57 protein-coding genes, 1 rRNA gene and 1 pseudogene (1 of these 59 only partly in view) are annotated in these 55872 nt (G+C 69.7%); 25 read left to right on the top strand and 34 right to left on the bottom strand.

Translation table 11 applies throughout. The features are described from left to right. On the bottom strand, positions 1-843 hold the 5' portion of the coding sequence (locus KK097_RS13700; RefSeq protein WP_214529922.1) for a CitMHS family transporter. Its footprint begins 651 nt before the window's first position; only the first 843 of its 1494 coding nucleotides appear in the window; its start codon is at positions 841-843; its stop codon lies off the left edge, out of view. Between the two features lie 153 nt (positions 844-996). Here KK097_RS13700 and KK097_RS13695 point away from each other — a divergent pair, with 153 nt between their 5' ends. The 3 genes from KK097_RS13695 to KK097_RS18460 all read left to right on the top strand — a co-directional run bounded on the left by KK097_RS13695 (position 997) and on the right by KK097_RS18460 (position 3789). Then, complete coding sequence (locus KK097_RS13695) at positions 997-2706, top strand: sensor histidine kinase (RefSeq protein WP_214545192.1); 1710 nt, start codon at positions 997-999, stop codon at positions 2704-2706. Further along, positions 2703-3359 carry a response regulator gene (locus tag KK097_RS13690; protein WP_214545191.1) on the top strand — a complete coding sequence of 219 codons (657 nt, stop codon included), beginning with the start codon at positions 2703-2705 and terminating at the stop codon, positions 3357-3359. The genes KK097_RS13695 and KK097_RS13690 overlap by 4 nt, the downstream gene beginning before the upstream one ends. Positions 3360-3474: 115 nt before the next feature. Next, entirely contained in the window at positions 3475-3789 is a 315-nt protein-coding gene (locus KK097_RS18460) for an SdpI family protein (protein WP_214545190.1), read from the top strand. A gap of 52 nt (positions 3790-3841) precedes the next feature. Here KK097_RS18460 and KK097_RS13680 read toward each other — a convergent pair whose 3' ends face one another. From KK097_RS13680 to KK097_RS13670, 3 genes are all read right to left on the bottom strand, one after another. Further along, the gene (locus KK097_RS13680; RefSeq protein WP_214545189.1) at positions 3842-5113 is read right to left on the bottom strand and encodes an endo-1,4-beta-xylanase; all 1272 of its coding nucleotides are present in this window, start codon (positions 5111-5113) and stop codon (positions 3842-3844) included. A 295-nt stretch (positions 5114-5408) separates the two neighbouring features. Continuing rightward, positions 5409-5762, bottom strand: coding sequence for a hypothetical protein (locus KK097_RS13675; RefSeq protein ID WP_214545188.1), 354 nt, complete (start codon positions 5760-5762; stop codon positions 5409-5411). Between the two features lie 352 nt (positions 5763-6114). Continuing rightward, positions 6115-6621 (bottom strand): hypothetical protein, encoded by a 507-nt coding sequence (locus KK097_RS13670; protein ID WP_214545187.1) that lies wholly within the window; start codon positions 6619-6621, stop codon positions 6115-6117. Between the two features lie 195 nt (positions 6622-6816). On the opposite strand from KK097_RS13670, the gene KK097_RS13665 reads away from it, so the two are divergent. The 6 genes from KK097_RS13665 to KK097_RS13640 all read left to right on the top strand — a co-directional run bounded on the left by KK097_RS13665 (position 6817) and on the right by KK097_RS13640 (position 12084). Then, positions 6817-7257: a hypothetical protein gene (locus KK097_RS13665; RefSeq protein WP_214545186.1), complete on the top strand. Its 441-nt coding sequence runs from the start codon at positions 6817-6819 to the stop codon at positions 7255-7257. A 189-nt stretch (positions 7258-7446) separates the two neighbouring features. Further along, complete coding sequence (locus KK097_RS13660; protein ID WP_214545185.1) at positions 7447-8280, top strand: ornithine carbamoyltransferase; 834 nt, start codon at positions 7447-7449, stop codon at positions 8278-8280. A gap of 114 nt (positions 8281-8394) precedes the next feature. Continuing rightward, complete coding sequence (locus KK097_RS13655; RefSeq protein WP_214545184.1) at positions 8395-9144, top strand: hypothetical protein; 750 nt, start codon at positions 8395-8397, stop codon at positions 9142-9144. After that, positions 9135-9926: a hypothetical protein gene (locus KK097_RS13650; protein WP_214545183.1), complete on the top strand. Its 792-nt coding sequence runs from the start codon at positions 9135-9137 to the stop codon at positions 9924-9926. Before KK097_RS13655 ends, KK097_RS13650 begins: the two co-directional genes overlap by 10 nt. Before the next feature lie 50 nt (positions 9927-9976). Continuing rightward, the gene (locus KK097_RS13645) at positions 9977-10501 is read left to right on the top strand and encodes a hypothetical protein (RefSeq protein WP_214545182.1); all 525 of its coding nucleotides are present in this window, start codon (positions 9977-9979) and stop codon (positions 10499-10501) included. A gap of 89 nt (positions 10502-10590) precedes the next feature. Then, positions 10591-12084 (top strand): family 20 glycosylhydrolase, encoded by a 1494-nt coding sequence (locus tag KK097_RS13640; protein ID WP_214545181.1) that lies wholly within the window; start codon positions 10591-10593, stop codon positions 12082-12084. 56 nt (positions 12085-12140) lie between these two features. Here KK097_RS13640 and KK097_RS13635 read toward each other — a convergent pair whose 3' ends face one another. Further along, positions 12141-13082, bottom strand: a complete 942-nt coding sequence (locus KK097_RS13635; RefSeq protein WP_214545180.1) for a LysR family transcriptional regulator — start codon at positions 13080-13082, stop codon at positions 12141-12143. A 120-nt stretch (positions 13083-13202) separates the two neighbouring features. Here KK097_RS13635 and KK097_RS13630 point away from each other — a divergent pair, with 120 nt between their 5' ends. Both KK097_RS13630 and KK097_RS13625 read left to right on the top strand, forming a co-directional pair. Further along, complete coding sequence (locus tag KK097_RS13630) at positions 13203-14159, top strand: putative oxygenase MesX (protein ID WP_214545179.1); 957 nt, start codon at positions 13203-13205, stop codon at positions 14157-14159. A gap of 37 nt (positions 14160-14196) precedes the next feature. Beyond that, complete coding sequence (locus KK097_RS13625) at positions 14197-15246, top strand: methionine synthase (RefSeq protein WP_214545178.1); 1050 nt, start codon at positions 14197-14199, stop codon at positions 15244-15246. Positions 15247-15385: 139 nt separating this feature from the next. Here KK097_RS13625 and KK097_RS13620 read toward each other — a convergent pair whose 3' ends face one another. The 4 genes from KK097_RS13620 to KK097_RS13605 are packed head-to-tail and all read right to left on the bottom strand — an operon-like array spanning position 15386 to position 17719. Continuing rightward, entirely contained in the window at positions 15386-15838 is a 453-nt protein-coding gene (locus KK097_RS13620) for a DUF1648 domain-containing protein (RefSeq protein ID WP_214545177.1), read from the bottom strand. After that, positions 15838-16806 carry a serine hydrolase domain-containing protein gene (locus tag KK097_RS13615; RefSeq protein WP_250896754.1) on the bottom strand — a complete coding sequence of 323 codons (969 nt, stop codon included), beginning with the start codon at positions 16804-16806 and terminating at the stop codon, positions 15838-15840. Before KK097_RS13615 ends, KK097_RS13620 begins: the two co-directional genes overlap by 1 nt. Then, on the bottom strand, positions 16698-16937 hold the full coding sequence (locus KK097_RS13610) for a PLD nuclease N-terminal domain-containing protein (RefSeq protein ID WP_214545175.1): 240 nt from the start codon (positions 16935-16937) through the stop codon (positions 16698-16700). The genes KK097_RS13615 and KK097_RS13610 overlap by 109 nt, the downstream gene beginning before the upstream one ends. Before the next feature lie 32 nt (positions 16938-16969). Then, positions 16970-17719: a hypothetical protein gene (locus tag KK097_RS13605; protein ID WP_214545174.1), complete on the bottom strand. Its 750-nt coding sequence runs from the start codon at positions 17717-17719 to the stop codon at positions 16970-16972. A gap of 159 nt (positions 17720-17878) precedes the next feature. Here KK097_RS13605 and KK097_RS18165 point away from each other — a divergent pair. Continuing rightward, a pseudogene (locus KK097_RS18165) lies at positions 17879-18103 on the top strand (methionine synthase); the annotation flags it as partial. Positions 18104-18279: 176 nt separating this feature from the next. On the opposite strand, the gene KK097_RS13600 reads toward KK097_RS18165, so the two are convergent. Next, complete coding sequence (locus tag KK097_RS13600; RefSeq protein ID WP_214545173.1) at positions 18280-18528, bottom strand: hypothetical protein; 249 nt, start codon at positions 18526-18528, stop codon at positions 18280-18282. A gap of 370 nt (positions 18529-18898) precedes the next feature. Here KK097_RS13600 and KK097_RS13595 point away from each other — a divergent pair, with 370 nt between their 5' ends. Next, on the top strand, positions 18899-19324 hold the full coding sequence (locus KK097_RS13595) for a PRC-barrel domain-containing protein (RefSeq protein ID WP_214545172.1): 426 nt from the start codon (positions 18899-18901) through the stop codon (positions 19322-19324). 84 nt (positions 19325-19408) lie between these two features. On the opposite strand, the gene nrdF is transcribed toward KK097_RS13595, so the two are convergent. The 4 genes from nrdF to nrdH form a co-directional block, all read right to left on the bottom strand. Beyond that, positions 19409-20410, bottom strand: coding sequence for a class 1b ribonucleoside-diphosphate reductase subunit beta (gene nrdF / locus KK097_RS13590; protein ID WP_250893074.1), 1002 nt, complete (start codon positions 20408-20410; stop codon positions 19409-19411). 106 nt (positions 20411-20516) lie between these two features. Further along, positions 20517-22622: a class 1b ribonucleoside-diphosphate reductase subunit alpha gene (gene nrdE / locus KK097_RS13585; RefSeq protein WP_214545171.1), complete on the bottom strand. Its 2106-nt coding sequence runs from the start codon at positions 22620-22622 to the stop codon at positions 20517-20519. 17 nt (positions 22623-22639) lie between these two features. Continuing rightward, positions 22640-23056 carry a class Ib ribonucleoside-diphosphate reductase assembly flavoprotein NrdI gene (gene nrdI, locus KK097_RS13580; RefSeq protein WP_071263051.1) on the bottom strand — a complete coding sequence of 139 codons (417 nt, stop codon included), beginning with the start codon at positions 23054-23056 and terminating at the stop codon, positions 22640-22642. A 110-nt stretch (positions 23057-23166) separates the two neighbouring features. Then, a complete protein-coding gene (nrdH, locus tag KK097_RS13575; RefSeq protein WP_017886897.1) occupies positions 23167-23400 on the bottom strand; it encodes a glutaredoxin-like protein NrdH in 234 nt (77 codons plus the stop codon). A 321-nt stretch (positions 23401-23721) separates the two neighbouring features. On the opposite strand from nrdH, the gene KK097_RS13570 reads away from it, so the two are divergent. Next, positions 23722-24927: an MFS transporter gene (locus tag KK097_RS13570; protein WP_214529901.1), complete on the top strand. Its 1206-nt coding sequence runs from the start codon at positions 23722-23724 to the stop codon at positions 24925-24927. 194 nt (positions 24928-25121) lie between these two features. Beyond that, complete coding sequence (locus tag KK097_RS13565; RefSeq protein ID WP_214529900.1) at positions 25122-25940, top strand: aldo/keto reductase; 819 nt, start codon at positions 25122-25124, stop codon at positions 25938-25940. Positions 25941-25947: 7 nt separating this feature from the next. Here KK097_RS13565 and KK097_RS13560 read toward each other — a convergent pair whose 3' ends face one another. Then, entirely contained in the window at positions 25948-26286 is a 339-nt protein-coding gene (locus KK097_RS13560) for a hypothetical protein (protein ID WP_214529899.1), read from the bottom strand. 107 nt (positions 26287-26393) lie between these two features. On the opposite strand from KK097_RS13560, the gene KK097_RS13555 reads away from it, so the two are divergent. Next, positions 26394-27224, top strand: coding sequence for a LysM peptidoglycan-binding domain-containing protein (locus KK097_RS13555; RefSeq protein WP_214545170.1), 831 nt, complete (start codon positions 26394-26396; stop codon positions 27222-27224). A 63-nt stretch (positions 27225-27287) separates the two neighbouring features. Next, positions 27288-27809, top strand: a complete 522-nt coding sequence (locus tag KK097_RS13550) for a ribonuclease H family protein (protein WP_214529897.1) — start codon at positions 27288-27290, stop codon at positions 27807-27809. Between the two features lie 13 nt (positions 27810-27822). On the opposite strand, the gene KK097_RS13545 is transcribed toward KK097_RS13550, so the two are convergent. Next, positions 27823-28074, bottom strand: a complete 252-nt coding sequence (locus tag KK097_RS13545; protein ID WP_111232838.1) for a DUF6458 family protein — start codon at positions 28072-28074, stop codon at positions 27823-27825. A 99-nt stretch (positions 28075-28173) separates the two neighbouring features. Then, positions 28174-30744 (bottom strand): DEAD/DEAH box helicase, encoded by a 2571-nt coding sequence (locus KK097_RS13540; RefSeq protein WP_214545169.1) that lies wholly within the window; start codon positions 30742-30744, stop codon positions 28174-28176. A 122-nt stretch (positions 30745-30866) separates the two neighbouring features. Here KK097_RS13540 and KK097_RS13535 point away from each other — a divergent pair, with 122 nt between their 5' ends. After that, positions 30867-31880 (top strand): LLM class flavin-dependent oxidoreductase, encoded by a 1014-nt coding sequence (locus KK097_RS13535; protein ID WP_214545168.1) that lies wholly within the window; start codon positions 30867-30869, stop codon positions 31878-31880. A 473-nt stretch (positions 31881-32353) separates the two neighbouring features. Here KK097_RS13535 and KK097_RS13530 read toward each other — a convergent pair whose 3' ends face one another. Continuing rightward, positions 32354-34843, bottom strand: a complete 2490-nt coding sequence (locus KK097_RS13530) for a glycoside hydrolase family 3 protein (protein ID WP_214545167.1) — start codon at positions 34841-34843, stop codon at positions 32354-32356. A gap of 176 nt (positions 34844-35019) precedes the next feature. Between KK097_RS13530 and KK097_RS13525 the strand changes: the two genes are divergently transcribed. Together KK097_RS13525 and KK097_RS13520 are read left to right on the top strand one after the other, a co-directional pair. Then, positions 35020-35610: a TetR/AcrR family transcriptional regulator gene (locus KK097_RS13525; RefSeq protein ID WP_214545166.1), complete on the top strand. Its 591-nt coding sequence runs from the start codon at positions 35020-35022 to the stop codon at positions 35608-35610. Positions 35611-35749: 139 nt separating this feature from the next. Next, positions 35750-36613 carry an NAD-dependent epimerase/dehydratase family protein gene (locus KK097_RS13520; protein ID WP_214529892.1) on the top strand — a complete coding sequence of 288 codons (864 nt, stop codon included), beginning with the start codon at positions 35750-35752 and terminating at the stop codon, positions 36611-36613. Positions 36614-36616: 3 nt separating this feature from the next. Here the strand turns inward: KK097_RS13520 and KK097_RS13515 are convergent, their stop codons facing one another. Together KK097_RS13515 and KK097_RS13510 are read right to left on the bottom strand one after the other, a co-directional pair. Next, positions 36617-38215, bottom strand: coding sequence for a DUF7059 domain-containing protein (locus tag KK097_RS13515; protein ID WP_307858401.1), 1599 nt, complete (start codon positions 38213-38215; stop codon positions 36617-36619). After that, the gene (locus tag KK097_RS13510; protein ID WP_071245119.1) at positions 38212-38577 is read right to left on the bottom strand and encodes an ArsR/SmtB family transcription factor; all 366 of its coding nucleotides are present in this window, start codon (positions 38575-38577) and stop codon (positions 38212-38214) included. The genes KK097_RS13515 and KK097_RS13510 overlap by 4 nt, the downstream gene beginning before the upstream one ends. A gap of 103 nt (positions 38578-38680) precedes the next feature. Here KK097_RS13510 and KK097_RS13505 point away from each other — a divergent pair, with 103 nt between their 5' ends. After that, positions 38681-39934, top strand: coding sequence for an MFS transporter (locus KK097_RS13505; RefSeq protein WP_214545165.1), 1254 nt, complete (start codon positions 38681-38683; stop codon positions 39932-39934). 150 nt (positions 39935-40084) lie between these two features. Here the strand turns inward: KK097_RS13505 and KK097_RS13500 are convergent, their stop codons facing one another. Together KK097_RS13500 and KK097_RS13495 are read right to left on the bottom strand one after the other, a co-directional pair. Beyond that, the gene (locus KK097_RS13500; protein WP_214529889.1) at positions 40085-40534 is read right to left on the bottom strand and encodes a TIGR02611 family protein; all 450 of its coding nucleotides are present in this window, start codon (positions 40532-40534) and stop codon (positions 40085-40087) included. A gap of 130 nt (positions 40535-40664) precedes the next feature. Continuing rightward, positions 40665-40997: a TraR/DksA family transcriptional regulator gene (locus KK097_RS13495; protein ID WP_214545164.1), complete on the bottom strand. Its 333-nt coding sequence runs from the start codon at positions 40995-40997 to the stop codon at positions 40665-40667. 50 nt (positions 40998-41047) lie between these two features. Here KK097_RS13495 and KK097_RS13490 point away from each other — a divergent pair, with 50 nt between their 5' ends. Next, complete coding sequence (locus KK097_RS13490) at positions 41048-42085, top strand: LLM class flavin-dependent oxidoreductase (protein WP_214545163.1); 1038 nt, start codon at positions 41048-41050, stop codon at positions 42083-42085. 24 nt (positions 42086-42109) lie between these two features. Here the strand turns inward: KK097_RS13490 and KK097_RS13485 are convergent, their stop codons facing one another. Then, positions 42110-42568, bottom strand: coding sequence for an ASCH domain-containing protein (locus KK097_RS13485; RefSeq protein WP_214545162.1), 459 nt, complete (start codon positions 42566-42568; stop codon positions 42110-42112). A gap of 124 nt (positions 42569-42692) precedes the next feature. Between KK097_RS13485 and KK097_RS13480 the strand changes: the two genes are divergently transcribed. From KK097_RS13480 to KK097_RS13470, 3 genes are all read left to right on the top strand, one after another. Then, on the top strand, positions 42693-43139 hold the full coding sequence (locus KK097_RS13480; RefSeq protein ID WP_214529885.1) for a DUF2510 domain-containing protein: 447 nt from the start codon (positions 42693-42695) through the stop codon (positions 43137-43139). A 114-nt stretch (positions 43140-43253) separates the two neighbouring features. Beyond that, positions 43254-44090 (top strand): hypothetical protein, encoded by an 837-nt coding sequence (locus KK097_RS13475; RefSeq protein ID WP_214545161.1) that lies wholly within the window; start codon positions 43254-43256, stop codon positions 44088-44090. Between the two features lie 4 nt (positions 44091-44094). Continuing rightward, positions 44095-44343, top strand: a complete 249-nt coding sequence (locus KK097_RS13470) for a hypothetical protein (RefSeq protein ID WP_214545160.1) — start codon at positions 44095-44097, stop codon at positions 44341-44343. A 73-nt stretch (positions 44344-44416) separates the two neighbouring features. Here KK097_RS13470 and KK097_RS13465 read toward each other — a convergent pair whose 3' ends face one another. The 11 genes from KK097_RS13465 to rrf form a co-directional block, all read right to left on the bottom strand. Next, positions 44417-45427, bottom strand: a complete 1011-nt coding sequence (locus KK097_RS13465) for a site-specific tyrosine recombinase XerD (RefSeq protein ID WP_214545159.1) — start codon at positions 45425-45427, stop codon at positions 44417-44419. A gap of 54 nt (positions 45428-45481) precedes the next feature. Then, the gene (locus KK097_RS13460; RefSeq protein ID WP_214545158.1) at positions 45482-46081 is read right to left on the bottom strand and encodes a DUF1349 domain-containing protein; all 600 of its coding nucleotides are present in this window, start codon (positions 46079-46081) and stop codon (positions 45482-45484) included. After that, positions 46078-46653, bottom strand: coding sequence for an NUDIX domain-containing protein (locus KK097_RS13455; protein ID WP_071245128.1), 576 nt, complete (start codon positions 46651-46653; stop codon positions 46078-46080). The genes KK097_RS13460 and KK097_RS13455 overlap by 4 nt, the downstream gene beginning before the upstream one ends. A gap of 132 nt (positions 46654-46785) precedes the next feature. Further along, the gene (gene pyrG / locus KK097_RS13450) at positions 46786-48501 is read right to left on the bottom strand and encodes a CTP synthase (RefSeq protein WP_214529879.1); all 1716 of its coding nucleotides are present in this window, start codon (positions 48499-48501) and stop codon (positions 46786-46788) included. A 199-nt stretch (positions 48502-48700) separates the two neighbouring features. After that, positions 48701-50395 (bottom strand): DNA repair protein RecN, encoded by a 1695-nt coding sequence (gene recN / locus KK097_RS13445; RefSeq protein ID WP_214545157.1) that lies wholly within the window; start codon positions 50393-50395, stop codon positions 48701-48703. A 184-nt stretch (positions 50396-50579) separates the two neighbouring features. Continuing rightward, positions 50580-51503 carry an NAD kinase gene (locus KK097_RS13440; RefSeq protein WP_214529877.1) on the bottom strand — a complete coding sequence of 308 codons (924 nt, stop codon included), beginning with the start codon at positions 51501-51503 and terminating at the stop codon, positions 50580-50582. Continuing rightward, positions 51500-52312, bottom strand: a complete 813-nt coding sequence (locus KK097_RS13435) for a TlyA family RNA methyltransferase (RefSeq protein WP_307858452.1) — start codon at positions 52310-52312, stop codon at positions 51500-51502. Before KK097_RS13435 ends, KK097_RS13440 begins: the two co-directional genes overlap by 4 nt. Positions 52313-52325: 13 nt before the next feature. Next, entirely contained in the window at positions 52326-52493 is a 168-nt protein-coding gene (locus KK097_RS13430) for a hypothetical protein (protein WP_214529962.1), read from the bottom strand. 10 nt (positions 52494-52503) lie between these two features. Continuing rightward, a complete protein-coding gene (locus KK097_RS13425; RefSeq protein ID WP_307858453.1) occupies positions 52504-53475 on the bottom strand; it encodes an HAD-IIA family hydrolase in 972 nt (323 codons plus the stop codon). 31 nt (positions 53476-53506) lie between these two features. Then, complete coding sequence (locus tag KK097_RS13420; RefSeq protein WP_214545156.1) at positions 53507-54349, bottom strand: tetratricopeptide repeat protein; 843 nt, start codon at positions 54347-54349, stop codon at positions 53507-53509. A gap of 1266 nt (positions 54350-55615) precedes the next feature. Further along, positions 55616-55732, bottom strand: a 5S ribosomal RNA gene (gene rrf / locus KK097_RS13415). Between the last annotated feature and the right edge of the window lie 140 nt (positions 55733-55872).

Raw genomic sequence — 55872 nt, 5'->3', positions numbered from 1 at the left:
GGCCATGGTGCCGGCACCCGCACCCTCGTCCGCCGAGCCGGCGCCGTCCACGCCCTCGCCGTCCGCACGTCGGCCGTCGGCCTTCCCACCGCGCAGTCCGAGTGCGACCGTGGGGCTCGTGAACATCCCGCCGCCGGTCCCACCCACCGCCGCGAGCACCCGTGAACCGGCCCGAGCGTTCGCCCGTTCCGGCACCCGCGCACCCCGCGAGGCCTCGGTGAACTCGATCAGCCCGAGGCGCTTGCGCTCCCGCAGGCCCATGGTCCACGCGAACGTGAAGCACAGCAGCAGCCCGACCACGAGCGACGGCACGAGCGGCACGAAGATGTCCGTCGGGTCGATCTTCAGCGCGGCGGCGGCGCGGGCGGTGGGACCGCCCCACGGCACGATGTTGAGCGTGCCGTTCGTCAGCCCGGCGACGCACGTCATGACGACCGGGCTCATGCCGAGCTTCAGGTAGATGGGCAGCATCGCCGCCGTGACCACGATGAACGTCGTCGAACCGTCGCCGTCGAGCGAGACCGCCCCCGCCAGCAGGGCTGTCCCGAGCACGATCTTCGCCGGGTCGTTGCCGGTCACCCGCAGGATGAACCGGACGAGCGGGTCGAACAGGCCGACGTCGATCATCAGGCCGAAGTACATGATCGCGAACATCAGGAGCGCGGCCGTCGGCGCCAGCGTCCCGATCGCCTCGGTCACCATGTCGCCGAGCCCCAGGCCCGCCCCCGCGAACAGCCCGAACACGGTCGGCACGATGATCAGCGCGAGCATGGGCGACATGCGCTTGGTCATGATCAGGACCATGAAGGTCAGGACCATCGCGTACCCGAGGATGACGAGCATCAGGACTCCTTCGTCCGTGTCTGGCAGTCCGGGCACGCTACGACCCGGCCTGGAGGCGCGGCGCGCTTCTGCACATTGGCGCACCATCGCGCGTTGACCGCTTTCTGCGCATTGTGCGCAAGCAGGTCGGCGCACCCTCCGTACGCTGGGGTCGTGACCGACGACCGTTCACGGCGCCCCAGGCTCCGCTTCGCCACCCAGGTGCTCGTCCTGCAGCTCGCCGTGGTCGTCGCCGTCGTCGCCCTGACCAGTGCCGTGTTCGTCCGGATCGAGGTCACCCGGCTCGAACGCGCCGCCGAGGGGACCGCACTCGCGATCGCGCAGAGCGTCGCCGCGCAGTCCGACGTCCGCGCCGAGGTCGCCCGGCTCAGCGTCGACGGCACCGACCTCGACCCCGCGGTCCTCGCCGACGGACCCGTCCAGCGTGCGGCACTCGCGGCCCAGCGCCGGACCGGGGCGCTCTTCGTCGTGGTCACCGACGACCGGGGCATCCGACTGGCCCATCCCGACGTCGACCGGATCGGCGAGATGGTGAGCACCTCCCCCGACGCCGCACTCGCCGGTCGCGAGACCGTGTCCTGGGCGCGCGGAACACTCGGTGAGTCGGCGCGGGCGAAGGTGCCCGTCTCCGCGCCCGCAGCTGGCGGGGCGGAGACGAGCCGGGCCTCCCGGCAGTCCGCCGTCGTCGGCGAGGTGAGCGTCGGGTTCACTCGGGCACGCGTCTACGACACCCTGGTCGAGGACAGCATGCCGGTGATCGGCGCCGGACTGGCGGCGGTCCTGCTCGCGGTGATCGCCTCGGTGCTGATCCGCCGGCGGCTGGTGCGGCTGACGCTCGGGCTGCAACCGGAGGAGCTCGTGACGCTCGTGCAGAACCAGCAGGCCGTGCTCGGCGGGGTCGGTGAAGGCGTCATCGCGATCGGGCCGTCGGGGGTCGTCACCGTCTGCAACCCCGAAGCCGCGCGACTGCTCGGACTGGCCGATCCGGTCGGCCGTCCGGTGGCATCGCTCGACCTGCCCGCGCCACTCGGGTCGATGCTGGACGTGACCACCGCGGCCCCGGCGAGCGCCACGATCGTCGCCGGGCACCGGGTGCTGCTCGTCGACGTCCGCACGGTGTTCCGCGACGGACGCGACCTGGGCCGAGTCGCCGTCCTGCGCGACCGGACCGACGTCGAGGCCCTGACCCGGCGGCTCGACGCCGTCGGGGCGATGAGCACCGCGCTCCGCGCGCAGCGGCACGAGTTCGCGAACCGGCTGCACGCGATCTCGGGGCTGCTCGACATCGGCGAGACCTCCCGGGCGCAGGCGTACCTGGCGGACGTGCAGGAGCGTGGACCGCTGCGCTACCCCGTGCAGCACGCGGACCGGTTGACCGAGCCCTACCTGCAGGCGTTCCTCGGGGCGAAGGGCGTCGAGGCCGCCGAGCGCGGGGTGCTGCTGCGGATCGGGGCGGAGACGCTCGTGCAGGGCACCATCACCGAGCCCGGGGACGTGACGACCGTGCTCGGCAACCTCGTCGACAACGCGGTGTCGGCGGCGCTCAGCGGGGACGGAAGCGCCCCGGACGGCGGCTCACCGTGGGTCGAGGTCGAGGTGTTCGACGACGGCACGACGCTGCACCTGTCGGTGATGGACTCGGGGCCCGGGGTTCCGGTCGGTGCCGCGGACTCGCTGTTCGTGCGCGGGTCGGCGGCCGGTGGCGCGTCGGCGGACGTCTCGCAGGTGCACGGGCTCGGGATCGGGCTGCCGTTGTCGCGGGAGATCGCCCGGCGGCACGGTGGCGACGTGTGGCTCGCCTCCCCCGGCGGTGACGACCACGGCGCGGTCTTCTGCGCCCGACTGGAAGGAGTGGTGTCGTGAGTTCCGTCTTCACCGTGCTGGTGGTCGACGACGACTTCCACGTCGCCGACCTGCACCGGCGGCAGGTCGACGAGGTACCGGGGTTCCGGGCGCTCGATCCCGTCGGCACCATCGCCGCTGCCCGCTCGGCCCTGTCGAGCGGGACCGTGGACCTGGTGCTCGTCGATGTCTACCTGCCCGACGGCAGCGGGCTCGACCTGCTGCGGTCGATCGACGCCGATGCCTTCGTGCTGAGCGCGGCGTCGGACTCGGGCACCGTGCGGCGGGCGATGCGGAGCGGGGCACTCGCCTACCTGATCAAGCCCTTCGCGGCCGGGGTGCTGGCCGAGCGACTGCAGGCCTACGCACGGTCGCGGAACGTCCTCGACGAGCGGTCGACGCTCGACCAGGAGGCCGTCGAGCGAGCCTTCCGGATCCTGCACGCCGGCGACAGCGGTGGGGCGTCGCCGTCCCGGGCGGCCACAGCGGCACTGGTGCTCGAGCAACTCGTCGCGGGCGAGGAACGATCGGCCGCCGAGGTCGCTGCGGCGATCGGGGTGTCGCGGGCGACGGCGCAGCGGTACCTGGCGCAGCTCACTGCCGACGGGACCGTGGCGATGCAGTTGCGGTACGGGGCTGCGGGGCGGCCGGAGCACCGGTACGTGCGGCGGTAGCGTGCCCTGCCGCCCCTTGCGTATTTCACCGGATACCGGCAGGTTTGGTCTGATGCGCTCCACGCTCAGGCTCACTGCACACCCGAGCGCGATGTCCGACCCAGAAGGAGATCACGTGATCGCGATCGAGACCGCGGCCGCCGTCCTGACCATCGTCTTCGTCGCGCTGCCGGCGCGGGGCCTCATCGGCAGGAACAGCCTCGTGGGCATCCGCACCCGGGCGACCATGCGCAGCGACGAGGACTGGATGCTCGGCCACCGAGCAGCGATCGTCCCGACGAGCATCGCCGGCGGTGCGACGGTGGTCGTGAGCCTGGTCTACATCGCGCTCGGCCGCGCCGACGACGTTCCCGCGTTCGTCGCGTGCGCCGCGATCCTCGTCGGTGGAGCCCTCTGGGGTGTGGTGGCCGCACGACGCGCGACCAGGTGACGGACCGGAGGCGCGGGGCGGGGCCGCACCGGGCCTCCAGGCCGTCAAGTGGTCACGCGACGATCTGCACCTGCGTGGGCACGTCGGTGACGGCGAACGCCGTGGACGTGCCGCGCACGTCGACGCGGTAGTCGCCACGGAAGCCGCGGATCTGCACCCGGCCACGGTCGTCGGTGCGCAGCGCCGTCGGGCCGAGCCACCACTCCTCCTTGACCAGGCGGCGGAGCGCGTCGTACGACGGCTTCGGGGTGCCGTCGGCGCGGACGAGTCCGATCGGGGCGCCGAGCCAGGCGCCGGCGTCGGTGATGCCCCAGTAGGTGATCGCCTCGACGGAAGGGTGCCCCACCAGGCTCCGGTAGTGCCGTTCGATGTCGTCGGCCTGGCGCGCCTCACCCTCGGGCGTCGACGGCCACGAAGCGACCTGGTGGTCGTTGAGGTCGACGATGTGCGCGGGCATGAGGTCACCGGAGACGAGCGAGGTCTCGGTCAGGTGCAGCGGCAGGCCGTAGCGGGCGAACCGGTCGACCATCGCGAGCATCGTGTCCTCGCCCCAGTAGCCCTGGTGCATGTGGGTCTGCAGTCCGATGGCGTCGATCTGCACGCCAGCCTCGAGCACACCCTCGATCAGGCACTCGTAGGCGCTCGACAGGTCGAAGTCGTTGAGCAGCAGGGTGGCATGCGGATTGGCAGCGCGGGCCTCCTCGAAGGCCATCCGGATCGTCGGGATGCGGCCCTTGGCACGGGCGAGCGGGGTGATCGCGTTGTCGCCGTTGTCGAACACCGGCATGATGACGACCTCGTTGATGGCGTCCCAGGTGTCGATGGTGCCGGCGAAGGCGGAGACCTCGCGGCGGATGCGCTCGCGCTGGAGCTGGTCGACCTCGTCCAGCGGGAGCCCCAGCAGCCAGTCGGGTTGCACGGTGTGCCAGACCAGGGGGTGACCCTTGAGGGCGATGCCGCGGTCGCGGAACCACTGCGCCGTCGTCAGGAGTCTTGCGGTGTCCGGGGCTCCGCGCTCGGGCTCGAAACGGCCCCAGTAGAACGGGAGCGTCGCGGTGTTGAAGACGTCGGCGTAGAGGTCAGCGAGATGTTCGGTGCCTGCTTCGTCGTGCGCTTCGGCGTTGGCTCCGCCGGTCGCCTCGCCGGTCGCCTCGCCGGTCGCTTCGCCGTTGGCCAGTCCGATGAAGTCGAAGCCGATGTTGCCGAAGGCAAAGGCATGGCGGGTCTGCTCGACGGTGATGTCGGCATCGGGGATGGGATTGCCTTCGGCATCGACGATCGTCAGCGTCGTCTCGCCGAAGCGGTGATCTGGTGCGTGGGTCATCGCGCGTCCTCCGACGTCGTCGTCCGAGATTTGTTGTGCGCGCAAACATAGCAGCGGAGGGCGTGGGCGTCACGCCGTAGATTGATGGTGTGAACTCGCAGAAGCATTGCGCTCGACGCGCCTCACGGTGGACGCCGGTGCTCGTCTGCGTGTTCGGAGCCACGCTTGCGCGGGTCGCTGGCCAGATGCTCCTTGGCCAAGGGTCAGACTCGCCAGGGCCCGGACGTCTAATGCTGACCACAGGGGCGATGAGCAGGGGTGACGGAATCCCGTGATCGATCCGGAGCGTGCAGACTCACCCTTCTTCCGGGCCCCCGACGGCCGCGTGTACGTCGATCGCGACGGCCCCGCTGCCGACACCGCGTCTCGGTGGCGCCGACTCCACGATCCCGCTGGCGTGCGCCGTCAGGACCGGCTCGCAACAGCGTCCGCCTTGGCGGCCTTCGCGATCGGGTACATCACAGGCGGTGCGTTCGGCTTCGTCGTCGCGCCGCTGCTGCTGCCCGGAGACGAACCAGCCGTGGCCCGAGTCATCGGCGTGGTCCTCGGTGGAGGCGTCGTCGCCGTCCCCGCGATGTTCTTCGCCGCCTTCCGCAGCGCCGCCCCCGACCGGCGAGTGATCCCAGTGCCAGACGAGGTGCTGCAGCATGCGCCGCGGGCCGCCTCGAGTTTCGACATCTGGCGGTGGTCAGTAGCGATCGGTGACGAGGTCGCGGAGCGCCGCACGATCGGGTACGAGACGAACGTCGAGCGCCCGGCGGACGTCGCTCGAGCGGATCGCGCGACCGCTCGGTACGGCGAGGTGTACTGCGCGTACCTCACGGCTGCTGCCGAGCTCGGGTTGCGGCCGAGGGAGCCTGCCATCGACCTACCGCCCGCTTCTTCCGACAGACCACACGGATAGCGTGCCCCTCGGCACGACACGGTCATCTCGGACATGCAGCAGCCGGAGGATTGCGCACGAGCTGTGGTCGAGCGGAGGTCCGTTGATGAGCCCCTGATCAGCTGGTCGAGCCGCTCGCGGTCATCTCTCCGTAATCGCCGTCGGCGCAGTGCGATACAGCATCGATGCTGTAGCCACCCACTGTGGATGCGAGGAAGTCGATCGTCTCGGTCGGACCACCGCGGCCCCGGACCCCGAGATCAGGATCGTCACCGCCGCTCCGATACCGCTCGGTCGTGATGCCGAGGCTGTTCCACAACTCCTCGACTCTCCGAAGATCGCCCCTCGGGTCGACCGCGCCCTCGCGCTGCTTCACGTACACCCAGGTGACTCCACCACTGTCGTCCGCATCCCCCGAGCCGTCAGACCCGGGACACAGGCCGACTCGCGGGCCACTGATGACCTTCCAGGGGCCGCCGTCCACGGCACGAGCCGTTTGATCGACGAGATCCACCACGGTGCGCTTGGCTGCATCGGGCTTCACGGTGTGGTCAGTCGAGGGACTTTCCATCGGTTTTCCTCCTGCGCATGCTGTCAGCAGAGACATCGTCACGACCGCGGCCACCACCGCACCCGACCATCGCGCCGCGGGTCGTCTCCGCACCGCGCTCCTTGCAATCGTGGAACCGTTCATTCGTTGGTCACCAGGCTTCCTCGTGATCGTCCGGTCGGGTCACCTTGTCACCCTGACCGGTGCACACCGCTCCTGCACGCCCGCCGCGGCCGACGACGCGGCTCCCTCGCCATCGGCGTCGCGGTCGTGGCCCTCGTGTCGCTCACGGCGTGTTCCGACCACCCGACACCGGAAGAGAACGACAAGGCGTACTCCCTTTGGATGCAGGGTGTCCAGGAGCGATGGGCCGGACAGCCCGGCGAACTCGGCAGCGGTGGAGGCAACGACCACCCGACCGACCGGCTCTCCTTCGGCGATGACGGGGCCGGGGACCGTGCGCGAATCCGCGTCTCGGTCACATGCCAGGGCGGCGGAACCGTGCAGATGGCCGTGTGGGCAGGACGCATCGGTGCGAACGGGTCGGAGACGGGCAAGCGACTCACGTCACGCTCCGTCCACTGCGGACACGACGAGGACCTGTACGTGGTCACGTCGAGCGCGGCGATCACGATCGGCCCGACCGCCGGAGACGGCACCATCGGCTGGTACGCGGCGGCCTACGGCGATCTCGCTGCGCGCACGCGCTGAGCAAGCTCCGCAACAGCGGAGCAGCGAGCGCAGCGCTTCCCGCCAAGGGCGCAGGCCGATCCTGCGACCGGGCCGGTTGCCGGCCACACCACAAGACGGCCTGGAGGCGCGGAGCGGCGCCGCCACGCGCCTCCAGGCCGTCTTCCGGTCACGTCGAGGGCGCACGCAGCCGGTCCCTAGGGTGGTGGGATGCGATCGCTCACCAAGCTCGATGACTGGAGCAGGTCCGACGTCGACTCGGTCTTCGCCCTGTCCGACGACTACCGCCAGGGCCGAGGACCAGCGACGGCAGGCTCCGCGGTGATGTTCTTCCCGTCCACGAGCCTGCGGACCCGGGTCACGTTCGAACGGGGCGCGTCCCTGATGGGCCTGCAGCCGATCGTGTTCCCGGACACCACGCTCGACAAGCCGGAAGCGTTGACGGACGTCGCGCAGTACCTGGAGGCATGGGCTGACATCCTCGTCGTGCGCCATCGCGACCTCGCGGTCGTCGAAGGCCTGGCCGCAGCAGCGGCGCTGCCCGTGGTGAACGCGATGACCGACGAGAACCACCCCTGCGAGGTGCTGTCTGACCTGTACGCGGTGCGGCAGCGAGGCGACATCTCGTCGCTCCGATACCTGTTCGTGGGCGCTGACGGCAACATCGCCCGAGCGTGGCAGGAAGCGGTTCGGGTCCTGCAGCTCGATCTGGTCCAGTGCTGCCCCGCCGATCTCGCTTCCCCGGGTGCGGTGTGGACGGACGACCTGGAGACCGCCGTCCGGTCAGCGGACGTGATCCTCACCGACGGCCCCGGCCAGCACGCCCGAGCGCTCGAACCGTTCCGGATCACCGCGGCTCTCCTCGACCTCGCACCGACAGGGGTGGTGCTCGATCCCTGCCCGCCCTTCGTGCGCGGTCGGGAGGTCAGCGCCGATGCGCTCGAACACCCTGCCTTCGTCGGGCACACCTTCAAGGCCGCGCTGCTGCCGGTTCAGCAAGCCGTCATGGCGCACTGCCTCGAACTGCTGTCCGCGACGACGTAGGTTGGCGGCGGGAAGCCACAGCAGCAGTTCTCATCACCTCATTCGCGGACCGGGAGTTGCGATCCAGCTCCTCCGGCTTCTCCGTTCCACGGGCCCGTGCGGAGCGCTCGGTCGATGGTCGGTCACCTCGTCCTGGCGTGCCACGAGGAGATTTCCCTGCTCTGCGTCGCGCCGGAGAACGGCGTCCGGCACTGGATCTTGCCACTGGTCGCTCCCTCGCGAGCGGAGCCCCTGCGTGCTGAAGCGCCGCTCCCCCGTGGTCTGATGGCGATCGTTTCGCGCGGTGAGGATCGCACCTGCAAGGTTGTCCTTCGTATTGATATGCCGCATTCTGGTCGAGTGCGCCGTGATCACGGTGACGAATTGGGGAGGAAACACATGAAGAAGACCCTTTCGGTCACGTCCGCAGTCGCGACCGCCGCTGTGACAGCAGGACTCTTGCTCGCCGTGCCCGTCCAGGCACAGGCCGCGACGCAAGTCCAGGTTCCGTCGAACGTCGTGGTCGACGAGAGCTTCGATCCCGCCGGAGAGGTCGTCACCGCCGGCGACGGCCGCTCCACTCGATCGGGAGACTGCAAGGACCGAGCATTCGCCGTCGTGGCGAAGATGACACAGTCGCTGAATGGCTGCAGCGTCATCGGCGTCAAGGCGTCGGCGCGAGTGCAGTACAAGTGGTACAAGCACCGAGGCAACTCGAATCCCTGCATCTGGGGGAAGTCGTTCAACTCGCGGCACGCTCCGACCTGGACGACGCTGAACTGCGGGACCGGACGTTCCAAGTTCGTCCCGTGGGGCACAGTCGCCGCCACCAAGAAGATGAAGGGCCTCACCGGCACCGGATGGGCCGGCGTGCAGTGGCAATGATGCCCGGCCAATCGCGGCGACGCAGCATCGAGGCCGTTGCCTCGATCTGCGTCGCCGCAGCCGCTCTTTCCGCGTGCTCGTCGGGCTCCGACCATCGAACGCCACGGGCTCAGTCACCGATGCAGACACCCGCACCCGCTCTCGGCGTGGCTTCGATGCAGACGATCGCCGATGAGCTCCGCGCAACAGTGCCGTGCAAACTTGCAGATGCACTGCACGACGACCTCGCGTTCTGGGACAGCATGCGTGGCTTCGACTGTCTCGACGGGGACTCACCAACCTTCATCCGTGTCTACGCGCATGCGGTGTCGGTGCCGCAGACCCTCGCGGACTGGGACGGCACGTTCGGTGCCGGGCGAGCCGTGACCAGGGGTGAGCACTGGTACGTCATCGGAGCTCCCGCCACCGTCTCTGCCGTGAAGCCCCCGAAGGCAACACCCCGCATTGCGAACGACGTCGGAGTGCCCGTGCCCCTCACTCCCGAGCAGGACTACATGACGACCTGCGTGCTGTTCGTCTCGAGCGAGGGCCAGCGGTACGTGCAGCATCCGAAGCAGCGCAGCACATCGGCGGATCAGTACAGCGCGCTCTTCCCAGGGGTCACTGCCGAGGTGCACGCGGCGATCGAAGACCTCGACCGGAGCCGCATCCTCGGGATCGCAGATGAGGAACGATGGATTGCGGCACTGTCACCGATGGGCCCACGGCTCAAGCGGCAGTGCGCGACCGCGTACCGAGCGGTCGGCGACACCGTGCGCCCGCTCAGTGGAGACGAGCGGTGAGGGCGTCAGGCACCTGGCCCTCCGTGCGCAGAGCTGCCACCGCCGCCTTGATGGTCGCCACCACCGGCGCCTCGCTGCTGGCGGTCGACAACCTGCTCGGCTTCATCGGAACGCATCTGATCGCAGCAGGGCCAGTGTTGATGGTCGCTGCGATCTCGGTGTCAACAGGAGTCGTGGCCGCTGCCGGTGCTGCGCTCGCTCGCGACGCCGTGCACCTCGTCTTCGCGTCCGCCACCGTCGTCTTCGTGGCCGCCCTGTCGCCGGCGACCAGCAGCCAGCTGTGGCTCCCCATCGCGGTCGTACTGCAGGCGCTCGTCCCGTTGGCCTTCGCAGCCGCCGGGCTGCTGGTCCTTCGCGGTTCGCGGAACTCCACCGCAGTGCGGGCCCTCGCGGTGGTGCTCGTGGGGTTCGCCGCCGCCTGGATCGTCACCGCGTTCATCCCGGTGGCGCTCGTGGCGCTCCTCCTCGCGCAGGCCGGCACGCTGGTCGTCGGGGCTGCCCTCAGCCTGCAGCCGGTTCTTCGCCGCGCCCGGAGTCTTGTGCGTGAGCTGTGGGCGAGTGCGGAGGTCCGCTGAGGAGCCCCTCTGCACGTCGCTGGGCGATGTGCGTTCGACGCGGTGAGGATACGATCGTGCGCGCATCCTGATCCAACGAGGGCAACGGGGTGTTCGAGGGGGAGAACGTCGTGGTGCGTCAGCAGGGGAACCTGGTCCCCGGATCGTCCGCCAGACGCACACTCGCGGTCGGTCTGGCGATCGCGGTGTCGGCAGCAGCTCTGGTCGGCATCCGTGCAACGGCAGGATCAGCGGACACCGCAGCCTCGACGATGACGATCACGAAGGTCATCGCGACCACCACCGTCACCTCGACCGGCACCTCCGTTCGCACCACGCTCAAGGTCAAGAACACCGCCTCGGTGCGGAAGCCGGCGTCCTCCGCGTGGCTGTACCTGTCCGCCGGCACGAAGAAGTACACGCTCGGCCGGGTCGCGGTGAAGGCACTCTCCGCTGGTTCGAGCGCCTCGGTCACCGCAGTCCGCGGGACGCCTTCCCGCGCCGCAGCCGGCAAGTACTCCGTTCTCGCCTGCACCGGTGCCTACTCCGCGAAGCAGTGCCGCACGTCGACCGCGACCGTCACCAACAAGCCCACGAAGCGCGCGCGTCCGGAGACGGGCGTGATGCTCGACGTCGCTCGCGCCTACTACCCCGTGGCGTTGATCAAGCAGTACATCGACCTGCTCGCCGACGACGGGGGCCGCTTCCTGCACCTGCACCTCACCGATGACCAGAACGTCGGGATCGAGAGCACGGTCCTCGGCCAGATCCCTGCGAACGCGGATCTCGACGACGGCGTGTACACGAGTCGCGTGACCCATCGCCCGTTCCTGAGCGCCGAGCAGGCACGCACGATCTCCGACTACGGGGCGAAGCGGGGCATCGCGATCGTGCCGGAGATCGACACTCCCGGACACATGGCCGCCGCATTCGCCCTGCTCGAGGCGCAGCACGGGAAGGAGTGGGTCGACCGCATCCGTTCGGGTGAGAGCGAGCTCGACACGTCGGCGCCCGAGAGTCTCGCGCTGGCGAAGAAGCTGTACGCGGAGGTGCAGCAGACCTTCCCCTCCAGCCGCAGCGTGCACATCGGCGGGGATGAATGGGGCGGCGGAGTCAGCGCCGCTGAACGCGTGGCGTGGATGAACGCGATGGCAGCGACTCTCGGCAACCGCGAGGTCTGGGCCTGGAACGACGGGATCGACCGGGTTGCGGTCGGGCGACTCGATCCGCGCATCCACGTCACGTACTGGAGCTTCGACGGCGACACCGAGGACGCAGCGGAGCGCCGCGAACGCCGAGCGCGGCGGGCGAGTGCGGTCGACCTGCAGCAGGCCGGGATCGACTTGCTCAACTACAACTCGTACTACCTCTACGAGGTGCCGACCGACCTCGACCCGGCCGACAGCGAGTACACCGTCGCCGACCTCCGCGAGAACTGGTCACTCCGGACGTGGGACGGCGACTCCGGTGCGCTTCTCGCTGCTCCGATGTCGGGTGCGGCGGTGGCGATCTGGGGAGAGGACCTCGAAAGTCCGCCGTCTGATGCGCTCTTCCGTTGGAGCGCGCCGCACGTGACGGCGATGCTCGAGACCGCAGCCTCCTGACGGACGCGTGTCGGGCCTCCAGGCCGATCGCTGAAACCGCCGGGCCCGCCGCCTGCCTACCCGAGCGGCTCGACGCCGTAGCTGGTGACCACCGCCCGCAGCTCGTCCAGGTACGTCCGCGCCTGCACGGTGAGGGGAACCGAGGCGTGCGCGATCCAGCCGATCTCGATGCGTTCGTCGACGTCGAGGGGGATGGCGACGATCTCGGGGTCGAGGTCGTCGCTGATCAGCCCGGTCGAGATCGTGTAGCCACCGAGGCCGATCATGAGGTTGAAGATCGTCGCCCGGTCCGAGACACGGATCTCCCGTTTGCTCGACATCGTCGACAGGATCTCCTCCGCCAGGTAGAAGGAGTTGTTCGCACCCTGGTCGAAGGTGAGCCGAGGCAGGTCGGCGAGGTCCTCGAGGGTCGCACGCTCCCGTGACGCGAGCGGGTTCCGCTTGGCCACGAAGATGTGCGGCTGTGCGACGAACAGCGGTGTGAACACGACGCCGGCGTCCCGCAGCAGCTTGCCGAGCACCTGCTTATTGAAGTCGTTGCGGTAGAGGATGCCCACCTCGCTGCGCAGGGTGCGGACGTCCTCGATGATGTCCCAGGTGCGTGTCTCACGGAGTGAGAACTCGTACTCGTCCGCAGCCGCTGCTTCGACCATGCGGACGAAGGCCTCCACCGCGAACGAGTAGTGCTGGGCGGACACCCCGAGCAGCCGACGCGACCGCTGGCCGCCGACGTACCGCTGCTCGAGCAGGGAGACCTGCTCGACGACCTGCCGGGCGTACCCGAGGAACTCGACACCGTCGACGGTGAGCACGACGCCCCTGGCCGATCGGGTGAAGAGCGGGCGCCCGATCCGCGTCTCGAGGTCCTTCATCGCCGCGGACATCGTCGGCTGCGACACGTAGAGCAGGTCGGCCGCTGCACTGATCGAGCCCTCCGTCGCGACCTCGATGAAGTACCGGAGCTGCTGCAGGGTGATGTCGTTCGAGACCCGGGCCATAGGCCGAGGCTATACCGGTGCATAGCGTCTCGGTATTACCTGATGGCTCGCCATTCCCGTCATGATCGATTCATCCTTCCCACCGTGCCCACGGGCCGCTCGACGAACAGATTGCCGACCATGGCGAACGACCTCACCTTCAGCATCACCCGGACCCGGTTCGACGAGGACTACTCCCCCGCCGACAGCTCCCGGCTGACCACGAACTTCGCCAACCTGGCGCGTGGCGAGCACCGCCAGCAGAACCTCCGTGCTGCGCTGACGATGATCGATGGGCGCGCGAACGAGCTGGCCGCCGCGCACGACCGCTACCGTCTGCAGCTCGACATCGTCTCGGTGGCGCTGGAGTTCTCCGACGGTGGTTCCGACGCGTCGTTCCCGTTGCTCGAGATGCTCGACGTCACGATCGTCGACGAGCACACCGGCGAGCGCCACCAGGGGATCCTCGGCAACAACTTCTCGTCGTACCTGCGCGACTACGACTTCTCGGTGCTGCTGCCGTCGTCGCCGTCGCTGCCGTCCGACTTCGGGGCGCTGCACGGGGCGCTCTTCCAGCGTTTCCTGGAGTCCTCCGCGTTCCGCTCGGAGTTCGGTGCCGAGCCCGTCGTCTGCATCAGCGTCTCGACGAGTCAGACCTACCGCCGGACCGGGTACGTCCACCCCGTCCTCGGCGCCGAGTACGAGCACGAGCACTCCTCGCTCACCGACGACTACTTCGGCCGGATGGGCATGCGGGTCCGGTACTTCCAGCCCGCCGGAGCGGCTGCCCCGCTCGCGTTCTACACGCGCGGCGACCTGACCGGGGACTACACGGACCTGCAGCTCATCGGCACGATCGCCACCATGGAGACCTTCCAGAAGATCTACCGCCCGGAGGTCTACGCCGCGAACACCCCGGCCGGCAGCACCTACCGCCCCACCCTCGACCACACCGACTTCACGCCCACCCCGGTCACCTACGACCGCGAGGAGCGCAGCCGCCTTGGGATCACGCAGGGCCGGTGGACCGAGGAGCACCTGGTGCGGCCGCATCACGCACTCCTCGCCCGGTGGGCTGACCCCGCCCTCGCGCGCTGACTTCTTCTGCCCTTCGACTGACTGGACCGACACCTCCATGAGCTCTCTCCTCCCCACCTCGATCGTCGGCAGCCTGCCGAAGCCGTCCTGGCTCGCCGAGCCCGAGCGACTGTGGTCCCCCTGGCTGCTCGAGAATGCCGCCCTGACCGAGGGCAAGCAGGACGCCCTGCGCTCCGCCGTGCACGAGCAGGAGCGCCGTGGCATCGACATCGTCAGCGACGGCGAGCAGACCCGCCAGCACTTCGTCACGACGTTCATCGAGCACCTGGACGGCGTCGACCTCGACCGCAAGGAGACCGTCCGCATCCGCGACCGGTACGACGCGGCCGTCCCGACCGTCGTCGGCGCCGTGAGCCGTCGGAAGCCGGTCTTCGTCGAGGACGCTGCGTTCCTACGAGCCCAGACCGACCGGCCGATCAAGTGGGCGCTCCCCGGCCCGATGACCATGATCGACACGCTGTCCGACCAGCACTACAAGAGCCGCGAGAAGCTGGCGTGGGAGTTCGCCACGATCCTCAACCAAGAGGCACGCGAACTGCAGGACGCCGGCGTCGACATCATCCAGTTCGACGAGCCCGCCTTCACCGTCTTCCACGACGAGGTGCAGGACTGGGGCGTGGCCGCACTCGAACGCGCAGCCGAGGGCTTGCGCGCCGAGACCGCCGTGCACATCTGTTACGGCTACGGCATCGAGGCGAACAACAAGTGGAAGGAGACGCTCGGCGCCGAGTGGCGGCAGTACGAGCAGTCCTTCCCGCTGCTGCAGCAGTCGTCGATCGACATCGTGTCGCTGGAGTGCATCCACTCCCACGTTCCCCTCGAGCTCGTCGAGCTGATCCGCGGCAAGAAGGTCATGCTCGGCGCGATCGACGTCGCGACCGAGACCGTGGAGACCCCGGAGGAGGTCGCGGAGGTCCTTCGTCGGGCGCTCGAGTTCGTCGATGCGGACAAGCTCATCCCCAGCTCCAACTGCGGGATGGCGCCCCTGGCGCGGGGTGCGGCGCTGGACAAGCTCGGTGCGCTGTCCGCAGGGGCGGACATCGTGCGGGCCGAGCTCGTCGGCACGGCGGTCCCGTCGGCCCGCTGATCGCCGCGAAACACCACGGCGGCTCTCTTCCGGAAGGAGGAGGGCCGCCGTTCGTGTTACGTCCGCCGGGTGCGCGGCTCTCGATCTGGGCCTGGAGGCGCGGCTGCGGTCCGGCCGGCAGGTCCCGCTGGCAGTGGCGTCACCTTCCACCACCCCTCGCGGGGGAAAGCAGCCAGTACGGAACAAACGCCCACGCGGGCGCCGCCGCGAGAAGCCACCAAGCAGTCGGACTCAACGTCGAAGACGCCAATCCCACGATGATCAGCCAGCTCATCGCGAGAGCCGCGACGAACCCTGCGGTGACCGCACACGAGATGCGACCTCTGCGCCGATCTCGAGCAAAAGCGGAGCCGACCGCCGCCACGAGGAACAGCGTCTGTACCGCCGCGATCAGGATCGCGGTCCCCAACGGTGTTCCGTACCCGCTCGGGCTGCCGTCCGGGCCGAACGTCGTCGCGATCCGTTCGGGTAACCGATCCCACCAGACGCTGGTGACCGCGACCACGATGACGACGGGGAACGCAGCAGCGGTGGCAGCGAAGACCCCCTCTCGCTTGCGTCGGCCCCGGCCGCTGGACATCGGTGCGTTCATCAGCGGTTGCATGTCTCCCGCACTTCCCGCTCGATGAGCGCCGTGGCGATCGCGTCGGCCGCGCGTGGGGCCTTCGCGAGCGTGTGCACCACCGCGGTGAGCCCTGCCGCGTTGGCGATGACCGCTCCTGCTGCTCGCACCTCTCCGTTGATCCACATCGATGCCCCTTCCCGCTGCCAGCTCACGGTGCGGGAGTGCCCAGCTCCGGGTTCGAGCGCCCAGTCGGCGTAGCGACAGAGATCGTCGAACGTGGACCAGACGCCCCCTGCCGCCGCGAACGACGACTCCCCGAGCGCCCACGGCTTGATGGCATGACCGAAGAGCTTCGGCACCACCCGGTCTGCTCGAGCAGGCACGAGCGTGGCAGAGCTGATCCCCGCCGGCTCGAGGACGTGCTGGCGCACAGCGGCGAACCAGTCGCCGTGCACCTCGTCGAGTACCGCGCCGAGGAGGGCATACCCCAGGTTCGAATACTCGAACTGCCCTCGGGGTGCGACCGGCACTGCGACTGCTCGTTCCAGCGGAACCCCGACGGCCTCTCGGTACGGGTCGCCGAACAGGCGGTCGCGCATCGTGGCCGGAAGCCGTGGAAGACCCGAGGTGTGGTGAATGAGGTCTGCAACGGTCATCTCGGCATCGGGCACCTCGGCAAGGTAGTGCGCGACCGGTCGCTCAACCTCGAGTGTGAGCCAAGCCGTCGTGCCCACGAGCCCCTTCGTGATGCTCCCCCACTCGAGCATCGAGGCGGTGGCGTACGGCCCGCGGGGCCCCCGGACGGCTCGCCAGCCGTCCGCCGCGCGAAGACTCGCGCGCCAGTGCCCAGATGGCGTCCGTGAATCTCGCACGACGACTCCGACCACTACGAGCCGAGCCCATCTCCGTTGGCTTCGGTCGACCGCTCGCGGCGCCGTGCGATGAACCACATTGCCGGCCCGACGATCGGGACGAAGAGGACGACGAGGGTCCATGCGATCAAGTGACGGCCTGAGGTCGACCCGGATCGCATCAACGAGATGAACGCTGCGAGTGCGAGGAACAGCGCGACGAGTGACACGGCCATCAGCACTCCGTCGAGCGCAGTCGGAACCAGCGGGTTCATGGTCGACTTCTCGGCCCAAGACATCAATTCGTTCACTCCCAGCGGTTGTAGGTGATCGCGCCGTTGCCCTTGGCGCTGAGCCGCTGGACCGCGGAGTACGTGCTCCACGCAATCGTTCCCCATGGGGTCGGCACGCCACGCTTCACGACCACCTTGCACTTCGCGGTCGCCTGTCCCCCACTGATGTAGCCGCTGCTCTTGGAGGTCGTCACCTGAGTGAACGGCTGGGCGTTCCTGACGACGGTGCACGAGTACCCGAGCATCTTCCTCGCCGTAGTACCGCTGTACTCGTACGACATCGAGACCTTCGTCTCGGTGAGCCTGATCCCAGCGAAGGCGAACCACTGCGTACCCCAGGACGACCGCGATGCCGCCCTGGTCCCCACGCCGACGCCATCTTCATTTCGCACGACCGCCGACGGTGCCACTTCTCCCCACTCGAAGTCCCCGCTCGTGCGAACGGTCTCAGGGCCAAACACCCTCTCGTCGGAGGCGGCAGTTGCGGCGGACGCAACAGCCGGGTCCAAGAAGTACGAGGCGAGCTCGTGCCGCTGTTCGGCGCTGAGGTGGTCGAAGGCCGCGACGTCGGATGAGGCGCCGGAAGCAACGAGGTCAGCGCGGATAGCCGACAGCACCGCGGACGGCGTTCGCGGCGTAGCAACGTCGCTGGCGGCAGACGGCGCGGCCGCGGCGTTGGCTGGCGCGGCACCAATCATGGAGGTGGCGACGACGGCGCAAACTGCACCGATCGAGACGATCCGTCCGGTGGTCGACTGCTTCACGAAAACTTCCCCTCACTCTCCGGCCCCAACGCCGGGTCTCGTCGTCGGCAGCGTCGCCGACAACGAGCAGTCAACCCACCGATACATCAGATACGCAACCTCAGACGCGAGCCGGGCGTGTTGCCACCGCCTTCCACGACGAGGTGTAGGACTGGGGCGAAGAAGGTCATGCTCGGGCAATCGACGTCGCGACCGAGACCGTGGGGACCCCCGGAGGAGGTCGCGGAGGTGCTCCGTCGAGCGCTCGGGTTCGTCGATGCCGACAAGCTCATCCCAGGTTCCAACTGCGGGATGGCACCCCTGGCGCGGGGCGCGGCGCTGGACAAGCTCGGCGCGCTGTCCGCTGGTGCGGACATCGTGCGAGCCGAGCTGGTATCGCGCTAGCGGCCCGGCTGCACAGGACGGCTCGCCTCGGCAACGGGGCGGGCCGTCCTTCGTGTCGCGTCCGGCAGGCGATCGGGTCTCGGTCCGACCTGGAGGCACGGCTCGGCTCCGCCGGGCAGATCGCGTCAGCAGGGACTCGCCCGCCGCCGGCCTGACCGTCGGCCAGCCCGAGTTCGTCATTCTTGGCTGTCGAGGCTCATCTTCTCGAAGTCCCCCGCGATGCACTGCGAGCTGCCGTCGATCGTGTACCCCCGAGGATCAGCGCGGAAGTCGGAGGAGCTCACCGGGCCGCCCCTGCCCCGAACTCCGAGGATGGGGTCCTCGCCGCCCGTCTGGTAGCGCTCAGTCGTGACCCCGAGCTCTTTCCAGTGCTGTTCCACCGCCTTGACGTCGGCCTTCGGGTCAGCGCTCGCGGAGCGCACCATGGCGTAGATGTACTGGACGCCCCCCTTGCCCCAGACCCCGGCCGCACTTCCCGAGCCTCGGACCGTCGCTGACTTCCCAGCCGTCACCGACCACCCCGGTCGAACCCTCGACGAACGTGACGATGGACTGCTTTGCCCGCTCCGGGGTCTTCCCGAGCCCGGAGCTGCAGCCGGTGAGGACGGCGACGGTGAGCAGTACGGCTCCTGCCGTCCGGAGGACGGAGACGGCTTTCCGCTGAGTGGGCTTCACGCGGAAACTCCTTCTAGACCGCTGCGCTAGCGACCTATCCACGATCATGTCGTAGAACGCTCGGGCTCGCCGCGCGACCACGGACACAAGCGGGTCAGGCCTGGGGCGTTGACTACACGCATGATCACCAAGAACACGATCCACGAGGTCGAGAACGCGCCCGTGAGGGACCGCGACGGCGCATCGGTCGGCAAGGTCGCGCAGGTGTTCCCCTCTGACGAGGACGGCAGCGCTGCGTTCGTCAGCGTCGCGACCGGACTCCTCGGGGGTCACACCGCGCTCGTCCCGGTCGAGGACGCCACGTTCGACGGCAGGGACCTGCACGTCGGGTACACGAAGAGCGCGATCAAGGGCGCGCCGTACCCCGGAGCCGGGAACACCTTGTCCGTCACCGACGCGAACGCCGTCCGGAAGCACTTCGGGCTGTCCCCCGCCGGCAAGGCGACCGGCGACATGGGCGACCCGCACGAGAACCTCGATCAGGCCGGGACCGGTCCGGCGGGCGCGGACGACACCGAAGGCGCAGGGACGACTCCGCCGACGTGAACGTCACCGGGGTGAAGGTGCCGATGGACGAAGGACGCCCCACCAGCCGAAGCCAGCGGGGCGTCCTCATGAGTCACACCAGGATCAGAAGTCCCAGTCCTCATCCTCGGTCTTCTCCGCCTTGCCGATGACGTACGACGACCCCGACCCCGAGAAGAAGTCGTGGTTCTCGTCCGCATTCGGCGACAGCGCCGACAGGATCGCCGGGTTCACGTCCGTCGTCTCCTTGGGGAACATCGGCTCGTAGCCCAGGTTCATCAGCGCCTTGTTGGCGTTGTAGTGCAGGAACTTCTTGACGTCCTCGGTCAGGCCGACACCGTCGTAGAGGTCCTGCGTGTACTGCACCTCGTTCTCGTAGAGCTCGAACAGCAGGTTGAACGTGTAGTCCTTGATCTCCTGCTTGCGCTCTTCCGAAGCGCCCTCGAGGCCCTTCTGGAACTTGTACCCGATGTAGTACCCGTGGACGGCTTCGTCACGGATGATCAGGCGGATCAGGTCAGCGGTGTTGGTGAGCTTGGCACGCGAGGACCAGTACATCGGCAGGTAGAAGCCGGAGTAGAACAGGAAGGACTCGAGCAGCGTCGAGGCGACCTTGCGCTTCAGGGGGTCGTCACCGGTGTAGTAGTCGAGGACGATCTGGGCCTTCTTCTGCAGGTTCACGTTCTCGGTGGACCAGCGGAAGGCGTCGTCGATCTCGGGCGTCGAGGCCAGCGTCGAGAAGATCGACGAGTAGCTCTTCGCGTGCACCGACTCCATGAACGCGATGTTCGTGTAGACGGCTTCTTCGTGCGGGGTGATCGCGTCGGGGATGAGGCTGATCGCGCCGACGGTGCCCTGGATGGTGTCGAGCAGCGTCAGGCCGGTGAAGACCCGCATGGTGAGCTGCTGTTCCTCCGGCGTCAGCGTGTTCCACGACTGCACGTCGTTCGACAGCGGCACCTTCTCGGGGAGCCAGAAGTTGTTGACCAGCCGGTTCCAGACCTCGACGTCCTTGTCGTCCTGGATGCGGTTCCAGTTGATGGCGCTGACCGAACGGATCAGCGGGATGGCCTTGCCCGTGGCGTGGACCGGGTCGGTGAGAGTCATTGCGTCTTCCGGAGATCGTGGATGGGAACGAAGAAGCGGACGGGAGGCGCGGTGCGGGGTGGCACCGCGCCTCCAGCCCGGGGATGGTCGCGTCAGCGACCGGAGGTCACAGCATGCAGCTGACGCAGCCCTCGACCTCGGTGCCCTCCAGCGCGAGCTGGCGGAGACGGATGTAGTAGATCGTCTTGATGCCCTTGCGCCATGCGTAGATCTGCGCCTTGTTGATGTCACGCGTGGTGGCGGTGTCCTTGAAGAACAGCGTCAGGGACAGGCCCTGGTCCACGTGCTGCGTCGCCGCGGCGTACGTGTCGATGATCTTCTCGGCACCGATCTCGTACGCGTCCTGGTAGTAGTCCAGGTTGTCGTTCGTCATGAACGGCGCCGGGTAGTAGACGCGGCCGAGCTTGCCTTCCTTGCGGATCTCGATCTTCGACGCAATCGGGTGGATCGACGACGTCGAGTGGTTGATGTACGAGATCGAACCGGTCGGCGGGACGGCCTGCAGGTTCTGGTTGTAGATGCCGTGCTCCTGGACGGACGCCTTCAGCGCCTTCCAGTCGTCCTGCGTCGGGATCGTGATGTTCGCGTTGTCGAACAGCGAGGCAACACGAGCGGTCGCGGGGGTCCACGTCTGGTCGGTGTACTTGTCGAAGAACTCACCCGACGCGTACTTCGAGTCGCGGAAGCCGTCGAAGGTCTCCCCGGTCTCGATCGCGATCTTGTTCGACGCACGAAGGGCGTGGAACAGCACCGTGTAGAAGTAGATGTTCGTGAAGTCGATGCCCTCTTCGGAGCCGTAGTAGACGCGCTCACGAGCAAGGTAGCCGTGCAGGTTCATCTGGCCGAGGCCGATGGCGTGCGACTTGTCGTTGCCGTCCTCGACGGAACGCACCGAGGTGATGTGCGACATCTGCGAGACCGAGGTCAGGCCGCGGATGGCGGTCTCGATGGTCTTGCCGAAGTCGGGCGAGTCCATCGTCAGCGCGATGTTCAGCGAGCCGAGGTTGCAGGAGATGTCCTTGCCGATCTCCTTGTAGGACAGGTCCTCGTTGAAGGTCGTCGGGGTGTTGACCTGCAGGATCTCCGAGCACAGGTTGGACATGTTGATCCGACCCTTGATCGGGTTGGCCTTGTTCACCGTGTCCTCGAACACGATGTACGGGTAGCCCGACTCGAACTGGATCTCGGCGATGGTCGTGAAGAAGTCACGCGCCTTGATCTTCGTCTTCTTGATGCGCGAGTCGTCGACCATCGCGCGGTAGTTCTCGGAGATCGGGACGTCGCCGAAGGGGACGCCGTAGACCTTCTCGACGTCGTACGGCGAGAACAGGTACATGTCCTCGTTATTCTTCGCGAGCTCGAACGTGATGTCCGGCACGACGACGCCGAGGGACAGCGTCTTGATGCGGATCTTCTCGTCGGCGTTCTCGCGCTTGGTGTCGAGGAACTTCATGATGTCCGGGTGGTGGGCGCTGAGGTAGACCGCACCGGCACCCTGACGCGCACCGAGCTGGTTCGCGTAGGAGAAGGAGTCTTCCAGCAGCTTCATCACGGGGATGATGCCCGAGGACTGGTTCTCGATCTGCTTGATCGGTGCGCCGGACTCACGGATGTTGGAGAGGAGCAGGGCCACGCCGCCGCCGCGCTTCGAGAGCTGCAGCGACGAGTTGATGCCGCGCGAGATCGACTCCATGTTGTCCTCGATGCGGAGCAGGAAGCAGGAGACGAGCTCGCCGCGCTGTGCCTTCGCCGTGTTGAGGAACGTGGGGGTCGCGGGCTGGAAGCGGCCGGCGACGATCTCTTCGACCAGGTCGATGGCGAGCTGCTCGTTGCCCTGGGCCAGGCCGAGAGCGGTCATGACGACGCGGTCCTCGAAGCGCTCCAGGTAGCGCTTGCCGTCGAACGTCTTGAGCGTGTAGCTCGTGTAGTACTTGAACGCGCCGAGGAACGTCTGGAACCGGAACTTCTTCGAGTACGCCAGGTCGTTGAGTCGCTGGATGAAGTCCAGCGAGTACATGTCGATCGTGGCTTTTTCGTAGTACTCGTTCTCGACCAGGTAGTCGAGCCGCTCCTTCAGGTTGTGGAAGAAGACGGTGTTCTGGTTGACGTGCTGCAGGAAGAACTGCTTGGCGGCCTCACGATCCTTGTCGAACTGGATGTTCCCGTCCGCGTCGTAGAGGTTGAGCATCGCGTTGAGGGAGTGGTAGTCCATCCCCGTCTGCGGCGACGTCAGATCGACGTCTGCAACTGCTGCGTCCAAAATGCATCCAATCCTGAGTTGACCGCCGACACGTCGTCAGGGGTCCCGAAGAGTTCAAACCTGTACAGAAGGGGGACGTTGCACTTCCGTGCGACGACGTCCCCTGCGAGGCCGTACGCCTCGCCGAAGTTCGTGTTGCCACCCACCACCACGCCGCGGATGAGCGAGCGGTTGTGGGCGTCGTTGAGGAACTTGATGACCTGCTTGGGGACTGCACCCTCGCCGTTGCCGCCACCGTAGGTGGGCAGGACCAGGACGTAGGGCTCGTCGACGTGCAGGAACGGTTCGCTCGGGTAGAGGGGGATCCGGTCCGCGTCGCGGCCGAGCTTCTCGACGAAGCGTGCGGTGTACCCGGACACGCTCGAGAAGTAGACCAATCGGCTCATGGTGCGCTCCTGTGGAGAAGGTGCGGAACAGGCGGACCGGGGGTGTCCTGCGGGCGATCGTCGGGCCTCCTGAACGGGACCGGGGTGACCGTCCGCAGGACGGGAGACGACTACGCCAGTTCGGCGCTGAGGGTCGCGATCTTGTCGGGGCGGAAGCCCGACCAGTGGTCGTCGTCCGTGACGACGACGGGGGCCTGCATGTAGCCCAGGCTCTTGACGTGCTCGAGCGCTGCTTCGTCCGTGGAGACGTCGTGCACTTCGTACTCGATGCCCTTGTTGTCGAGGGCCCGGTACGTCGCGGTGCACTGGACGCAGGACGGCTTGGTGTAGACGGTGACGGCCATGTTCTCCCCGGTTTCTGGGCCCGATTCGAGGCCCGAAGTTCGTGTGCGGTGCTGAGGACGACGCTACTACATGTTGTGCCCAGCGGACGGTTGGACCACTAGAGGAAGTGTTACACCCCTGTAGTTCTCCACAACCCCGTCCACAGTGTGGACATTCCTCGAGGCCCGGTTTTCCGCCACTCTCACACGTGCCACCGACACTCTCCACGCGCTGTGGACCCACTCCTCCACAACTGTGGAATTCGCTCGCTCGGCGTGTCGCAACCGACCCCTCCCCAAGACGGGGGACACCCCGTTCCGTCCGGTCCGTACACTCGTCTCGTGAGTACGTACGGCCCCCTCCTGAAGACCCCCGGCGTGGGTCGTGTCATCGCCGCACAGCTCACCGCGCGGTTCCCGTTCGGCATGCTGTCGCTGGCCTACCTCCTGCACGTCGAGCACGTGTTCGACTCGTACGGCGCCGCCGGTCTGGTGCTCGCGACGACGAGTGTCGGGCAGGCACTGGCCGGCCCCCTGACGAGCCGGTGGATGGGCAGCTGGGGCATGCGCCCCGTCCTCATCCTGACGAGCATCGTCGCGCTGATCAGCATGGTGGTGATCGCGTTCGTGGTCATGCCGCTCTGGGGCTACGTGGTGGTCGGGTTCCTCGGTGGCCTGGCGGTCCCGCCCGTGCAGCCCGCGGTGCGCACCATCTACCCGAAGATGGTGACGTCGGCGCAGCTCACACCCCTGTTCTCGCTCGACGCCAGCGCGCAGGAGCTCATCTGGGTCGCCGGCCCGGTCATCACCACCTTCGTCGCCACCCAGATCGGCACGGTCGAGGCGATCGTCGTCGCGATGGTCTTCCTGGTCGTCGGCGGCGCGTGGTTCATCGCCTCCCCGGAGCTCGGCCGCGTCCGCATCCCCCGCTCGAAGCGCGCGTTCGGTGTCGTGCTGAAGCGTCCGGCGGTCGTCGTCGCCACCCTGACCGGTCTGCTCCTCATCGGGGCGTGCGCCGCGGTCGAGGCGAGCGTCACGAGCGTCTTCGGCGAGGGCAGCCCGAACGCCGGCATCGTCCTCGCGGTGTTCGCGGTCGGTTCGCTCGTCGGCGGCCTGGCGTTCGGGCACCTCCCGATCTCGCGCAACACCCTGTGGACGCGCATGGCGGTCGTCTTCGTCGGCCTGACCCTGGCCCTCGGCGGCACCGGCTTCTGGTGGCTCTGCCTCGCCCTGGTCATCGCGGGTGTGGGCATCGCGCCGGCCCTCGCGGTCATGTTCGGGTCGGTGTCGGCCACCGTCAAGTTCTCCGACACGGCCGAGGCCTACGGCTGGATGGGCACCGGCCAGCTGATCGGTGCCGCGGGCGGTTCGGCCATCGCCGGCTTCCTGATCGACAGCAGCGGCCCGATCGGCGGCTTCACCGTGGGCGCCGTGATGGCCGGGATGGGCGTGCTGCTCCCCTTGGCGATGCGGAGCTGGCTGCCCGACCTGCGCGGCCGTGACGCCAGCCCGATCCCCGACACCGAGCCGGTGACCCTGCCGACCTGAGCGGCGGCGGGCGGTTTCGGGCGCACCTGGTCGAATCGGGCGTACCTGGTCGGAAGTTCTGACCAGGTACGCCCGTTTCCACTTTCCATCGCAGCCGGTGTGGGAAGGAACGTGCGCCCGGCGCACGGGTCGCGTTCTCCACAGATGGCCTGGAGGCCCGGCGCGCGCCCGCCACGCACCGGCAGGATGGGTGCATGGTCACCTCAGTCCCCCTCCGCGACGGCCGCTCGATCCCCGCGATCGGCTTCGGCGTCTACAAGGTCGACGATGCCGAAGCGGAGACGGCGGTCGGTCTCGCGCTCGACGCCGGCTACCGGCACGTCGACACGGCCGAGATGTACGGCAACGAGACCGGCGTCGGCACGGCGATCCGAGCCTCCGGCCTGGACCGTGACGACGTCTTCGTGACGACGAAGGTGTGGAACGACCACCAGGGGCGCGACGCGACCCTGCGGGCGTTCGACGGCAGCCTCGAGCGGCTGGGGCTCGACGCAGTCGACCTGTACCTGATCCACTGGCCGGCCGCCGCGAACGACCGCTACGTCGAGACCTGGCGCGCGCTGGTCGAACTCCGCGAGTCGGGCCGGGCGCGGAGCATCGGCGTCTCGAACTTCCAGGTGCCGCACCTGCAGCGACTCATCGACGAGACCGGCGAGGTGCCGGCGCTCAACCAGGTCGAACGCCACCCGTGGCTGCCGCAGCGTGAACTCCTCGCGTTCCACGAACAGCACGACATCGTGACCGGGGCGTGGTCGCCGCTCGGCCGTGGGCGCCTGATCGACGAGCCGGTGCTGACGGGCATCGCGGACGCGCACGGGGTGAGCGTGGCGCAGGTGCTCGTGCGGTGGAACGTGCAGCAGGGCGTGGTGGTGCTGCCGAAGTCAGTCACACCGTCGCGGATCCGGTCGAACCTCGACGTCGACGGCTTCGTGCTGACCGACGACGAGCTCACGGCGATCGCGACGCTCGAGTCCGGGCAGCGGACGGGCTCCCACCCGGACTCGGTGTCGTAGCCGGTTGCTAGCCCCGGCGGTCCTCCTCGGACTGCCACGGCAGGTGCAGGTCGCCCGGTTCGGGTTCGACGTCGCCGGCGTCGTCAGCGCCGCCCGTCCCCGGCGCCGAGATGACCTTGGACGGGTCGATGCCGTCCTCACGCAGGTCGGCGTCGTCGCGCTGCTTCGTCTGGGACGCGTCCATCTCGCGCTCGCTCGACGGGCTGTACGACGTGTCGGCTGCCCGCTGCTCGCGGTCGCTGACCCCGTCGACGTCATCGCTGTGGGCAGCGTCGCGGAGTGCGTCGTTGCGTGCGCGGTCGTCGGACGGCTCGGGGCCGGGGGCGTTGGGGATGCTGTCGCTCATGGTGTTTCCTCCTGCGCCGGACGGTAGTCCTGCCGCCCGAGCCCCAGTCCGGTCACGGTGCTCGATCCGGCCCCTCGCCCCCGCTACGATCACCGCGAGGGGGAACGATGGGACGAACACGGACCGCGACGACCGCGGCGATCGGCTCGGCGCTGGTGGGGCTGCTGCTCGCCGGGTGCACGGCGTTCGGCGGGGACGACGCGATCCCGACGCCGACCCGACAGGCGGCCGAGCGCACGGATGAACCCGTGCCGGAACCGACGCTCGCGACCGATCCGGTCGAGACCGAGCCCGAGCAGGCGCTGCCCACCGGCACCGTGGCGGCCGAGACCGACGTCGTCTCGCCGAGCGGTGACACGAGCGTCCACGTCCGCGTCGTGGCGAACGACCGCGGGACCTTCGACGCGCAGCTGTCCGAGTACCGGACGACCAATCCGCAGCCCATGCGTCTGGAGTTCCGGCACCGGCCCGCGAAGCCGCTCGACGGCGAGGACGGCTCGGTGCGCGAAACAGTCGAGTGGGACGCCGCGGTTGCTCCTCCGACCTCGTTCACGATGGGTCAGGCGGGTCCACGCCCCGACTACCTGCGCAGTGTCGTCCTCGTGCCGGCGACGGTGGCCGACGAGGACACGTCCGAGCGCCCGTGGGCTGGGTCGGTGCTCGCCGCCGCCGACCTCACGTGGAAGATCCCGAACCCCTACCCCGACCTGCACGTCACGGTCGGCAAGGACCGACCGGGCGCCTACGGCATCGTCACGGACGTCGACGGCCGACCGGCGAACTACCTGGTCGCACACGGCGACGAGCTCTCGACGGTCGCGGAACGGTTCGGCATCACACCGGCGCAGCTGCTGTGGATGAACCCGTACCTGGATCCCCTCGACGACGACTGGCTGCTCGAGGGCAACACACTGAACATCGAGCCCGCTCGCCGCTGAGGCGAGCGGCCGGTCGGGTCCGTTACGGTTGACCAGCACTCGGCACCACCAGGAGGTCCCATCGTGACGATCGTCGCCGCCGCAGACGGCTCAGCCCTCGGCAACCCCGGCCCCGCCGGCTGGGCCTGGTACGTCGACGACGACCGGTGGGCAGCCGGCGGCTGGCCCCGGGCGACGAACAACATCGGCGAGCTCACCGCAGTCCTGCAGCTGCTCCGCGCCACGAAGGACACCGACGAGCCGCTGCACATCCTGTGCGACAGCCAGTACGCCATCAAGGCGTGCACCGAGTGGCTCGCCGGCTGGAAGCGCAAGGGCTGGCGGAAGGCCGACGGCAAGCCCGTCCTGAACGTCGAGATCATCAAGGAGCTCGACGCGGAACTGCAGGGCCGCAAGGTCACGTTCGAGTGGGTCCGCGGGCATGTCGGTCACGAGATGAACGAGGCCGCCGACGTGCGTGCCCGGGGCGCTGCCACCGCGTACCAGAACGGCACCGACGTGCCGCACGGCCCAGGGTGGCCGGGCGTCGAGGTCACGGAGCCCTCGGCGCTGCCCGAGGCGACCCCGCCCGCGACCCTCTTCTGACGGTCCTGACGGGTCAGTACGTCCCGTCGCGCCGGTCCTGCTGCGTGATCTGCTCCCCCGACGCCGGGTCGACGCCCGAGCGCGTGGTGGTCGTGGTGCGGCGACCGCCGAAGGCCACGGCGAGGCTGATGATGAGCAGCACGACACCGGCTGCCATCAGGATGTAGCCGATCAGGCGGAGGTCGATGCCGGCGAGCTGGATGTTCAGCGCGAAGGCGACGATCGCGCCGATGACGATCAGGGCGATGCTGGATCCGATGCGCATGACGCAGTCCTCTCGGGTGGGGGTGGTGTCGGAGACGGTACACGTCCGGCGACCCCCGCGCCGGAGCGGCCCGGGCCCCCGGCCGACGCCCCGCGCCGATCAGTCGACGTCCACCTCGGCCCACCCGTCGAACCGCCCGATCTCGGTGAGCCGCACGACGGCCTCGCCCACCTCGTCCGAGGCGTCGAGGTCGATCGTCGCCGAGAACCCGAAGTCCTTGTCGCCCTCGGGGTCGGCGAAGATCTGCCGCGCCTTCCACACCCGGGGTGATGCGGTGGCCCCGCTCTCGTCGAGCACCAGGTACTGCATCGAGCGGGCGTCGGCGTCGGTACCGATGCTGTCGTGCTCCTCGTAGTACTCCTCGAGCACGTTGTCCCACGCCGACCGGTCGAAGCCGGCGGTCGCGTCGAGATCCCCGAGCCCGTCGATGTCGTCGGCCGCGGCGAGCAGCACCCGCTGGAACAGGGCGTTGCGCACGAGCACGCGGAACGCCCGCGGGTTGCCGGTGAGCCGTGCGGGCTGCGGCGGCGCGATCTCCTCGTGCTCCTCGGACGCGAGCAGCACGTCGCCGTTGAGCAACGCCTCCCACTCGTCGACGAGTGAGGAGTCGGTCTGCCGGACGACCTCGCCCAGCCACTCGATGAGGTCGTCGAGCTCCTGGGTCCGCTGTTCCTCCGCGATGGTCTGCCGCATGGTGCGGTACGCGTCGGACAGGTAGCGCAGCACGAGCCCCTCGGAGCGGGTGAGCTGGTAGAAGCGCACGAAGTCGCCGAAGGTCATCGCCCGCTCGTACATGTCGCGGACGACGGACTTCGGTGACAGCTGGAAGTCGAGCACCCACGGCTGTTCGGCGGCGTAGGCCTCGTACGCCGCCTCCAACAGCTCGGACAGCGGGCGAGGCCAGGTGACCTCCTCGAGCAGCTCCATCCGCTCCTCGTACTCGATCCCCTCCTGCTTCATGCGGGCGACGGCCTCGCCGCGCTCCTTGAACTGCTGCTGCGACAGGATCGCCCGCGGGTCGTCGAGGGTGGCCTCGACGACCGAGACCATGTCCAGCGCATAAGTGGGAGAAGCAGGGTCGAGCAACTCGAACGCGGCGAGCGCGAACGGCGACAGCGGCTGGTTGAGCGCGAAGTTCGGCGCGATGTCGACGGTCAGACGGTAGGTGCCGTCGACCTTCTCGATCACGTGCGCGTTGATGAGGGTGCGCGCGATGACGAGCGCCCGTCGGGCCATCGCGAGCTGCCGGGAGCGCGGTTCGTGGTTGTCGAACACCAGGGATCGGACGTCCGCGAAGGCGTCCCCACCACGGGCGACGACGGACAGCACCATCGCGTGCGTGATCCGCATGCGGGAGACCATCGGCTCGGGCTCGGCCGCGATCAGCCGCTCGAACGACGCCTGCCCCCAGGACACGAAGCCCTCGGGCGCCTTCTTCCGCTTGATCTTGTTCTTCTTCTTCGGGTCGTCGCCGGCCTTGGCGACGGCGCGGGCGTTCTCGATGTCGTGCTCGGGTGCCTCGGCGACGACGTCGCCCTCGGTGTCGTACCCGGCACGTCCGGCGCGGCCGGCGATCTGGTGGAACTCGCGGGCCGACAGCTGGCGCATCTTCGTGCCGTCGAACTTGGTGAGCCCGGTGAACAGCACGGACCGGATCGGCACGTTGATCCCGACGCCGAGGGTGTCGGTGCCGCAGATGACGGGCAGCAGTCCGCGCTGGGCGAGCTGCTCGACGAGCCGTCGGTACTTCGGCAGCATTCCGGCGTGGTGCACGCCGATGCCCGCGCGGATCAGGCGCGACAGGGTCTGTCCGAACCCGGCGCTGAACCGGAAGCCGGCGATGGCGTCCGCGATCTGGTCGCGGCGTTCGCGCGAGGCGACCTTCGCCGACATCAGCGACTGCGCCCGTTCGAGTGCGGCGGCCTGGGCGAAGTGCACGATGTAGATGGGCGCCTTGCCCTCTTCGAGGAGCCGCTCCACCGTCTCCTGCACCGGCGTCATCACGTACTGGTACTCGAGCGGCACCGGCCGCGAGACACCGGTCACGCGGGCGGTGGGCCGACCGGTCCGGCGGGACAGGTCGTCGGCGATGGTGGTGACGTCGCCGAGGGTCGCCGACATCAGCAGGAACTGCGCACGCTCGAGCACGAGCAGCGGCACCTGCCATGCCCAGCCGCGGTCGGGGTCGCCGTAGAAGTGGAACTCGTCCATGACGACGACGTCGACGTCGACGTCCGGTCCCTGCCGCAGGGCCAGGTTCGCCAGGATCTCCGCAGTGCAGCAGACGATCGGCGCATCGGCGTTGACGCTCGAGTCGCCGGTGACCATGCCGACGTTCTGCGCACCGAACAGTTCGACGAGCTGGAAGAACTTCTCGGACACCAGCGCCTTGATCGGTGCCGTGTAGTAGCTCCGCTTGCCCTCGGCGAGCGCCGCGAAGTGCGCTCCGGCCGCGACGAGCGACTTCCCGGTGCCGGTCGGCGTGCTCAGCACGACGTTCGCGCCGGACACGAGCTCGATGACCGCTTCGTCCTGCGCCGGGTACAGCGGCCGGCCGCCCTCGGCGGCCCAGGCCGCGAAGGCCTCGTAGACCTCGTCGGGATCGACGACGCCGTCCACCGCCGCCGGGATCGCGGCGACGAGCGGGGGCACGGTGGTGACGTCGGTCATGCGCCCATCCTCCCAGGTGCGGCCATGACGGACTGGAGGCTCGGTGCCAGGCCGCCACGTGCCTCCCGTCCGCCCCGCCGCCGACTCGGGCGCATTTCGATACGTGCGCATAGACTCGCGGCATGCGCGAACTCGGCTTCCTCTCCTTCGTCCCGAACCACGGCGGCACCGAGGGCGCCGCCGGTGCCCTCGAGGACGGGCTGCGCCTGTTCGAGACCGCCGAGTCGCTCGGCTACGGGACGGGTTGGGTGCGCGGTCGGCACTTCGAGCCGTACCTGACGAGCCCGATGACGTTCTTCGCGGCCGCCGCGCAGCGCACCAGCACCATCGCGTTCGGCACCGCCGTGCTCGGCATGCGCTACGAGGACCCGGTGCGCCTGGCCGAGGACGCCAGCACCGTCGACCTGCTCAGCGGCGGCCGGGTGCAACTCGGCATCAGCACGGGCATCGCCGGGTACGGCCCGATCCTCGACCCGGTGTTCGGCACGGTCGACCGCAGCTTCCGCGACGAGGCCGAGGCCCGCGCCGCACGGCTGCTCGAGGTCCTGCAGGGCGAGCCCCTCGGCAGTGCCGGCAAGGGCTACGAGAGCATCCCCGCCGGGGCCGACCTGACCCTGCAGCCGCTCAGCCCGGGCCTCCGCGACCGGGTGTGGTGGGGTGGCGGGAGCATGGGCACGGCGGTCCGCACCGCCGAGAAGGGACTGCTGCTGCACTGCTCGACCCTGAACACCGAGGACACCGGCGCGCCGTTCGCCGAGGCGCAGGCCGATCAGATCACCGCCTACCGCGAGCGGTTCGCCGAGCTGCACCCGCAGCGCGAGTCCAAGGTCGCCGTCGGACGGATCGTGGTGCCGCTGCTCGACGACCACGACCGAGCCGTGCACGAGGAGTTCCTGACCGGCTACGCGTCCGGCATGGAAGACGAGGGCCGGCCGCTCTCGGGCACGCCGCCGTTCCGGTTCAGCAAGGTGCTGTCCGGCGAACCGGCCGCCATCGTCGACGCGCTGCTCGCCGACCCGGCGGTCACCGCCACGGACGAGCTCGTCATCACCCTGCCGGCGAACGGCGACCGTGCGGCACACGAGCGGATCCTGCGCATCGTGGCCGAGGAGATCGCCCCGGCACTGCGGGCCTGATCGCTGCGAGCGGGCTGCACGGCCGAGCCGCCACCGAGAGTAGAGGGCATCCGGCGGGGCTCTGATCGAGTTGGTGAGGCCCGAGAGCCCTGCCGGATGACCATCTCGTCCCTGATCCGCACGAGATGGTGCACCCATCGTTCCACCTACCGACCGGTTTGTCACACCGATCCGCGCACTCGGGACGGAAGAAGTTGACCAACTGTCACTCGTTTTTGCGATCCGGGACGAAGTGCGTCAACCGGTTCACCGATGCGGTTCCGGGCCGGAACGACGAATGCGTCCCCGCGCGGACGCGGGGACGCATTCTGGGACGCACCGGGGAGGCCAGGGCAACAACGGCCGGATCAGGAGACCGAGTCGCTCACCCAGCGACCCCGTAGTCGGTGCGTGCGCGGACGGTAACCAGCCGACTCGCGCACATAGATGTTACTGAATGGAGTTGCGAGCTGCGCGGAAACCGGACGACTTCGTCACTCCAGTTCGAGGGACGCGGTCCCGACGACGTCGTCGACCGAGGCTCCGACGTGCAGCGTGAAGGTCCCCGGCTCGTACCGCCACGAGCCGTCCCAGTGGGCGAAGGCGCGTGCGGGGACCTCGATCGAGACCTCCGTCGACTCCCCCGCGCCGAGCCGGACCGGCGCGAACCCGACGAGCCAGCGCACCGGACGGTCGACGGTCGACTCGCCACGCGAGGCGTACACCTGCACGACGTGCTTGCCGGCACGGCCCCCCGTGTTCGCGACCGTCGCCGTGACGATGACGGCGTCGCCCTCGCGCACGGTCGGCGTCGCGGAGACGCCCTCGATCGACCAGGAGGTGTAGCCGAGGCCGTGGCCGAACGGGTACGCCGGCGCGGTGCCGGCGCGCAGCCACGCCCGGTAGCCGACGTGGACGCCCTCGTCGTAGGACACCGTGCCGTCCACCGGGGTGACGTCGAGCACCGGAACGTCGGCCATCGCGACGGGCCAGGTGGTGGGCAGGCGGCCGCCGGGCTCCTGCGCTCCCGTCAGCACGTCGGCCAGGGCGTTGCCGTACTCCTGTCCGCCGAACCACGTGAGCAGCACCGCGGCGACGTCGTCCCGCCACGGCATCTCGACCGGCGACCCGGCGTTCACGACGACGACGGTGTTCGGGTTCGCCGCCGCGACCGCCCGCACCAGGTCGTCCTGGTGGCCGGGCAGCGCGAGCGACGAGCGGTCGTAGCCCTCGGACTCGACCTTGGAGTTCGTTCCGACCACGACCACCGCGACGTCCGCGCCACGGGCAGTGTCCACCGCGGCCTCGATCAGCACGGCGGGGTCGTCGTCCGAGGGCTCGGTGCCGAACTGGTAGGCCAGCACCCCGCCGAGCGTCTCGTCCTGCACGATGTCGTACTCGATGCGGATCGCGACCTGCTGCCCCACGGTCACCGACACCGGCACCGAGCGCGCCGGCGGGTTGAGGAACGCTGCACCGAGCTGGTCGCCCTCGAACGGCACGTCCTCGTCGAGTAGCAGCTCGCCGTCGATCCACATCCGCGACCGCCCGGCCGCACCGATGCCGAACCGGACCGTGCCGGTCGACTCGGCCGTGTAGGTCGTGGTGATGTCGAGCCGGTCCGCTTCGCGCGTCGGGGCGTCGCCGCCGAACCAGAACAGGGCCGTCGCACGGCGGTCCTCGACGAACAGCTCCTCGCCGTCCTTGACGAAGGCAACCCGGGCTCCGGCCTCCCCGGTACCCGGGTTCGTGATCGAGGACAGCGGGAACTCCGCGATCCCCTCCTGCACGACTGCGCCGATCGCGTAGTCCACACTCGCGCCGGGGAACGCCGAGCGGATGCCGTCCAGCGGCGACACGACCTGCGACGGCACGACCGTGGCCGAGCCACCGCCCTGCGTGCGGGCCTGGTCGGCGTTGTGGCCGATCACCGCGATGCGCGACACGGCGGGGGCGTCGAGCGGCAGGACACCGGTGTTGCGGACCAGCACGGTGCCCTCGGCCTCGGCTTCGCGCACGAACGCGATGCCGTCCTCGACGTGCACGGGCGACGCGGCGACGGGCTCGAAGCCCTCGAGCGCGCCGACGCGTGCGGCCAGGGTCAGGATGCGGCGGACCTTGCGGTCGATCGCCGCCATCGGCACCTCGCCGGACTGCACGGCGGCGAGCAGCGGGCCCTCGCTCCACCACGGGTTCGGCCCGGGCATCGCGACGTCCTGCGACGCCTTCGCCGAGTCCACCGAACGCACCCCGGTCCAGTCGGACACGACGATGCCGTCGAAGCCCCACTCCGAGTTGAGCGGGGTCTCGAGCAGGTCGTTCTCCGACGCCGTCACGCCGTTGATCGCGTTGTACGACGACATGACCGCCCAGGCGTGCGCTTCAGTGACGGCCTTCTCGAACGCGAGCAGGTACAGCTCACGCAGGGCACGGTCCGACACCTCGGTCGACGCCGTGAAGCGGTCGGTCTCGTAGTCGTTCGCGATGTAGTGCTTCGGGGTCGCTGCGACACCGTTCTCCTGCACGCCGTCGACGTACGACGCCGCCAGGTCGCCGGTGAGCACGGGGTCCTCGCTGAACGCCTCGAAGTGGCGACCACCCAGGGGCGACCGGTGCAGGTTGATGGTCGGGCCGAGCACGACGTCGACACCCTTGCGGCGGGCCTCGACAGCCGCGGCCGCGCCGTACCGCTTCGCGATCGCCCGGTCCCACGACGCACTCAGAGCCGTCGCCGACGGCAGGTTCAGTGACGGGTCACGCTCGTCCCACACCTCGCCGCGCACGCCGGACGGACCGTCCGACATCAGGATCCGGCGCAGCCCGATCTTCTCGATCGGCCAGGTGGTCCAGAAGTCACGCCCGGTGAGCAGCTGCACCTTCTCGTCGGTGGTCAGCTGGCCGAGGAGCGCGTCGATGCGCTCGGTCAGCGGCGTCGCCGGTGTCGCCGGACTGGAGGCGGTGCTCGCGTCGTTCACGGTGGTCACGGTGGTCGGTCCTCTCGTTCAGGGCCGCGGGGCGCCGCCTGGACAGCCGGGGGCTCGTCGCCCACACCCACCATCCACCGGGTTCGCCGCCCGCGCTGGCAGCTCCTGCACCGTACCACCCAAAACCAACCGTTGCTTGGTTTTCTCGGGTCTTCTGCGGGCGGTACAGTCTGGCCATGGCACGACGGGGTTCGTACGCAAAGGGCATCGCGAAGCGCGAGGAGATCCTCACGGTCGCGCTGGACCTCGTGGCGTCGCAGGGCTTCCGGCGGACGAGCATCAAGGACATCGCCGACGCCGTGGAGCTGACCCAGGCCGGCCTGCTGCACTACTTCGACTCGAAGGACGAGCTCTGGGTCGAGATCCTCCGCCGCCGCGACGAACTCGACCTCGCGCACGACTGGCAGGCCGCGGACCCGGCGGCCCTGCTCGCGGCGATCGTGCGGCACAACGCCGAGGTCCCCGGCCTGGTGCAGATGTTCGTCAACCTGTCCGCCGCGGCCGCGACCGACTCGGAGCACCCGGCGCACGAGTACTTCCGCGAGCGGTACGAGCGCAGCCGCCGCGACCTGTCCGCCGACTTCCGCACGATGCAGCAGGACGGCCGACTGCGCACCGACATCGACCCCGACGAACTCACCAGCGTGCTGCTCGCGGTGTCCGACGGCATGCAGATCCAGTGGCTCTTCGACCCCACCCGCGACATGGCCGAGCACGTCGAGCTCGTCGCCCGCCTCGCGATCGCCCAGGTCGCCCCCACCGCCTGACGGCACGGCCCGGCCCGGCCCAGCCCGGCACCAGGTTCCGGCAGTGGGGTACGGACAGGGCCTGGCCGCCTCAAGGGTGGCGGGGCAGGATGGTCGGTGCCCGCCAGGGTGTGTTCCGACGACGATGTGGAGTGACGCGATGACGCGTGTAGTGGTGACCGGTGGCAGCGGCAAGCTCGGACGAGCGGTGGTGCGCGACCTCGATGCGCACGGGTACGACGTGGTCCTGCTCGACCGGGTCCCCTCGCCCGACAAGCCCGAGCGTGTGCCGTTCGTGCGGATCGACCTGACCGACCACGGCCAGGTCCTGAACGCCCTGCTCGGCATCGACGACCGGTACGACCACGTCGACGCCGTCGTGCACCTGGCGGCGGTTCCGGCCCCGGGACAGGTCCCCGACGTGGCCCTCATCACGAACAACGTGACCTCGTCGATCAACGTCTTCCACGCCGCCCGTGCCGCGAAGATCAAGAACGTCGTGTGGGCGTCGAGCGAGACCCTGCTCGGCATCCCGATGGGCGAGCACCACCCGCCCTACCTGCCGGTCGACGAGGAGTTCGCCGTCCGCCCGCAGTCCTCGTACTCGCTCGGCAAGGCGGTCGAGGAGGAGATGGCACGCCACTTCACCCGCTGGGACCCCGAGCTGAAGATGATCGGCCTGCGCTTCTCGAACGTGATGGACGAGACCGACTACCCGGCGTTCCCGTGGGACGCCACCCCCGAGGCGAAGACGTTCAACCTGTGGTCGTACATCGACTCCCGCGACGGCGCCCAGGCGGTCCGGAAGTCACTCGAGGCCGACCTCACCGGGTTCGAGGCCTTCGTCATCGCGAGCCCCGACACGGTGATGGACACCCCGACCATCGAGCTCGTCGAACGCTTCGTGCCGGACATCGAGCGCCGGGCGGACATCGACGGCGTCAGCTCGCTGCTGTCGTCGGAGAAGGCCCGCGAGCTCCTCGGCTACGCGCCCGAGCACAGCTGGCGCGACCACCGCGCCTGATCGTCAGGCGGCGGGGACGAGCATCCCGTCGAGCACCAGGTCGCGCGCCGCCGGCAGCAGGTCGGCGGCGAGCGCCTGCTCGTCGACGCCGGTGATCTGCGCGAGCGCACCGATGATCGCCGCGACGGACAGGTCGCCGTCGCATGCACCCACGAACGCCGCGAGTGCGGTGTCCGCATCCACTCGGCGCCCGAGCCCGCCGCCCTGCACCAGGGTCATCACGGTGGGGTCGTCGTTGCCCGGCCAGTAGTACCGCTCCTCGGTGACGTCGCCGGCCACGGACAGGTGGGCGGCGGCGAGCGCGGCGTCGTCGTGCGCGGCGAGCCAGGCGGCCGCGTCGAGGACGCGGGCGACCGTCGCACCGAGGCCAGCGGGGTTGGAGCCGAGCGTCTCGGGGACGCGCTCGAACCGGCGGAGCCCGGACGGGCCTCCAGGCAGGGGTCGACGCACCACGACGTAGCCGAAGCCGACGCCGGTCACCCGACGGTCCGCGAAGTCGTCGAGCCAGGCGCCCATCAGGGTGTCGAACTCGGCCGTGCCGGGTTTGGTCCCACCGTCGCGGATCCAGGTCTCGGCGTAGGACGTCGGGTCCTGCCGCTCGCGCTCGATCACCCACACGTCGAGGTCGGTGTCGGCGAACCAGGCACGCACGCGGTCCAGGCCGTCGACGCCCCAGTGGTACTCCCAGTTGCCGAGGAGCTGGGCGGTGCCGCCGGGCTCGAGGTGGGCCTCGAGGCCGCGGAGCACCGTCTCGACCAGGGCGTCACCGACCATGCCGCCGTCGCGGTACTCGTACGACGGGACGCCCTCGCGACGGGGAGTGATGACGAAGGGCGGGTTCGAGACGATCCGGTCGAAGCGCTCCCCCGTGACCGGCTCGAACAGTGAGCCGAACCGGAAGTCGATTCCGTCGATGCCGTTCAACTGGGCGTTGAACCGGGCGATGTCGAGGGCACGGCGCGAGATGTCGGTGGCGACCACGTGGTCGGCGAAGCGCCGCGCGTGCATGGCCTGGATGCCGCACCCGGTGCCGAGGTCGAGCACACGCTCGACCGGCACGGGCACCTGCAGGCCGCTCAACGTCGTGGTGGCGCCGCCGATGCCGAGCACGTGTTCCTCGCTGATCGCGTGCCCGAGGGCGAGCTCACCGAGGTCGGAGACGATCCACCAGCTGCCTGCGCCGAGGTCGTCGACGAAGGCGTAGGGGCGCAGGTCGACGGTGGGGTGGATGAGCGCGTCAGCGCCGTTGCCGTCGCCTTCGCCTCCGCTGCGCAGCAGGCCCGCGGCGATGACGGCGTCGAGCCCGGCGGTCGGGAACGCCACAGCGGCCTCGGCCCGCGCCACCGGCAGGCCGAGCACGAACAGCGTCGCCAGCGTGCCGAGCGGCGTGGTCTCGCGGGCGGCGAGCGCACGGAGCGCGGCCACCCGCGAACCGCGGTGCAGCGACGCGGCGGCCTCGGCGCCCCACAGCGAGTCGAGCCGGTCGACGGTGAAGCCGGCCGCCGTCAGGTCTGCGGCGAGCGCCGTGGTGACGGCAGGGTCCGCGACGATCGACGGAAGCGTGTGCACAGCGTCCACGCCGGTGCTCGCGCCGGTGCTCACGAGGCGATCCCCTCGCGCAGCAGGGCCGCGGGGACCTGCCAGTCGAGCACCAGGTCGAGGAGCCCCGGGAACCGCTGCTGCACGTCCTCGACGCGGACGCGGCTGACGCGGGTCAGGCCCTCGAGATGCTGCTCGAGCAGACCGGCCTCACGCAGGACCCGGAAGTGGTGGGTCAGCGTGGACTTCGGCCGGTCGATGCCGACCCAACCGCAGCTGCGCTCGCCCCCGGCCGCGTCGACCAGGTAGCGGTGCAGGATCGCGAGCCGGATCGGATCACTCAGGGCGTCCATCACGACCGGGAGGTCCATCTCGGCCACGGACGGCTGCGGCAGCCGTTCAGGAGCATCGACGTGCGCGGGCATGGACGGGACGCTACCACCGTTCGGCTTGCTGTACGACTTGCGTCGTACTGTTCGTGTGCGGTACGAATGCAGTCGTACTGCACGGAGACGGAAAGGGGTGCGCATGCACCAGTCAGCTCGTTCGGTCGCCGGGTTCTGGATCCTGGCGGCGATGCTCCTGGTCTCGGTCGCGTCGTCGGCCGTCCCGTCGCCCATCTACCCCGTCTACGCAGCCGAGTGGCACCTCACCCCGCTCATGCTCACCGGGGTCTTCGCCATCTACGTCGCCGGCCTGTTGGCGAGTCTGCTCGTCGCGGGTCGCCTGTCCGACCACGTCGGCCGCAAGCCGGTGCTCGTCGTCGGCGGCCTGGGCGTCGCGCTGTCGCTCGGCCTCTTCGCCATGGCGGACGGGGTCGTGGCACTCATCGTCGACCGGATCGTGCAGGGTGTCTCGGTCGGGCTGCTCATCGGGGCCCTCGGTGCGGCCCTCATCGACAACTCCCTCGAACGCCACCCCACCATGGCCGGCGTGCTGAACGGCGTCATCCCGCCGATCGCACTGGCCACCGGCGCGATGTCGAGCGGCGCGCTGGCGCAGTGGGGTCCGGCACCGGAGCAGCTCGTCTACCTGCTGTTCGGCGCACTCCTCGTGCTGCTGGTGCTCGCACTGTTCGTCGTCCCCGAGCAGGTGCAGCGTCGTCCCGGCGCTCTTCGCTCCCTGCGTCCGACGATCAGCGTGCCGCGGTCCTCACGCCGGCTGTTCCGCGGCGTCGCCGGCTCGCTCGTCGCCAGCTGGGCGCTCGGCGGCATGTTCCTGTCGCTCGTCCCCTCGGCGCTCGGCACGGTCTTCGGCATCACGAACCACTTCGCCGCCGGCGCCCTCATCGCCGTGGTCACCGGCGTCGGTGCCCTGACCGGTCTGGCGATCCAGCGGATGGACACCCGACGCGCGGTCCTGCTCGGGCTCGTCGCGCTCGTGCTCGGCCCGATCGTCACGGTGTCGTTCGTGTTCGCACACTCCCTGCCGGGCATGGTCGTCGGCAGCGCGATCGCCGGTGTCGGCTTCGGTGCCGGGTTCCAGGCACCGCTGCGGATGTTGCTCGCCACCGCTGCGCCCACCCACCGCGCCGGACTGCTCTCCACGATCTACGTCGTCAGCTACCTGGCGTTCGGGGTGCCCTCGGTCATCGGCGGGCTGCTCGAGCCGTCGGTCGGCCTCGTCCCGGTCATCGCCGGGTACGGGGGCTTCATCGTGCTCGCCGCGGTCGTCGCCCTCGTGCTGCAGCTGTCGTCGAAGGACGCTGCCGAGGTCGAGGAGCACGCCGCCGAGGTCATCGAGCGCACCGCGACCGGTTCGGTCCGGGTCGCGGCCGAGTAGGCGTGCCCGGCACGGTGCGGTGATGCCCATTCGGTGCGAGGTTGATCGCTCGGTGCGAGCCTGCAGCGCCGTACGGAGCGATCAACCTCGCACCCGGTGACCAGCACGGCACGGTGCCGACATCACCAGCGCGCGACAGCGGCGACCCGACTAGTGGCCCGGGTGCGCCGAGTTCGCGCCGCGGGCCCGCGCACGCACCCCGACCGTCCGCGCCGCACCGGTGTGCGCAGCGTCGACGTCGGCCTTGCCCCGGTCGGCAGCATCGCGCAGACGCTTCGGCCCGTGCCGCTTGGCCCAGTCCCAGAAGCGGTGCAACTGCGCCTTGAGCCAGGTGATGATCTTGTGGAAGAAGTGGAACTCGCTCGCCAGCACCGTGAGGCCGATGAACACGACGAGCCATCCCGGCCCCGGCAGCGGCACCAGGATCAGCCCGATGATGACGACCAGCCCGCCGACGATGCCGACCAGCACCTTGTAGAGCAGGTGCACGTGCGGCCGCGCGTGGATCCAGGCGCGCAAGCGGTGGAACCACTGGAAGCGCTGGCGATCCGCGCCGTCGGCCCGGGCTTCGCCGGGTCGGTCGTTCGGGTCGCCGTCCATGCCGAAAACGTAGGGCGCGCGGCTGGGAATCAGCGGCGCACGGGGTGAACGCGGGGTGCGCATGCCGGGAGGCGCGTGGCGGCCGTTCGCCGTGCCTCCAGGCCGTGACGCGGTACCGCCCACGTGCCCGTCACGCGTGCGCGACGCACGTCGCCGCCCACGGGACGGCCGCCAGCCGGGCCTCCGGGATCGGCTCGCCACCGACCGCGCAGCGCCCGTAGCTGCCGTCGACGAGTCGTGCGAGCGCGGCGTCCACCTGCCGTACCCGCAGCCGGGCGCCGTCGCGGACCGCACCGAGCGAGCCGCGTTCCCACGCCAGGGTCGCGCCCTCCGGGTCGTGCTCGTCGTCGGAGTTGGCGTCCTGCCGCGCGTCACTGACGTCGCGCATGCTCCGCTCGACCTCGGTCAGCAGCCGTTCGTTGCGGGCGCGTTCGGCCTCGAGTGCGGGGCGGGGATCCTCCATCCCGGACACGGTAGTCGCGGCGGAATGGCCCCGCCTCCGGATGCGTTCGCATGGACATGACGAAGATCGGGTTCCTGTCGTTCGGACACTGGCGTGACGTGCCGGGGTCGAAGGTGCGCAGCGGGCGGGAGGCCCTGGTGCAGGCGATCGACCTCGCGGTCGCAGCCGAGGAAGCCGGTCTCGACGGCGCCTACTTCCGCGTGCACCACTTCGCGCCGCAGCAGGCCGCGCCGTTCCCGCTGCTCTCCGCCATCGCGGCGAAGACGAGCCGGATCGAGATCGGCACCGGCGTGATCGACATGCGCTACGAGAACCCGCTCTACATGGCAGAAGAAGCTGCGGCGACCGACCTCATCTCCGGCGGCCGACTGCAGCTCGGCGTCTCGCGGGGATCACCCGAGACCGCCCTCGCCGGCTACCAGCAGTTCGGCTACGTGCCCGACGCCGCTGACGAGAACGGTGGCGACATGGCGCGTGCGCACACCGACGTGTTCCGCCGCGCGATCGCCGGCGAGCCGATGGCGAACGCCAACCCGCAGATGACGGGTTCGGTCGGGTCCCTGCCGATCTCCCCGCTGTCCGACTCGCTCGGCGATCGCATCTGGTGGGGTGCCGGCACGCGCGCCACCGCCAAGTGGACGGCCGAGCAGGGCATGAACCTGATGTCCTCGACCCTGCTGACCGAAGACACCGGTGTGCCCTTCGACCAGCTGCAGGCCGAGCAGATCGAGCGCTTCCGCCGGGTGTGGTCCGAGTCGGGCTGGGACCGCGAACCGCGCGTTTCGGTCTCGCGCAGCATCATCCCGATCATCGACGACGAGTCGCGCCACTACTTCGGCATCCGCGCGCAGGTCGAGGGGCAGGACCAGGTCGGGCACCTCGACGGCGGGCTGGCCCGGTTCGGCCGTTCCTACATCGGTGAGCCCGAGCAGCTCGTCGCGGACCTCGCTGCCGACCAGGCCGTCCGTGCTGCCGACACCGTGCTCGTCACCGTGCCGAACCAGCTCGGCGTGGACTTCAACGCACGGCTGCTCGCCGCCGTGAAGGACGTCTTCACCGAGGTCGACGCGGCACCGGTCCCCGCCTGACCGGCACCCGGCTCGGGCACGGGCTCAGCCGTTCGGCCAGAGCAGCTGGAAGCGCTCGCACACCACGGGCATGTCCGGTGCGAACCCGCGTGGGCTCTCCGAGTGTGCACGCCAGAACGCTTCGTGCACCCTCCGCCAGTACTCGAGCGTCCGGTCGCCTTCGCCCTCGGCCCAGGCGTGGTCCGCGCCGACCTGGTCGAACGGCACCACCCTGACCACAGTCGTCTCGATGACGGCGCGGGGCGCACCCGAGCCGTCGGTCACGATGCTCAACTCGTCGGCTGCCGGCAGAGGGTCACCGGTCGCCTCGTAGTCCCAGAGCGACGACGCCGTGCCGACCTTGACCCCGTCGAGCACGAGCCGCAGGAGCGCGTCCGCCTGCTCCGGGGTCGCGCCGAAGGACCACGCCTCCGGCACGGCCGTTGGAAGTCCCGGACGCTCGCGGCGTCGCGCGGTCCAGAAGTCGTCGAGCGTCGAGGGCACGCCCCGACCGTAGTGCACCGGCCCGGTCCCCCCTTGTGCTGACACCCGGCTGGGGACTGGGGCGGCGACGACCGCACTCCTAGGCTCGGGAGCGTCGATCCACCCCGCACCTCGAGGAGCAACCGTGACGCTGCCGGCCGCAGGCTGGTTCCCGGACCCGCAGGACGCCCGTCGCCTGCGCTGGTGGGACGGTCGCACCTGGGGAGCGGCCACGCGAGTCCCCGCGGCCGCTGCAGAACCGGTCACGCCGATCGTCGTCGCTCCGGCGGGGCCGTCGTTCTCGGTGCAGACGGCGGCGATCCGGACCCATGCGTGGGCGTCCGGCGGCGGTCGCGACCGACGGTTGTCCGTGCTCACGGTGCTCGCGGTGCTGCTCGCCCTGACGTCGATCCTCATCAACCCGCTGGGCGCCTGCAGCGTGCTCGCTCTCGTGTGTGGGCTCGTCGGTGTCGTCCACCCCGGCGCGACCGGCGGGTGGCGAGTGCTCGCGAGGAGCGCTTCGGCGAGCGCCATCGTCGTGGCCGTCGCGACCGGCGCTGTAGCCGCGTCAGTGCAGCTCCATCTCTTCTGACGCGGGGCAACACTGATCAGATCACCGATGGCAAAGATAGCCAGAGGTTGAGACCCGCCGAATCTGTCATGCAGTATTCCAGTACGGCATTGCCGCCGTACCGAAGGGAGAACCATGAACAAGCTCGGGACATGCGGGGCAACTACTCTCGCGGCCATGTCGTCGGTCGTGCTGGGGTGCGCGCTCCTGTCCGCAACACCAGCCGCGGCGGCTCCCCTCGGAGAGGATCAGACGATCCGGGCCGTCGAGGCCGCGGAGCGCGCGCTCGGCCTCGCCGACGATTTCCTTCCAGACAGCCCTGAGGTGCTCGCATCGGGTGCCCCCTCAGCGGCCCCGGGCACATCGGCGGCTACCAGCATCACCCCCGGCCCGAACTCGGACCACGAGGCCGGTGTCCAGTACACAGCGGACCGTCTCGATGAGAACTCGACTCGCTACGCGGCGGTGATGAGCGCTCCGGCATCGTCCCGTGCGAGCTGGGCGTTCGACGACGATGTCGAACTGGTGCTCCTCGACGACGGACGGGTGACTGTGAGCGACGCCAACGGTGATCTGATCGCCGGCATCGACGCACCATGGGCGGTCGATGCGAGCGGACGAGCCCTGCCGACGAACTACCGGGTCGACGGGACAACTCTCGTCCAGGACGTCCAAGTCGATTCGCGGACGGCCTATCCGGTCGTCGCCGATCCGCGCTACAGCACGTTCCCTGGGTACTGGACCGTCACGTTCAACCGAGCCGAGAGCGCCACGGTCGTCGGGACGGTGGCGAGCTGTGCGGCGCTCTTCTCGAAGTCACCCGTACCGGTCCTCCGAGCGCTCACGGTGACCTGCGGTGTGCTCGCCGCGTTCAGCACGGCACAGCTCGCCGGGGGAAAGTGCGTGAAACTCCACCTGGCGGGGCTTCCCGGCGTCATCGCCCAGTGGTGGCCGACGTTCCCGAAATGCTAGAACGATGATCACACCACTCTTCGTCGGACTCCTCGTCGGGTTCGCCCTGGCCACGGCCGGAGAATTCACCGATCGGTGGGCCTCGAGGCTCCTGCGTCTCCTGCCGATCGTTCTCTGGTTCGGATGGCTGGTCAGCGTGATGCCGAACGGTGTCTCCGACGGCGAGCTGCGCCTCCTCGGTGTCGGGATGTTCGGTCTCCTGACCGGGATGTTCCTCGCCTGGGCCTCGTTCGGCCATCGGGCGCGTCGTTGACGGGGGCACTCGAGCTGATGCGTGGAGGAAGGGCCTCGCCTTCGTTGGCGAGACCCTTCCGCCGCGACGAGACCTACCGCCGCGCCCGCGGGTGTGCCGTCTGGTACACGTCCCGCAGCATGTCCGCCGTGACCATCGTGTAGATCTGCGTCGTGGCGACACTCGCGTGCCCGAGCAACTCCTGCACCACGCGCACATCAGCACCGCCCTCGAGCAGGTGCGTCGCGAACGAGTGCCGGAACGTGTGCGGTGACACGTGCGCCTCCAGGTCGGCGGCAGCAGCGGCGGCCTGGATCACGAGCCAGGCGCTCTGCCGCGACAACCGCGCGCCGCGGGCACCGAGGAACAGCGCCGGTGTCGACGCCCCTCGCGCCGCGAACACCGGCCGTGCCCGCACCAGGTAGGCATCGATCGCGGCCCGGGCGAAGCTGCCGAGCGGGACGATCCGCTGCTTGTTGCCCTTGCCGGTGACCTTCACGACGGACAGCCCGTCCGCACCGGGGCCCGGGCCAGAAGCGTCAGCAGCGGCGTCCGACAGCGTCGTCACGTCGTCGACCGACAGTCCCACCGCCTCGGAGATCCGCGCACCCGTTGCGTAGAGCAGCTCGAGCAACGCCTTGTCCCGCAGCTGGACGGGGTCGTCGGCATCGACGGACACCGCCCCGAGCAGCCGTCCCATGTCCTCGACGGGGATCGCCTTCGGCAGCCGCATCGGGGCCTTCGGCGGCCGGACGGCGGTGCCCGGGTCGAGCGGCAGCCAGCCCTCCCCCGCGGCGAAGGCGGTGAACGACCGGACCGAGCTGAGCATCCGCGCGATCGACCTCGGCGCCAGCGGACCGTCCGGCTTCGTCGCCAGGTAGGTCACGAACTCCGAGACGTCCGCCCGTGCCAGCCGGGCGACGTCAGCGATCGCCGACGCACCACCAGCCCGGTCCGCGCCGTCGGAATCGACCACCGGAGCGGTCGCGAGCCAATCGGCGAACACGGCGAGGTCCCGCCGGTACGCCGACAACGTGTGTTGCGAGAGTCCCCGCTCGATCGCGACGTGCCGGAGGTACGTCTCCACGGCACGGTCGAGGGGCATCACCTCAGCAGGCTAACCGGCGAGCGGCGACACGACGGACCGTCGGCCAGCACGTCAGTGCAACGCCTCGTCCGGCGCGCCCACGCGGAACCCCGTGAACGTCACGGTCAGCCCGGCCCGCGTCGGCCCGGCGCACAGCAGCCCCGCGGAGACGACGGCCTCCGGGTCGAGGTAGGCGACCCGGACGAGACGGGGCTCGTCGCCGTCGGCCCACGCCCGGATCGTCACGGCGTCACCATCGCGGCTCGCGCGGACGGTCACGACCCGGCCCGCCCACTCCGGCACGGGCGACACCGACCAGTCCGAGAACCCGCGCGTGACCACGGCCCCGAGCTGCGGCGCTCCGTCCGAGAACTCCACGCCGGCCTTGATCCACGTCTGCTCGTCGACGCGCAGGAACACCCCGGCCTGGTCGAACTGCTCGGTGTAGTCGAGCACGAACGACGCCTCGACCGAGAACGGCCCGTCGGTCGGCTGCAGCAGCGCGTGCTCGGAGTCGTGCACGAACCCGTACGAGGTGGTCCGCCAGGCATCGCTGCCCTCGACCGCGGCGACGCGGAACACGTCGCCGTCGAACTCGGCGGCGTCCGGCTCGTGCGTCCAGGTGCCGGTGGCGACCAGGTCGCGCAAGCCGTCGACCGCGGATCCGCTCACTTGCCGCGCTGTTCGATGGCCTCGACGGCGAGCGTCGCGACGACGAGGGCCGAGTTGTTGAGCCGACCGCCCAGGATCCCCTCGAGCAGCTCTGCCCGCGGGACCCAGCGCGTCACGATGTCGGCCTCTTCCGCCTCACGCTCGAACGCGGACTCGGTCGAGCGAACACCGCGCGCCCGGTAGATCTGGATGAACTCGTCGCTGCCGCCCGAGGACGTGTTGTAACGGACGAGGGGCTCCCACGTGTCGGCCTCGAGATCGGCCTCCTCGCCCAGCTCGCGCTTCGCGGCCGTCAGGTGGTCCTCGCCCTCCATGTCGAGCAGACCGGCGGGCAGCTCCCAGTCCCGCAGCCGCACCGGGTGTCGGTACTGCTGGATGACCAGGACGCGGCCCTCGTCGTCCTCGGCGTACACGGCGACGGCGCCCGTGTGGTCGATGTACTCGCGGACCATCGAATCGCCGTTGTACGCGACGGTGTCGCGGCGCACGTCCCAGACGGCGCCCTCGTACACGACGGTGGATTCGGTGACCTCGAAGGAGGCGGACTCGTCAGCGATCGGTGCGTCTGTCACGTCTCCATCCAAGCACGCGCCCCTGACGCGGCGACAGACGGACGGCCCGTGGACGCCCCCCCCCCCCCGGACGGACGGGAGGCGCGGTGCCAGCTGGCACCGCGCCTCCCGTCCGATCGTGGAGACCGGCGCTTACGCGACCTGCTCCTCGGTCTGCGGGTCGAACAGGCTGGACGCCTCGTGACGCTCGATCGCGGCCGCGACGAGCCCCGCGAACAGCGGGTGCGCATCGGTCGGACGCGAGCGGAGCTCCGGGTGCGCCTGCGTGGCGATGTAGAACGGGTGCACGTCGCGCGGGAGCTCGACGTACTCCACCAGCGTGCCGTCGGGCGACGTGCCCGAGAAGACCAGGCCGGCGTCCGCGATCTGCTCGCGGTACTTGTTGTTCACCTCGTAGCGGTGACGGTGCCGCTCGGAGGCCTCCGGCGCTCCGTACAGCTCCGCCGCCAGCGACCCTTGCGTGAACGACGCCGGGTACAGCCCCAGGCGCATCGTGCCGCCCAGGTCGCCACCGGCGATGATGTCCACCTGCTCCGCCATCGTCGCGATGACCGGCGTCGAGGTCTCCGGGTCGAACTCGGTGCTCGACGCGTCGGTCAGACCGACCTCGTGCCGGGCGTACTCGATGACCATGCACTGCAGGCCGAGGCACAGGCCGAGCGTCGGGATCCCCTGCTCACGCGCGAACTTCAGCGCGCCGAGCTTGCCCTCGATGCCGCGCACGCCGAACCCACCCGGGATGCAGATGCCGTCGACGTCGCCGAGCTGCTTCGCCGCGCCCTCGGGCGTGGTGCAGTCGTCGGACACGACCCACTTCAGCGTCACCTTGGCGTCGTGCGCGAAGCCACCCGCACGGAGCGCCTCGGTCACGGACAGGTAGGCGTCGGGCAGGTCGATGTACTTGCCGACGAGGGCGATCGTGACGGCCTTCTTCGGCTCGTGAACGGCACGCAGGACCGGGGTCCACGCCGTCCAGTCGACGGGGCCGGCCTCGAGCTTGAGCGCATCGACGATGACCTGGTCGAGGCCCTGGTTGTTCAGCAGCGTCGGCAGGTCGTAGATCGAGGGGACGTCCACCGCGTTCACCACGGCGTCCTCGTCGACGTCGCACATCAGCGCGATCTTGCGCTTGTTCGACTCCGACACCGGACGGTCGCTGCGCAGGACGAGCGCGTCCGGCTGGATGCCGATCGAGCGGAGCGCCGCCACGGAGTGCTGCGTCGGCTTGGTCTTCTGCTCACCCGAGGCGTTCATGAACGGCACCAGGGAGACGTGCACGAAGAACACGTTGTTGCGGCCGAGCTCGTGCCGGACCTGACGGGCGGACTCGATGAACGGCTGCGACTCGATGTCGCCGACGGTGCCACCGACCTCGGTGATGATCACGTCGGGCTGCGGGTCGTTGTGCGCCTGCTCGCGCATCCGACGCTTGATCTCGTCGGTGATGTGCGGGATGACCTGCACCGTGTCACCGAGGTACTCGCCGCGACGCTCCTTGGCGATGACCGTCGAGTACACCTGGCCGGTCGTGACGTTGGCGGCCTGCGACAGGTTGATGTCGAGGAAGCGCTCGTAGTGCCCGATGTCGAGGTCCGTCTCCGCACCGTCGTCGGTCACGAAGACCTCGCCGTGCTGGAACGGGTTCATGGTGCCCGGGTCCACGTTGAGGTACGGGTCGAGCTTCTGCATGACGACCTTGAGGCCGCGAGCCGTGAGCAGGTTGCCGAGGCTGGCCGCCGTCAGGCCCTTGCCGAGAGACGAGACGACCCCGCCGGTCACGAAGATCTGCTTCGTCACCTTCGGGGTCGAGATCGAAGAATTGGTACCGCCGCTGAGAGTGTCCGCCACGGGATTCCATCGTACGTCAGAACTGCCGGGAGGCGCGACTTCGGTTCGCCGTGGGCGTTGCGCAGGTGGGTGGCCGGGTCCTCGGGCCGTGGCCGGGTCCTCGGGCCGTGGCCGGGTCCTCGGGCCGTGGCCGGGTCCTCGGGCCGTGGCCGGGTCGGCGGGCAGCACCCGCTCGCCCGGCCGCTCGGCTCGCCGGCCGTCAGGCTCGCTGGCCGGCCACGTCGAGCAACTCGCGGGCGTGCTCGATGCCGCTGGCGCTGTCGCCGAGTCCGGAGAGCAGTCGGGCCATCTCCTGCAACCGGTCCTCGCCCTCGAGCCGGCGCACGCTCGACGACGTGACGGCCCCGCTGGCGTCCTTCACGACGTTGAGGTGGTTGTTCGCGAAGGCCGCGACCTGGGCCAGGTGCGTGACGACGATGACCTGCGTGCGCTCGGCGAGCTTCGCCAGCCGTCGGCCGATCTCGATCGCCGCCGCCCCACCGACGCCGGCGTCGACCTCGTCGAAGACGAACGTCGGCACCGTGGTGCTGCCGGCCATGACGACCTCGATCGCGAGCATGACGCGCGAGAGCTCACCGCCGGACGCCCCCTTGCCGATCGGCCGGGGGTCGGTGCCGGAGTGCGGCTGGAGCAGGATCGTCACCTGGTCACGGCCGTGGCGGCGGTACTCGCCGGCGTCGGTGACCTCGACCACCAGGGTCGCGCCACCCATCGCGAGGGTCTTCAGCTCAGCGGTCACGCGCTTCGCCAGGTCGGCCGCGGCCTTGCTGCGCGCCGTCGTGAGCGCGGCGGCGGCGGACTCGAGCGCCTGCTCGTCCTGCTCGACCGACTGCTGCAACGCCGCGATCCGGTCGTCGTCGCCGTCGAGCTCGAGCAGCCGGTCACTAGCGCGCTGTCCGTAGGAGATAACGTCGTCCACCGTCTCGCCGTACTTGCGGGTGAGGCCGGCCAGCAGAGCCCGGCGTTCGTTGATGAGCTCCAGGTCGTGCCCGGCCTCGGGTTCCAGGGAACCGAGGTAGCTCGAGATGCTCGCCGAGGCCTCGGCCGCCTGGATCCCGAGTTCCGTGAGCTGCTCGAGCACCGGCTGCAGGGCGCTGTCCGACGACACGACGCGCTCCACGGCACGGCGTGCGGACTCGACCAGGCCGACGACGTCGGAGACGCCGTCGAGGGACTCGCTGGACAGCGCCTCGTGTGCCAGGGCCGCGGACAACCGGAGCTCCTCGAGGTTCCCCAACCGTTCGGCGCGCTCGGCCAGCTCGACGTCTTCGCCGGGCTGCGGGTCGGCGGCCTCGATCTCGTCGGAGGCCGCGCGGATCCGCTCGGCCTCGGCCACCCTGTCGTCCCGGTCGCGGACCAGCACCTCGAGTTCGCCGGCGTGCTGCTGCCAGGCGTCGTACGCGGCGACGTACCGGGCGAGGGCCTTCTCGAGCGAGGCTCCCCCGAACCCGTCGAGGGCAGCCCGCTGCGCGGTGGCCGAGGTCAGGCGGATCTGGTCGGACTGCCCGTGCACGGTGACGAGCTGGTCGGCGAGCTCGCCGAGCACCGCCACGGGCGCACTGCGGCCGCCGACGGTCGCACGGCTGCGCCCCTCGGCGGAGACCGTGCGGGTGAGGATGAGTTCGCCGTCCTCGACGGTGCCGCCGGCGTCCTCGACGCGTTCGGCGACGGCGTCCTGCTCGGGGACGTGCCAGCGACCTTCGACGACGGCACTCGACGCACCGCGGCGCACCGAGCCGGCATCGGCCCGCGCACCGAGCAGCAGCCCGAGCGCGGTGACGATCATGGTCTTGCCCGCACCGGTCTCCCCGGTGACGACGGTGAAGCCCGGCCCGAGTTCGAGCGTGGTCTCACCGATGACACCGAGGTCGCGGATCGCGATCTCCTCGATCATCGGTCGTCCTCCGTCGTTCGCTGCGCCACGGCTGACCCGGCCGAAGCGATGCTGCGCCCTTCCACGCCGATCATCGGTCGTCCTCCGTCGTTCGCTGCGCCACGACTGACCCGGCCGAAGCGATACTGCGCCCTTCCACGCCGATCATCGGTCGTCCTCCGTGCTCATCGGATGCGCTCCGTGCTCATCGGTCGTCCTCGTCGCTCTGGGGGCCGCGCCACCCGGCGACGGGCAGCTGGAACTTCGCGACCAGGCGGTCGGTGAACGGAGCGTCCTTGAGTCGGGCGACACGCACCGGATCGGGCGAACGCCGGACCTCGACACGGGCACCCGGGGGCAGGTCGTGGGTCCGTCGGCCGTCGCACCACAGGACGCCGACGCCGCTCGTGCGCCGCAGGACCTCGATCGCGAGCGTGCAGTCGGGCCCGACGACGATCGGACGGGCGAACAGGGCGTGGGCGCTCAGCGGCACCATGAGCAGCGCGTCGACGTCCGGCCACACGATGGGGCCACCGCCGGAGAACGAGTACGCCGTGGAGCCGGTCGGGGTCGACACGACCACGCCGTCGCAGCCGAAGGACGACAGCGGGCGGCCGTCGACCTCGGTCACGACCTCGAGCATCCGCTCCCGTGAGGCCTTCTCGATCGTGGCCTCGTTCAGCGCCCAGCTCGAGTAGACGATCTGGTTGCCCACGACCACGTCGACCTGCAGGGTGACGCGTTCCTCGACCTTGTACTCGCCGGACAGCGCACGCTCCACGGTCTCGGACAGGCCGTCACGTTCGCTCTCGGCCAGGAACCCGACGTGGCCGAGGTTCACACCGATCAGCGGCGCGCCGGTGTTCCGCACGAGCTCCGCCGCGCGGAGGATCGTGCCGTCGCCGCCGAGCACGATGACGATCTCGAGCTGGTTCGGCTGGACGTCGACACCGAGGATGTCCACCTTGCCGACGGATGCCTCGGCCCGCCGGATGTCGGCGTACTCGTCGAAGGGCATGACGGGCGTGAGACCGGCCGCGTGCAGGAGGTCGCAGACCTCGACCGCAGCGTCGATCGAGTCACGGCGGCCCGTGTGGGACACGAGCAGGATGTGCCGTTCGTCACTCATGAAGACCCTTCCGTGAGTTCGGTCGCCCGGACTCTCCATTCTGTCGGATTGCCCCCGACACCGCGCTGGAAGCGGGCGAGGTACTCGTGGTTGCCGTGCGTCCCGACGATGGGCGACGCGACGAGTCCGCTCGTGCCGAGGCCGAGGTCCCACGCCGCCCAGAGCACGTTCATGAGCGCGTCGTTCCGGAGCCCGGCGTCGTGCACGATGCCTTCGCGCACCCCACCGCGACCCACTTCGAACTGGGGCTTCACCAGGAGCACGAACTCGTCGGCGGGGACGGCTTCGGCCAGTGCCGGCAGCACGAGTCGGAGCGAGATGAAGGACAGGTCCCCCACCACCAGGCTCGTCTCGCCGGCAGCGGTGTCGAGCGCCAGGTAGTCGGAGCGCGTGAGGTTGCGCGCGTTCAGCCCCTCGACCACCGCGACGCGTTCGTCGAGTGCGACGGTCGGGTGCAGCTGCCCGTGGCCCACGTCGAGCGCGACGACCCGTCGGGCTCCCCGCGCGAGCAGCACCTGGGTGAAGCCACCGGTGCTCGCACCGACGTCGAGCACCACCCGGCCGGAGGGATCGACGTCGAACGCATCGAGCGCACCGACGAGCTTCCGGGCGGCACGCGAGACCCATTCATCCGCGGCGTCGACCTCGATGTCCGCGTCGGCGGCGATCGGTGTTGACGGCTTCACGACCGCACGGCCGTCGACGACCACCCGGCCGTCCTGGATCAGCTTGCTCGCGACGGTGCGCGACCGTGCGAGCCCGCGTGCGGCGAGGAGGGCGTCGAGGCGGACCGGGGTCGCGTCGGGCACGGCTCCGTCCGGCTCAGGCACTCGCGGAGCCGCCGCTCTCGAGCCGCGTCCGCAGCTCGTCGTGCAGGGCGGAGAAGGCGTCGGCGCGGTCGGCAAGCGGCAGGGCCTCTGCCTCGGCTGTGCGCGCGGCGAAGGCGTCCTGCTGCTCGGGTTCGGCGGACGACTGCTCGGGGTTCGGCACGTCCGACACGCTACTCGCCGCCGTACAGCTGCGGGTCCACGTCGAGGCCGTAGATGGCCAACCCGGACTCCCAGATGAGCGTCGAGCCGGCACGCAGCCGATCGATGTCCGTCCCGGCGTCGAGCACCCGGACGACGTGCCCGCGCATCGCCACCGTCGAGGTGCCGACCGTCACGTACCGGGTGCCGTCCTCGTCCTCGCGCCGGACGGTCTCCGGGTACGGCTGGGACAGGCCCCGGAGGTCTTCCAGCACGTACGTGGGACGCGAGCGCTGGTCGGCCGCGAGGACCTGCTTCGCCTTGTCGATCCCTGTCAGCACGAGCACGCTCGGGATCCCGACGTCGTTCGCGCCCTTGATGTCCGTGTCCAACCGGTCACCGATGAACAGGGTGCGACCACCGCCGAACCGCTCGACCGCGGTGTCGAAGATCGGCCGCTCGGGCTTGCCGGCGACCACCGGCATCCGACCGACGGCCTGGTGCACGGCGGACACGAGCGTGCCGTTGCCGGGCGCGATGCCCCGCTCGACGGGGATCGACCAGTCCATGTTCGTGGCCACCCACGGCACGTCCGGGTCGGCCAGGGCGAACGAGGCCTCGGCCAGTTCCTTCCAGCCGAGGTCCGGCGAGAAGCCCTGGATGACCGCGGCCGGGGAGTCCTCGGCACTCGAGGTCACCGTGAACCCGGCTGCCTCGACGATGCTCGACAGGCCAAGCCCGCCGGTGACCAGGACGGTCGAGCCGGCGGGGACCAGGGTCGCGAGCAGCTGGACGCCGGCCTGCGACGAGGTGACGACATCACCCTCGGACACCTCGAGCCCGTAGCGCTCGAGGTGCTCGGCGACGTCGATCGGGCGGCGCGACGCATTGTTCGTGATGTAGCCGACCCGCGCCGTGAGCGAGGCCCGGGTCAGGGCCTCGACCGCGTGCGGGATCGCGTTGCGGCCCCGGTAGACGACGCCGTCGAGGTCGGTGAGGACCACGTCGACGCCGTCGGTCAGTGCAGTCGCGCGATCAGCCGGCTGCGGAGCCGTCGACGTCGCGGGGGTTGTCGTCGTCGACCTCGCCGGGCTCATCGGCTGCTGAGGTGTCGTCGTCGAGGTCGTCGAGGGCGGGTTCGTCATCGATGTCGTCATCGAGGGCGTCTGTGGGCTCGTCGTCGCCGCCGAGTTCGTCGGTCGCGACGGCGTCGGCTCCGAGGTCGTCGGCGTCGTCGTCTCCGTGTTCTTCGACTTCGAGCGTTTCTTCGACCACATCAACTGTCTCCCAAGCATTGTCGTCCGCGATCTCGGCGAGGGCCGCTGCCGCGCGGTCCACGCGTGCCCACCACTCGTCGGCCTCGTCCTGTCGACCGAGCTCCTCGAGCGTGGCCGCGTAAGCACTGTAGAGCGCCGGGGACCACGTGTAGGCGGTGGACGGGTCGAGCTGTGGAATCTCCAGCTCACCGAGTGCTGCTGTGGGATTCCCGAGGTCCAGACGCGCGCCGGACATGGCGATCGCGAGTTCGACCTGCACCGGGGTCTCGAGGGCCGAGCGCTCGACCGAACGACCGAGTTCCAGCGCACGCTCCGGACGCCCCAGGCCGCGCTCGCAGTCCACCATCATCGGCAGCTGGTCGTTGCGACCGGAGATCCGGCGGTAGGTGCGGAGCTCGCGCAGGGCGGTCGCGAAGTCGCCGAGGCGGTACGCGGTGATAGCGGCGGTCTCGCGGACCACACCCACACGACCGGCACGGCGAGCGGCGCTCAGGGCGTGCTGGTTGGCCGTCTCGGGGTCGTCGTCGACGAAGAGCGCAGCGGCCACGAGGTGACGCGCAACCCAGTCAGCGTTGTCCTTGCTGAGGGTCTTCAGCTCCATGCGTGCCGCGGGGTCGAGGTCGCGCGCCTGGATCTCCTCGGGGATCTCCGGGTCGTCGTGGCGCGGTCGGATCGACTTCGTGCCGTAGGGGTCGCGGTCCTCCCAGTCGTCGCGTGCGGCCTCGCCGAAGCGGGCGCCGGCGTGACGGGTCCCGTCGCCGAACCGACGACGCTCTTCGCCGCCGTCGCGACCCGGGCGGTCCGACGAACCGCCACGGAATGGACGGTCCGAGCCACCACGCGCCGGACGGTCGCCATCACGCGCAGGCCGGTCAGATGACCCGCCCCGGTACGGACGGTCACCGTCACGACGCGGACGCTCGGACGATCCGCCACGGTACGGACGCTCACCATCACGCGCGGGCCGATCGGACGACCCGCCGCGGAAGGAACGGTCACCATCACGAGCCGGACGGTCGGACCCGCCACGGTACGGACGGTCGCCATCACGAGCCGGACGGTCGGATCCACCGCGGTACGGACGGTCGCCATCACGAGCCGGACGGTCGGACCCGCCGCGGTACGGACGGTCACCATCACGAGCCGGACGTTCCGATGATCCGCCACGGTACGGACGGTCGCCATCACGAGCCGCACGGTCGGATCCACCGCGGTACGGACGGTCGCCATCACGAGCCGGACGGTCGGACCCGCCACGGTACGGACGGTCGCCGTCACGGGGACGGTCCGCACCACGGGGACCGTCGCCACGAGGCGGCCGGCCCGAGTCGCCGCGGTCACCCTGCCACGAGGGGCGGTCGTTCCGGTCACCGGAACGGAAGGGACGATCGCCGTCTCGGCGAGGTGCACTGTCTCGACGGGGGGCGCCGTCACGGAACGTACGGTCTCCACCCTGCGGACGATCGCGACGGTCGCCTTCACGGCGCTCGAACTCGCGAGGACCGGACGACCAACGACCATCGCTCTGGCCGTCCCGACGCGGAGCGCCGTCGCGACGGGGGAAGCGGTCGCCGTCCCGTCGAGGTCGATCTCCGCGGTCGCCGTCGTTCCGCCGCTGATCGTCGTCGTTCGCCACCGTTGCTCCTCGTTGCGTGCCCGGTGCAGAGCCTCGGGCGTTCGTCCGCTGTGTCGTTGTGTTGGGCGCCGCACGGTCATCCGACGTCCGGCATACAGTCCATCACGAACCGGAGCTGACGTCGAGCGACCGAGGGCAGAAACAGAAATGGCCACCGGCCCCGACCGAGAACGAGGGTTTCCCCTGCGAATTCTCGATGGAGGGCCGATGGCCACATCTTTCTTACGTTAAGTCCGGCGGCGTCCTACTCTCCCACAAGGTCCCCCTTGCAGTACCATCGGCGCTGAGAGGCTTAGCTTCCGGGTTCGGAATGTGACCGGGCGTTTCCCTCTCGCTATGACCACCGGAACACCTTCGACCATGATCTGGTCTCAAAGCTGTCCCGACTACCGTCTCCCGTGAAGAAGACAAAGCGGTGTATTCAGTTTCGATTCCCGATCGTCTGTCGGGAACCACAAAGTGGACGCGAGCCCGTGCAACAAGTGCAC

The organism is Curtobacterium flaccumfaciens, assembly GCF_018598405.1.
In the GTDB taxonomy this organism is placed as follows: Bacteria; Actinomycetota; Actinomycetes; order Actinomycetales; family Microbacteriaceae; genus Curtobacterium; species Curtobacterium aurantiacum.
Note: the sequence above shows the minus strand (reverse complement) of the source record. Positions and strands in the feature narration are given on the sequence as shown.

What these genes read in the sequence shown, in the direction of transcription:
- KK097_RS13680 (WP_214545189.1), bottom strand. Translation starts at nt 5,113, where the DNA reads ATGACCCACGCACCAGATCACCGCTTCGGCGAGACGACGCTGACGATC.
- KK097_RS13675 (WP_214545188.1), bottom strand. Translation starts at nt 5,762, where the DNA reads ATGCTGCAGCACCTCGTCTGGCACTGGGATCACTCGCCGGTCGGGGGC.
- KK097_RS13660 (WP_214545185.1), top strand. Translation starts at nt 7,447, where the DNA reads ATGCGATCGCTCACCAAGCTCGATGACTGGAGCAGGTCCGACGTCGAC.
- KK097_RS13655 (WP_214545184.1), top strand. Translation starts at nt 8,395, where the DNA reads ATGGTCGGTCACCTCGTCCTGGCGTGCCACGAGGAGATTTCCCTGCTC.
- KK097_RS13645 (WP_214545182.1), top strand. Translation starts at nt 9,977, where the DNA reads ATGGTCGCCACCACCGGCGCCTCGCTGCTGGCGGTCGACAACCTGCTC.
- KK097_RS13635 (WP_214545180.1), bottom strand. Translation starts at nt 13,082, where the DNA reads ATGGCCCGGGTCTCGAACGACATCACCCTGCAGCAGCTCCGGTACTTC.
- KK097_RS13630 (WP_214545179.1), top strand. Translation starts at nt 13,203, where the DNA reads ATGGCGAACGACCTCACCTTCAGCATCACCCGGACCCGGTTCGACGAG.
- KK097_RS13625 (WP_214545178.1), top strand. Translation starts at nt 14,197, where the DNA reads ATGAGCTCTCTCCTCCCCACCTCGATCGTCGGCAGCCTGCCGAAGCCG.
- KK097_RS13620 (WP_214545177.1), bottom strand. Translation starts at nt 15,838, where the DNA reads ATGAACGCACCGATGTCCAGCGGCCGGGGCCGACGCAAGCGAGAGGGG.
- KK097_RS13615 (WP_250896754.1), bottom strand. Translation starts at nt 16,806, where the DNA reads ATGGACCCTCGTCGTCCTCTTCGTCCCGATCGTCGGGCCGGCAATGTG.
- KK097_RS13610 (WP_214545175.1), bottom strand. Translation starts at nt 16,937, where the DNA reads ATGAACCCGCTGGTTCCGACTGCGCTCGACGGAGTGCTGATGGCCGTG.
- KK097_RS13600 (WP_214545173.1), bottom strand. Translation starts at nt 18,528, where the DNA reads ATGGTGCGCTCCGCGAGCGCTGACCCGAAGGCCGACGTCAAGGCGGTG.
- KK097_RS13595 (WP_214545172.1), top strand. Translation starts at nt 18,899, where the DNA reads ATGATCACCAAGAACACGATCCACGAGGTCGAGAACGCGCCCGTGAGG.
- nrdF (WP_250893074.1), bottom strand. Translation starts at nt 20,410, where the DNA reads ATGACTCTCACCGACCCGGTCCACGCCACGGGCAAGGCCATCCCGCTG.
- nrdE (WP_214545171.1), bottom strand. Translation starts at nt 22,622, where the DNA reads ATGGACTACCACTCCCTCAACGCGATGCTCAACCTCTACGACGCGGAC.
- nrdI (WP_071263051.1), bottom strand. Translation starts at nt 23,056, where the DNA reads ATGAGCCGATTGGTCTACTTCTCGAGCGTGTCCGGGTACACCGCACGC.
- nrdH (WP_017886897.1), bottom strand. Translation starts at nt 23,400, where the DNA reads ATGGCCGTCACCGTCTACACCAAGCCGTCCTGCGTCCAGTGCACCGCG.
- KK097_RS13565 (WP_214529900.1), top strand. Translation starts at nt 25,122, where the DNA reads ATGGTCACCTCAGTCCCCCTCCGCGACGGCCGCTCGATCCCCGCGATC.
- KK097_RS13560 (WP_214529899.1), bottom strand. Translation starts at nt 26,286, where the DNA reads ATGAGCGACAGCATCCCCAACGCCCCCGGCCCCGAGCCGTCCGACGAC.
- KK097_RS13555 (WP_214545170.1), top strand. Translation starts at nt 26,394, where the DNA reads ATGGGACGAACACGGACCGCGACGACCGCGGCGATCGGCTCGGCGCTG.
- KK097_RS13545 (WP_111232838.1), bottom strand. Translation starts at nt 28,074, where the DNA reads ATGCGCATCGGATCCAGCATCGCCCTGATCGTCATCGGCGCGATCGTC.
- KK097_RS13540 (WP_214545169.1), bottom strand. Translation starts at nt 30,744, where the DNA reads ATGACCGACGTCACCACCGTGCCCCCGCTCGTCGCCGCGATCCCGGCG.
- KK097_RS13535 (WP_214545168.1), top strand. Translation starts at nt 30,867, where the DNA reads ATGCGCGAACTCGGCTTCCTCTCCTTCGTCCCGAACCACGGCGGCACC.
- KK097_RS13525 (WP_214545166.1), top strand. Translation starts at nt 35,020, where the DNA reads ATGGCACGACGGGGTTCGTACGCAAAGGGCATCGCGAAGCGCGAGGAG.
- KK097_RS13520 (WP_214529892.1), top strand. Translation starts at nt 35,750, where the DNA reads ATGACGCGTGTAGTGGTGACCGGTGGCAGCGGCAAGCTCGGACGAGCG.
- KK097_RS13510 (WP_071245119.1), bottom strand. Translation starts at nt 38,577, where the DNA reads ATGCCCGCGCACGTCGATGCTCCTGAACGGCTGCCGCAGCCGTCCGTG.
- KK097_RS13505 (WP_214545165.1), top strand. Translation starts at nt 38,681, where the DNA reads ATGCACCAGTCAGCTCGTTCGGTCGCCGGGTTCTGGATCCTGGCGGCG.
- KK097_RS13500 (WP_214529889.1), bottom strand. Translation starts at nt 40,534, where the DNA reads ATGGACGGCGACCCGAACGACCGACCCGGCGAAGCCCGGGCCGACGGC.
- KK097_RS13495 (WP_214545164.1), bottom strand. Translation starts at nt 40,997, where the DNA reads ATGGAGGATCCCCGCCCCGCACTCGAGGCCGAACGCGCCCGCAACGAA.
- KK097_RS13490 (WP_214545163.1), top strand. Translation starts at nt 41,048, where the DNA reads ATGGACATGACGAAGATCGGGTTCCTGTCGTTCGGACACTGGCGTGAC.
- KK097_RS13475 (WP_214545161.1), top strand. Translation starts at nt 43,254, where the DNA reads ATGAACAAGCTCGGGACATGCGGGGCAACTACTCTCGCGGCCATGTCG.
- KK097_RS13470 (WP_214545160.1), top strand. Translation starts at nt 44,095, where the DNA reads ATGATCACACCACTCTTCGTCGGACTCCTCGTCGGGTTCGCCCTGGCC.
- KK097_RS13465 (WP_214545159.1), bottom strand. Translation starts at nt 45,427, where the DNA reads ATGCCCCTCGACCGTGCCGTGGAGACGTACCTCCGGCACGTCGCGATC.
- recN (WP_214545157.1), bottom strand. Translation starts at nt 50,395, where the DNA reads ATGATCGAGGAGATCGCGATCCGCGACCTCGGTGTCATCGGTGAGACC.
- KK097_RS13440 (WP_214529877.1), bottom strand. Translation starts at nt 51,503, where the DNA reads ATGAGTGACGAACGGCACATCCTGCTCGTGTCCCACACGGGCCGCCGT.
- KK097_RS13420 (WP_214545156.1), bottom strand. Translation starts at nt 54,349, where the DNA reads ATGGAGCTGAAGACCCTCAGCAAGGACAACGCTGACTGGGTTGCGCGT.